This window comes from Methylocystis sp. MJC1, from assembly GCF_026427715.1.
In the GTDB taxonomy this organism is placed as follows: domain Bacteria; phylum Pseudomonadota; class Alphaproteobacteria; order Rhizobiales; family Beijerinckiaceae; genus Methylocystis.
This window is the reverse complement of the sequence record NZ_CP107560.1, coordinates 1-52258: the sequence shown is the minus strand read 5'-3', so window position 1 is coordinate 52258 and position 52258 is coordinate 1. Positions and strand designations below refer to the sequence as shown.

73 protein-coding genes and 1 pseudogene (1 of these 74 cut by a window edge) are annotated in these 52258 nt (G+C 59.9%); 23 read left to right on the top strand and 51 right to left on the bottom strand.

Going from position 1 to position 52258, the window contains the following annotated elements; translation table 11 throughout:
* The 12 genes from OGR47_RS20905 to OGR47_RS20850 form a co-directional block, all read right to left on the bottom strand.
* On the bottom strand, positions 1-289 hold the start of the coding sequence (locus tag OGR47_RS20905; RefSeq protein WP_165055552.1) for a type IV secretory system conjugative DNA transfer family protein. 2192 nt of this gene lie to the left of the window's left edge; 289 of the gene's 2481 nt are visible here — the first part of the coding sequence; its start codon is at positions 287-289; its stop codon lies beyond the left edge, outside the window.
* 15 nt (positions 290-304) lie between these two features.
* The gene (virB11, locus tag OGR47_RS20900) at positions 305-1366 is read right to left on the bottom strand and encodes a P-type DNA transfer ATPase VirB11 (RefSeq protein ID WP_165055550.1); all 1062 of its coding nucleotides are present in this window, start codon (positions 1364-1366) and stop codon (positions 305-307) included.
* On the bottom strand, positions 1248-2609 hold the full coding sequence (virB10, locus tag OGR47_RS20895) for a type IV secretion system protein VirB10 (protein WP_165055549.1): 1362 nt from the start codon (positions 2607-2609) through the stop codon (positions 1248-1250). Before virB10 ends, virB11 begins: the two co-directional genes overlap by 119 nt.
* Before the next feature lie 9 nt (positions 2610-2618).
* Positions 2619-3470, bottom strand: a complete 852-nt coding sequence (locus OGR47_RS20890; RefSeq protein ID WP_246729847.1) for a TrbG/VirB9 family P-type conjugative transfer protein — start codon at positions 3468-3470, stop codon at positions 2619-2621.
* The gene (locus OGR47_RS20885) at positions 3467-4222 is read right to left on the bottom strand and encodes a virB8 family protein (RefSeq protein WP_165055548.1); all 756 of its coding nucleotides are present in this window, start codon (positions 4220-4222) and stop codon (positions 3467-3469) included. Before OGR47_RS20885 ends, OGR47_RS20890 begins: the two co-directional genes overlap by 4 nt.
* Positions 4223-4238: 16 nt before the next feature.
* Positions 4239-5303 (bottom strand): type IV secretion system protein, encoded by a 1065-nt coding sequence (locus tag OGR47_RS20880; protein ID WP_216697988.1) that lies wholly within the window; start codon positions 5301-5303, stop codon positions 4239-4241.
* Positions 5304-5457: 154 nt separating this feature from the next.
* Complete coding sequence (locus tag OGR47_RS20875; protein ID WP_165055545.1) at positions 5458-6177, bottom strand: type IV secretion system protein; 720 nt, start codon at positions 6175-6177, stop codon at positions 5458-5460.
* Positions 6174-6920: a hypothetical protein gene (locus OGR47_RS20870; RefSeq protein WP_165055544.1), complete on the bottom strand. Its 747-nt coding sequence runs from the start codon at positions 6918-6920 to the stop codon at positions 6174-6176. Before OGR47_RS20870 ends, OGR47_RS20875 begins: the two co-directional genes overlap by 4 nt.
* On the bottom strand, positions 6910-9327 hold the full coding sequence (locus tag OGR47_RS20865) for a VirB4 family type IV secretion/conjugal transfer ATPase (RefSeq protein ID WP_165055543.1): 2418 nt from the start codon (positions 9325-9327) through the stop codon (positions 6910-6912). The genes OGR47_RS20870 and OGR47_RS20865 overlap by 11 nt, the downstream gene beginning before the upstream one ends.
* A 14-nt stretch (positions 9328-9341) precedes the next feature.
* The gene (locus OGR47_RS20860; protein WP_165055542.1) at positions 9342-9641 is read right to left on the bottom strand and encodes a type IV secretion system protein VirB3; all 300 of its coding nucleotides are present in this window, start codon (positions 9639-9641) and stop codon (positions 9342-9344) included.
* On the bottom strand, positions 9641-9940 hold the full coding sequence (locus tag OGR47_RS20855; protein WP_165055541.1) for a TrbC/VirB2 family protein: 300 nt from the start codon (positions 9938-9940) through the stop codon (positions 9641-9643). The genes OGR47_RS20860 and OGR47_RS20855 overlap by 1 nt, the downstream gene beginning before the upstream one ends.
* On the bottom strand, positions 9930-10589 hold the full coding sequence (locus OGR47_RS20850) for a lytic transglycosylase domain-containing protein (protein ID WP_246729846.1): 660 nt from the start codon (positions 10587-10589) through the stop codon (positions 9930-9932). Before OGR47_RS20850 ends, OGR47_RS20855 begins: the two co-directional genes overlap by 11 nt.
* Positions 10590-10777: 188 nt before the next feature.
* Between OGR47_RS20850 and OGR47_RS20845 the strand changes: the two genes are divergently transcribed.
* From OGR47_RS20845 to OGR47_RS20815, 7 genes are all read left to right on the top strand, one after another.
* The gene (locus OGR47_RS20845; RefSeq protein ID WP_165055540.1) at positions 10778-11188 is read left to right on the top strand and encodes a hypothetical protein; all 411 of its coding nucleotides are present in this window, start codon (positions 10778-10780) and stop codon (positions 11186-11188) included.
* 11 nt (positions 11189-11199) lie between these two features.
* Entirely contained in the window at positions 11200-11754 is a 555-nt protein-coding gene (locus tag OGR47_RS20840) for a hypothetical protein (RefSeq protein ID WP_165055539.1), read from the top strand.
* A gap of 195 nt (positions 11755-11949) precedes the next feature.
* On the top strand, positions 11950-12504 hold the full coding sequence (locus OGR47_RS20835; protein WP_165055538.1) for a hypothetical protein: 555 nt from the start codon (positions 11950-11952) through the stop codon (positions 12502-12504).
* A 31-nt stretch (positions 12505-12535) separates the two neighbouring features.
* Positions 12536-13213, top strand: coding sequence for a hypothetical protein (locus OGR47_RS20830; protein WP_246729845.1), 678 nt, complete (start codon positions 12536-12538; stop codon positions 13211-13213).
* 29 nt (positions 13214-13242) lie between these two features.
* Complete coding sequence (locus tag OGR47_RS20825) at positions 13243-13830, top strand: thermonuclease family protein (protein WP_165055537.1); 588 nt, start codon at positions 13243-13245, stop codon at positions 13828-13830.
* 43 nt (positions 13831-13873) lie between these two features.
* Positions 13874-14266 (top strand): hypothetical protein, encoded by a 393-nt coding sequence (locus tag OGR47_RS20820; RefSeq protein WP_165055536.1) that lies wholly within the window; start codon positions 13874-13876, stop codon positions 14264-14266.
* 566 nt (positions 14267-14832) lie between these two features.
* Positions 14833-15135 (top strand): toprim domain-containing protein, encoded by a 303-nt coding sequence (locus OGR47_RS20815; protein ID WP_165055535.1) that lies wholly within the window; start codon positions 14833-14835, stop codon positions 15133-15135.
* Positions 15136-15144: 9 nt separating this feature from the next.
* On the opposite strand, the gene OGR47_RS20810 is transcribed toward OGR47_RS20815, so the two are convergent.
* A complete protein-coding gene (locus OGR47_RS20810; RefSeq protein ID WP_165055534.1) occupies positions 15145-15768 on the bottom strand; it encodes a phospholipase D-like domain-containing protein in 624 nt (207 codons plus the stop codon).
* 577 nt (positions 15769-16345) lie between these two features.
* On the opposite strand from OGR47_RS20810, the gene OGR47_RS20805 reads away from it, so the two are divergent.
* From OGR47_RS20805 to OGR47_RS20785, 5 genes are all read left to right on the top strand, one after another.
* A complete protein-coding gene (locus OGR47_RS20805) occupies positions 16346-17161 on the top strand; it encodes a DUF932 domain-containing protein (protein ID WP_246729844.1) in 816 nt (271 codons plus the stop codon).
* Between the two features lie 96 nt (positions 17162-17257).
* Positions 17258-18139, top strand: a complete 882-nt coding sequence (locus tag OGR47_RS20800; RefSeq protein WP_253948150.1) for a DUF3560 domain-containing protein — start codon at positions 17258-17260, stop codon at positions 18137-18139.
* A 36-nt stretch (positions 18140-18175) separates the two neighbouring features.
* Positions 18176-18547 (top strand): hypothetical protein, encoded by a 372-nt coding sequence (locus tag OGR47_RS20795; RefSeq protein ID WP_165055533.1) that lies wholly within the window; start codon positions 18176-18178, stop codon positions 18545-18547.
* Positions 18548-18669: 122 nt separating this feature from the next.
* The gene (locus tag OGR47_RS20790) at positions 18670-18999 is read left to right on the top strand and encodes a hypothetical protein (RefSeq protein ID WP_165055531.1); all 330 of its coding nucleotides are present in this window, start codon (positions 18670-18672) and stop codon (positions 18997-18999) included.
* Between the two features lie 61 nt (positions 19000-19060).
* Entirely contained in the window at positions 19061-19330 is a 270-nt protein-coding gene (locus OGR47_RS20785) for a hypothetical protein (protein ID WP_165055530.1), read from the top strand.
* A gap of 60 nt (positions 19331-19390) precedes the next feature.
* Here the strand turns inward: OGR47_RS20785 and OGR47_RS20780 are convergent, their stop codons facing one another.
* Positions 19391-20035 (bottom strand): helix-turn-helix domain-containing protein, encoded by a 645-nt coding sequence (locus OGR47_RS20780; RefSeq protein ID WP_165055529.1) that lies wholly within the window; start codon positions 20033-20035, stop codon positions 19391-19393.
* Between the two features lie 477 nt (positions 20036-20512).
* On the opposite strand from OGR47_RS20780, the pseudogene OGR47_RS20775 reads away from it, so the two are divergent.
* Positions 20513-21806, top strand: a pseudogene (locus tag OGR47_RS20775) (IS701 family transposase).
* A gap of 102 nt (positions 21807-21908) precedes the next feature.
* Here OGR47_RS20775 and OGR47_RS20770 read toward each other — a convergent pair.
* The 11 genes from OGR47_RS20770 to OGR47_RS20720 all read right to left on the bottom strand — a co-directional run bounded on the left by OGR47_RS20770 (position 21909) and on the right by OGR47_RS20720 (position 28684).
* Positions 21909-22718 carry a class I SAM-dependent methyltransferase gene (locus tag OGR47_RS20770; RefSeq protein WP_165055527.1) on the bottom strand — a complete coding sequence of 270 codons (810 nt, stop codon included), beginning with the start codon at positions 22716-22718 and terminating at the stop codon, positions 21909-21911.
* A 2-nt stretch (positions 22719-22720) separates the two neighbouring features.
* Positions 22721-22912, bottom strand: coding sequence for a hypothetical protein (locus tag OGR47_RS20765; RefSeq protein ID WP_165055526.1), 192 nt, complete (start codon positions 22910-22912; stop codon positions 22721-22723).
* Between the two features lie 24 nt (positions 22913-22936).
* The gene (gene arsB / locus OGR47_RS20760) at positions 22937-23965 is read right to left on the bottom strand and encodes an ACR3 family arsenite efflux transporter (protein ID WP_165055570.1); all 1029 of its coding nucleotides are present in this window, start codon (positions 23963-23965) and stop codon (positions 22937-22939) included.
* Between the two features lie 81 nt (positions 23966-24046).
* Complete coding sequence (gene arsA / locus OGR47_RS20755; protein ID WP_165055525.1) at positions 24047-25816, bottom strand: arsenical pump-driving ATPase; 1770 nt, start codon at positions 25814-25816, stop codon at positions 24047-24049.
* A gap of 9 nt (positions 25817-25825) precedes the next feature.
* Positions 25826-26185 carry an arsenite efflux transporter metallochaperone ArsD gene (gene arsD / locus OGR47_RS20750; RefSeq protein WP_165055524.1) on the bottom strand — a complete coding sequence of 120 codons (360 nt, stop codon included), beginning with the start codon at positions 26183-26185 and terminating at the stop codon, positions 25826-25828.
* 10 nt (positions 26186-26195) lie between these two features.
* Entirely contained in the window at positions 26196-26618 is a 423-nt protein-coding gene (arsC, locus tag OGR47_RS20745) for an arsenate reductase (glutaredoxin) (protein WP_165055523.1), read from the bottom strand.
* 2 nt (positions 26619-26620) lie between these two features.
* The gene (locus tag OGR47_RS20740) at positions 26621-27148 is read right to left on the bottom strand and encodes an arsenate reductase ArsC (protein WP_165055522.1); all 528 of its coding nucleotides are present in this window, start codon (positions 27146-27148) and stop codon (positions 26621-26623) included.
* Positions 27145-27639, bottom strand: a complete 495-nt coding sequence (locus OGR47_RS20735) for an ArsI/CadI family heavy metal resistance metalloenzyme (RefSeq protein ID WP_165055520.1) — start codon at positions 27637-27639, stop codon at positions 27145-27147. Before OGR47_RS20735 ends, OGR47_RS20740 begins: the two co-directional genes overlap by 4 nt.
* Positions 27608-27976, bottom strand: a complete 369-nt coding sequence (locus OGR47_RS20730; RefSeq protein ID WP_165055518.1) for an ArsR/SmtB family transcription factor — start codon at positions 27974-27976, stop codon at positions 27608-27610. Before OGR47_RS20730 ends, OGR47_RS20735 begins: the two co-directional genes overlap by 32 nt.
* A 52-nt stretch (positions 27977-28028) precedes the next feature.
* The gene (locus OGR47_RS20725; protein ID WP_246729843.1) at positions 28029-28256 is read right to left on the bottom strand and encodes a GDCCVxC domain-containing (seleno)protein; all 228 of its coding nucleotides are present in this window, start codon (positions 28254-28256) and stop codon (positions 28029-28031) included.
* Positions 28256-28684, bottom strand: coding sequence for a mercuric transporter MerT family protein (locus OGR47_RS20720; RefSeq protein WP_165055517.1), 429 nt, complete (start codon positions 28682-28684; stop codon positions 28256-28258). The genes OGR47_RS20725 and OGR47_RS20720 overlap by 1 nt, the downstream gene beginning before the upstream one ends.
* A 69-nt stretch (positions 28685-28753) precedes the next feature.
* Here OGR47_RS20720 and OGR47_RS20715 point away from each other — a divergent pair, with 69 nt between their 5' ends.
* Positions 28754-29161 (top strand): MerR family transcriptional regulator, encoded by a 408-nt coding sequence (locus OGR47_RS20715; protein ID WP_165055515.1) that lies wholly within the window; start codon positions 28754-28756, stop codon positions 29159-29161.
* The gene (locus OGR47_RS20710; protein WP_165055514.1) at positions 29154-30191 is read left to right on the top strand and encodes a transposase; all 1038 of its coding nucleotides are present in this window, start codon (positions 29154-29156) and stop codon (positions 30189-30191) included. The genes OGR47_RS20715 and OGR47_RS20710 overlap by 8 nt, the downstream gene beginning before the upstream one ends.
* A gap of 208 nt (positions 30192-30399) precedes the next feature.
* Here the strand turns inward: OGR47_RS20710 and OGR47_RS20705 are convergent, their stop codons facing one another.
* The 17 genes from OGR47_RS20705 to OGR47_RS20630 form a co-directional block, all read right to left on the bottom strand.
* Entirely contained in the window at positions 30400-30693 is a 294-nt protein-coding gene (locus OGR47_RS20705) for a hypothetical protein (RefSeq protein ID WP_165055512.1), read from the bottom strand.
* Between the two features lie 73 nt (positions 30694-30766).
* Positions 30767-31489, bottom strand: coding sequence for a peroxiredoxin-like family protein (locus tag OGR47_RS20700; protein WP_165055511.1), 723 nt, complete (start codon positions 31487-31489; stop codon positions 30767-30769).
* A gap of 4 nt (positions 31490-31493) precedes the next feature.
* Positions 31494-32039 carry an SRPBCC family protein gene (locus OGR47_RS20695; protein WP_165055510.1) on the bottom strand — a complete coding sequence of 182 codons (546 nt, stop codon included), beginning with the start codon at positions 32037-32039 and terminating at the stop codon, positions 31494-31496.
* A gap of 152 nt (positions 32040-32191) precedes the next feature.
* A complete protein-coding gene (locus OGR47_RS20690) occupies positions 32192-32773 on the bottom strand; it encodes a TetR/AcrR family transcriptional regulator (protein WP_165055508.1) in 582 nt (193 codons plus the stop codon).
* 94 nt (positions 32774-32867) lie between these two features.
* The gene (locus OGR47_RS20685) at positions 32868-33419 is read right to left on the bottom strand and encodes a helix-turn-helix domain-containing protein (protein ID WP_165055507.1); all 552 of its coding nucleotides are present in this window, start codon (positions 33417-33419) and stop codon (positions 32868-32870) included.
* A gap of 84 nt (positions 33420-33503) precedes the next feature.
* Positions 33504-33707: a hypothetical protein gene (locus tag OGR47_RS20680; RefSeq protein ID WP_165055506.1), complete on the bottom strand. Its 204-nt coding sequence runs from the start codon at positions 33705-33707 to the stop codon at positions 33504-33506.
* 972 nt (positions 33708-34679) lie between these two features.
* Positions 34680-35009, bottom strand: coding sequence for a DDE-type integrase/transposase/recombinase (locus OGR47_RS22000; protein WP_416374450.1), 330 nt, complete (start codon positions 35007-35009; stop codon positions 34680-34682).
* Between the two features lie 507 nt (positions 35010-35516).
* Positions 35517-36227, bottom strand: a complete 711-nt coding sequence (locus OGR47_RS20670; RefSeq protein ID WP_165055504.1) for a DJ-1/PfpI family protein — start codon at positions 36225-36227, stop codon at positions 35517-35519.
* 93 nt (positions 36228-36320) lie between these two features.
* Positions 36321-37301, bottom strand: coding sequence for a GlxA family transcriptional regulator (locus OGR47_RS20665; protein ID WP_165055503.1), 981 nt, complete (start codon positions 37299-37301; stop codon positions 36321-36323).
* Positions 37298-37777, bottom strand: a complete 480-nt coding sequence (locus OGR47_RS20660) for a DMT family transporter (RefSeq protein WP_165055502.1) — start codon at positions 37775-37777, stop codon at positions 37298-37300. The genes OGR47_RS20665 and OGR47_RS20660 overlap by 4 nt, the downstream gene beginning before the upstream one ends.
* An 8-nt stretch (positions 37778-37785) precedes the next feature.
* Entirely contained in the window at positions 37786-38193 is a 408-nt protein-coding gene (gene gloA / locus OGR47_RS20655; protein ID WP_165055501.1) for a lactoylglutathione lyase, read from the bottom strand.
* A 9-nt stretch (positions 38194-38202) separates the two neighbouring features.
* Positions 38203-38745 carry a DUF1993 domain-containing protein gene (locus tag OGR47_RS20650; RefSeq protein ID WP_165055500.1) on the bottom strand — a complete coding sequence of 181 codons (543 nt, stop codon included), beginning with the start codon at positions 38743-38745 and terminating at the stop codon, positions 38203-38205.
* A 29-nt stretch (positions 38746-38774) separates the two neighbouring features.
* Positions 38775-39059, bottom strand: coding sequence for a carboxymuconolactone decarboxylase family protein (locus OGR47_RS20645; protein ID WP_165055499.1), 285 nt, complete (start codon positions 39057-39059; stop codon positions 38775-38777).
* On the bottom strand, positions 38996-39217 hold the full coding sequence (locus OGR47_RS21995; protein ID WP_368856443.1) for a carboxymuconolactone decarboxylase family protein: 222 nt from the start codon (positions 39215-39217) through the stop codon (positions 38996-38998). The genes OGR47_RS20645 and OGR47_RS21995 overlap by 64 nt, the downstream gene beginning before the upstream one ends.
* Positions 39218-39384: 167 nt before the next feature.
* A complete protein-coding gene (locus tag OGR47_RS20640) occupies positions 39385-39831 on the bottom strand; it encodes a hypothetical protein (protein ID WP_165055497.1) in 447 nt (148 codons plus the stop codon).
* 215 nt (positions 39832-40046) lie between these two features.
* Positions 40047-40532 carry a hypothetical protein gene (locus OGR47_RS20635; RefSeq protein ID WP_165055496.1) on the bottom strand — a complete coding sequence of 162 codons (486 nt, stop codon included), beginning with the start codon at positions 40530-40532 and terminating at the stop codon, positions 40047-40049.
* A gap of 27 nt (positions 40533-40559) precedes the next feature.
* Entirely contained in the window at positions 40560-40976 is a 417-nt protein-coding gene (locus OGR47_RS20630) for a 4-oxalocrotonate tautomerase (RefSeq protein ID WP_165055494.1), read from the bottom strand.
* A gap of 141 nt (positions 40977-41117) precedes the next feature.
* Between OGR47_RS20630 and OGR47_RS20625 the strand changes: the two genes are divergently transcribed.
* On the top strand, positions 41118-41696 hold the full coding sequence (locus OGR47_RS20625) for a TetR/AcrR family transcriptional regulator (RefSeq protein ID WP_165055493.1): 579 nt from the start codon (positions 41118-41120) through the stop codon (positions 41694-41696).
* A 306-nt stretch (positions 41697-42002) separates the two neighbouring features.
* Here the strand turns inward: OGR47_RS20625 and OGR47_RS20620 are convergent, their stop codons facing one another.
* The 3 genes from OGR47_RS20620 to OGR47_RS20610 all read right to left on the bottom strand — a co-directional run bounded on the left by OGR47_RS20620 (position 42003) and on the right by OGR47_RS20610 (position 44311).
* Positions 42003-42914: a PDR/VanB family oxidoreductase gene (locus OGR47_RS20620; RefSeq protein WP_165055492.1), complete on the bottom strand. Its 912-nt coding sequence runs from the start codon at positions 42912-42914 to the stop codon at positions 42003-42005.
* A 17-nt stretch (positions 42915-42931) separates the two neighbouring features.
* Positions 42932-43852, bottom strand: coding sequence for a pyridoxamine 5'-phosphate oxidase family protein (locus tag OGR47_RS20615; RefSeq protein WP_165055491.1), 921 nt, complete (start codon positions 43850-43852; stop codon positions 42932-42934).
* Between the two features lie 81 nt (positions 43853-43933).
* Positions 43934-44311: a DsrE family protein gene (locus tag OGR47_RS20610; protein WP_165055489.1), complete on the bottom strand. Its 378-nt coding sequence runs from the start codon at positions 44309-44311 to the stop codon at positions 43934-43936.
* A gap of 140 nt (positions 44312-44451) precedes the next feature.
* Here OGR47_RS20610 and OGR47_RS20605 point away from each other — a divergent pair, with 140 nt between their 5' ends.
* Positions 44452-45021, top strand: a complete 570-nt coding sequence (locus OGR47_RS20605) for a TetR/AcrR family transcriptional regulator (protein WP_165055488.1) — start codon at positions 44452-44454, stop codon at positions 45019-45021.
* Between the two features lie 33 nt (positions 45022-45054).
* Positions 45055-45273 (top strand): DMT family transporter, encoded by a 219-nt coding sequence (locus OGR47_RS21990; RefSeq protein ID WP_165055487.1) that lies wholly within the window; start codon positions 45055-45057, stop codon positions 45271-45273.
* Here the strand turns inward: OGR47_RS21990 and OGR47_RS20600 are convergent.
* Both OGR47_RS20600 and OGR47_RS20595 read right to left on the bottom strand, forming a co-directional pair.
* On the bottom strand, positions 45214-45735 hold the full coding sequence (locus OGR47_RS20600; protein ID WP_165055486.1) for a hypothetical protein: 522 nt from the start codon (positions 45733-45735) through the stop codon (positions 45214-45216). The two genes, OGR47_RS21990 and OGR47_RS20600, sit on opposite strands and share 60 nt — an antisense overlap.
* Positions 45736-45801: 66 nt before the next feature.
* Positions 45802-46848 carry a DsbA family protein gene (locus tag OGR47_RS20595; protein ID WP_267270106.1) on the bottom strand — a complete coding sequence of 349 codons (1047 nt, stop codon included), beginning with the start codon at positions 46846-46848 and terminating at the stop codon, positions 45802-45804.
* A 100-nt stretch (positions 46849-46948) separates the two neighbouring features.
* On the opposite strand from OGR47_RS20595, the gene OGR47_RS20590 reads away from it, so the two are divergent.
* Both OGR47_RS20590 and OGR47_RS20585 read left to right on the top strand, forming a co-directional pair.
* Complete coding sequence (locus OGR47_RS20590) at positions 46949-47590, top strand: pyridoxamine 5'-phosphate oxidase family protein (RefSeq protein WP_206527497.1); 642 nt, start codon at positions 46949-46951, stop codon at positions 47588-47590.
* A 24-nt stretch (positions 47591-47614) separates the two neighbouring features.
* The gene (locus tag OGR47_RS20585; protein ID WP_165055484.1) at positions 47615-48256 is read left to right on the top strand and encodes a glutathione S-transferase family protein; all 642 of its coding nucleotides are present in this window, start codon (positions 47615-47617) and stop codon (positions 48254-48256) included.
* 53 nt (positions 48257-48309) lie between these two features.
* Here OGR47_RS20585 and OGR47_RS20580 read toward each other — a convergent pair whose 3' ends face one another.
* Positions 48310-48990: a TetR/AcrR family transcriptional regulator gene (locus tag OGR47_RS20580; RefSeq protein ID WP_165055483.1), complete on the bottom strand. Its 681-nt coding sequence runs from the start codon at positions 48988-48990 to the stop codon at positions 48310-48312.
* An 83-nt stretch (positions 48991-49073) separates the two neighbouring features.
* Here OGR47_RS20580 and OGR47_RS20575 point away from each other — a divergent pair, with 83 nt between their 5' ends.
* Positions 49074-49541: a DUF1348 family protein gene (locus OGR47_RS20575; RefSeq protein ID WP_216697984.1), complete on the top strand. Its 468-nt coding sequence runs from the start codon at positions 49074-49076 to the stop codon at positions 49539-49541.
* 278 nt (positions 49542-49819) lie between these two features.
* Here OGR47_RS20575 and OGR47_RS20570 read toward each other — a convergent pair whose 3' ends face one another.
* From OGR47_RS20570 to OGR47_RS20560, 3 genes are all read right to left on the bottom strand, one after another.
* Positions 49820-50224 (bottom strand): class I SAM-dependent methyltransferase, encoded by a 405-nt coding sequence (locus OGR47_RS20570; protein WP_165055481.1) that lies wholly within the window; start codon positions 50222-50224, stop codon positions 49820-49822.
* On the bottom strand, positions 50221-50433 hold the full coding sequence (locus OGR47_RS21985; RefSeq protein WP_165055480.1) for a zinc-binding dehydrogenase: 213 nt from the start codon (positions 50431-50433) through the stop codon (positions 50221-50223). Before OGR47_RS21985 ends, OGR47_RS20570 begins: the two co-directional genes overlap by 4 nt.
* Positions 50434-50596: 163 nt before the next feature.
* Complete coding sequence (locus OGR47_RS20560; RefSeq protein ID WP_165055479.1) at positions 50597-51145, bottom strand: TetR/AcrR family transcriptional regulator; 549 nt, start codon at positions 51143-51145, stop codon at positions 50597-50599.
* Between the two features lie 81 nt (positions 51146-51226).
* On the opposite strand from OGR47_RS20560, the gene OGR47_RS20555 reads away from it, so the two are divergent.
* Entirely contained in the window at positions 51227-51601 is a 375-nt protein-coding gene (locus OGR47_RS20555) for a hypothetical protein (RefSeq protein WP_165055477.1), read from the top strand.
* A gap of 26 nt (positions 51602-51627) precedes the next feature.
* The gene (locus OGR47_RS20550; RefSeq protein ID WP_165055476.1) at positions 51628-52137 is read left to right on the top strand and encodes a DUF2867 domain-containing protein; all 510 of its coding nucleotides are present in this window, start codon (positions 51628-51630) and stop codon (positions 52135-52137) included.
* Positions 52138-52258 lie beyond the last annotated feature (121 nt).

Genomic DNA, 52258 nt, shown 5'->3' with positions numbered 1-52258 from the left:
ACACCGCTTGCGCAATCCCCGCCGCGAACAGCACCACGCCCAAAAACCAGAAGAAGCTTGCCTTCCAAATCAGGCTCCACACAACGGGCTCATGCCACCTTGCGAGCGCCACAGACAGCGGCATCAAAAATTCCGCGCGGTTGAAGAATAGTTTGAGCGCCGCCCATTTATGCGTATGCAGCCCGATCGCGACGACGAACGTCAGCTCCCAGAGCCACAGCGCGGCCGAAGCCGCAATGACGGCCGCGAACATCGCGCCGAGAATTTTCTCCGCCAGCGCGCCGCGCATTTCCCAATCCTTCTTTTAAGCGAAGCGATTAAAGTAGATTTCCGCCACGCCGCGTCGCGGCCTTCGGCGCAATTGCACGACGACCGGAACGACGAAGCGAGCGTATCGGTCGATTTCAGCCTTCGACAGCCCACGCCCCGCTTCTAATGTCGCAAGCGCCAACCGTTCGAATGCGCCTTCCGTGCTATTCGCATGAAGCGTCGTCAATGAGCCTGGATGACCCGTGTTGACCGCTTGCAGGAAGGTATAGGCTTCGGCGCCGCGAATCTCCCCGACGAACAGTCGATCCGGCCGCAGCCGGAGACTCGCTTCGAGCAGGCTTTGAACCGTCACATTCGCGAGGCCCTGCCCGCCCTTGGACGCGATCAGCGATAGCCAGTTCGGTTGCGGCGGTTTCAGCTCGGCCGTGTCCTCTATCGAAATGACGCGCTCCGTCTCAGGGATTTCCTTGAGCAGAGCGTTCAGGAACGTGGTCTTTCCAGACGACGTTCCCCCCGAGATAATCGCCGTGAAATGGTTTTTCACCGCGAATGCGAGCGCCTTCCTCATTCCCGCTGGCGTATTGACCTTCAATAACGCCGACAGCTCTTTCTCTTCCTCAGAGAGGAAGCCTTTCTCGCCGTTCTCCGCGCCCCGAACTCGCACATCATCGAAGCCCCCGAGCGTCTCATAATTCTCAAGCGTCAAATCAGAGATGACCTGCTTGCGAATTGAGAATCCGCCCCCATGGGGCGTCGCTGGAGTCAGTACGCCTTGAAACCGTTCGCCATGTGGCATCGCGGCCGACAACAAAGGCGTCGTCTCATTTACGCTTTGGTTTGTGTTGCCCGCCACATGCTCAGCTATCCGGCGAACAACATCTTGCGTTAGCGCTTCAACCTCAAAGCGTTGCATATGCGGCACGCCAAGCGCCTCAACCCAAACCTCGCCCGGTCTATTGACGCATATCTCGACGACATCAGGGTTTTGTAACCATTCGCGGATAGGCTCCGCCGCCTGGCGCAGGTAGCGCGGCAGCGTCACCCACAGCGACTCCCGGGCGTCGTCCTTTGTCCCGATTGGGATGTTGTAATTCATAGAGCGCCTCTTTCACAGGGTCCTGATACAGACCCGAAAAATCCAAGTCTCGCTTCACGAACACGATGACCTTAGCGCCCTGATCTATGTAGATCGTCGGCTTAATCCCGATCGAGTCTTTAAGCGCCTCTTGCGCCAGTTGCGTGAGGGTCCGCGCTATCGTTTGCCCGCCGATTTGCGCGCCATATTGAAGCATTTGAGCATTTTGATTGTAGAGCGCCGTTAGTTGCCCGGTGATGGGATCAAGCACATAACCCTGACCCTGATTGTTCAAGTTCATGTATTGGCCGATTGAGCCCGCCATTTGGGCGGCACCACCCACGACGGTCAGAAGCGTCGCTGACCCGAAGCGTTCGAAGTAATGATTGTCGACCTCGCCCGCCATCCCGGCACGTCCCAGATCATCCGCGCCGTTCGATCCGAGCATGAGCGAAACCCCATCCGCCCGGAGAACGCGTGTCCACACGATGAAGACGCGCGTTTGCCCTCGCGCGATTGCCGACCGATATTCGCCCGTCAGCATCGTCCCCTTCGGGAGCAGCACACGCCGGCCGTCAAAGGAATACACGTCCTCGCTCGTGATCGCGCGAACCATGCCGGGCAAATCGCTTTGGATGGCCGTTTCCAGAGACGCCCGAATAAACGTCCCTTGCGGCACCAGCGCATCAATACGATGGTTCTTACGCGCCCGCGCGACTTCGACCTCTTGACCGGCGACGTTTTGCTGAAACCGTCGATTTTCGTCTTTTTCTTCGTCCTGCGCCTGGACTCTCACAGTGCCGCCTTCGGCGGCCGCCGCCGAAGCGTCCTTTTGATCCACAATGAGCATCGGCGATCGCAAACGCGCCAGCCTTCTCGCTTCTTCCTCCTTACGACGCTTCTCGAGTTCTGCCGCTTCACGCGCCGCTGAGTCGTCAACCACCGCCTGGTCCGCTGGGACGATTACCGGCCCCTGGGAGACAGGGGCAGCCACGGGTGTTGCCGGTGGCAGCGTGAGCTTGTTTTCCTCTTTCGGCGCGGGCTTATCGAAGCTGATACCCGGTTCCATCTTCGCCGTGTTAAATACCTCCGCCGACTCGGGCGGCTTCTTCGGCTTTTTCGCATTCGAAGTGTAAGCAACTACCCCGAGGAAAAGCGCAGCGGCTCCCAAGGCCGCCGCCCCTACCATCAAATTCGGATTTGCCCCGCGCCGCGTGACTGTTTCCGCAAGCCGGCCTTCGAGCTCGAAATCATCGTTCGGCATGTTCAACCCTTATTGTTGCGCGGCGGCGAACGTCGAAAGCACCCGCTCGAAGACATTTTCGGTTGGCGCGTGTTGCGCTTGCAGCGTCGGTTGAACGTCCGTCACATCGACGCGCGGCATTTCCTCTTTGCGACCTCGCAAATTGAACACGCAGGTGGATTCATCGCCATGTCGCAAGGTCCATTGCCCCGCGACCTTATCCACCACGATCCACCTTCCTTCGCGACGGTAATTTACGAGCGTTTCGGTCATGTCTGAGTTGACTTGAAAGATCGCCGGTACGTCACCCTCGAAATAGAAGAAGGTTTTCACGCTGTCGTCGAAGACGTTTGCGGGCTTGGTAATCTCTCTGCCTTTGTAGACGTAGTCGAGATTCATATTCTCCCACGTCAGTCCCTTCAAATTCGGCCACGCCGCCATCTCCCTTGCTTGATTGAGAAGGCGAGCGCTGGTCTCTTCATCGGGATAGGTGAAACGCAGTTTGTAAACCGCCTTCTCGCCCCCGATCGTTCCGGGCTTAAGGACGAAGTTATAAATCCTTTTGTTCGTGACGACGTTCATGTTCGTCGCCGCATCCCGATCTAGCGGCTTGAGGAACAAAAAGCGTTTGGACTGGTCGGGCACCGCCTGCCATGCCAGCGTATCGCCCATCGCCACCGTTGCAATTCGTTCATCCTCACCGAAAACGATCATCGTCGAGACGCCCATGGTGCCGTAAAGCATGACGACGTTATCTTTCTCGAACGGCACGGTCCGAATCCTGTAGTCCGCCGGCACTGGGCGCGGCGCCCGTTCCGCCATCGCCGAAGACGCTACGGCCATTGCGCAAACTGCCACCGCAAATCTCGCACTTTTTTTCACCGGACGCCTCCCGCGACGGTCGGCGCTACGCTTTCTTGGTCCTTGCGGTATTCAATGACCTGAAAGCCAAGCGGGTTGTCATATCGCCACTCGTTCTTGAGCGGCTCGGCGGTGTAACGAAATCTGACGTTGGCGAACCAATGCTCAGTGACGCGCTCGCCATGCTCACCGCGCCGCGTCGTTTCAAACCGCACCGCGGCGGTCCCCGGCGTCCGTGGATCGGTCTTCCATTGGTCCGTGAGGAAATTCACAGACTTGACGTACACGCTCACGCGAGTCTGAATACCCCAAAGCTTCATAGGGTTTTTCGGGTTTGAACCCGAATATAGCTCCTGCAACTCTTTTGCCGCCGCACAGCACGACAGCAAAGAGGCAAGCTCGAAATTGTCTCGCAGCGCGGGCGGATCATAGGTCTCGCGCGCCCGGATATAACGCACGATGAAAGCTTGCGTCACGGCATCGCGTTCAGAAATCGGTCCCCCTTCTTCGAGCGGCCGGGCGATCTGTGTGAAGCCCGTCGTCTTATCGACTTGGAGGACGACAACCTCAGTCGATTTCAACGGGACCAGCTCCCAGAGCACGCCGAGAGCGACGGCGACTCCCGCGCCGAGGCATACCGCCACAATTCGCCACACGTCGCGGGACAGCGCTACCTTCCGGTAGACTTCCTGCTCCCACCGCTCGCCGTCGCGATAGTAAGACCTCTCAACCGGATCTTCGTCAGACCCGTTCTGTCGCTCATTGGTTTGCATCTATGAAAAGCTCCGCCTAGCGCCTCACGTTGCGCAACGCCGCCTGAATTTGACGACCTACCGCGTTCGCGCCACCGCTCCCGCCGTCGAACATCGTATTCGTGCCTTGAGACATGCCTGCGGCTCTCGCATTCGCCAAGCGCAGCGCCAAGACGTTCCTTGCAGCCGCCAACCCGCCCGTAAAGCCATTCCAACCACGCTCGCCCGCGCTCACCATCCGGCCTTGCACCATCGGCGTCAGGGGATCGCGCAACGCGTGTCCACCCACGATCGAGGCGGCAATTGCGATTGATTGGGGCAGGACGAACCAGCCGATGAACATGAGGAGCACGAAGGGCGCTACCACCGTCATCGCGCTCGTAAAATCGGTAATCGTCGAGAGATTGTTGATGGCGTTCTGGCCGAGCTTAATGAAAAAGCCGACCATTCCGTAAACGATAACTGGCACGAGGGCGTGCTTTATCGCCTCCCTCATCCACCCATTAAACAAGAAGGACGAAGCATCAAAAAGCGCCATCGCCACGAAGAACGGCGCAAGTCCAAGTACCACAAACAGCGCCAATTTGCCGAGCAACACCAGCGAGCATGCTATCGCCAGAAAAACGAGCGTCACCACCAAAAGAAGACCCGCCACAATGGCCAACCCGACCGACGAGAACGTTCCGCCTCCCGCCATGATCTTCTTCGCGGCGTCGAGAGCTGCCATCCAGAGCGTTGTAAGCCCGTTTGAGACCGACGCTTCCGGCGAACCGCAATTCGTTCCACCCATGGCGTTGCACACAACCGTCGCGAACGAGTCGGGCGCCTTCGTCAAGACGTCGGATACGATTGCCGAATATTCCGCCCATTTGAACGCGAGCGTATAGATCAGCATCGCTCTCGCAACATTCCATAGGATCGTCCAGGCGTGCAGCGGCGCACGCCCGAACATCATCTGATAGCCCCACATCGCTATGTAGACAGTCAGCCCCAGAAAGAATATCGGTTCGAGGGCTGTCGCCAACGCTTCATAGAGCGACTGCACTACGGTCAACGCCTGCGTATCAATCGCGGCGAAGAATTTCCCAATGATGTCGTTCATCGGTTCACTGGCCTCGCCTCGCCGCAATCGCTCGCAAATGCCGACCCGAAACTGATCCCGGAAAAGCGACAAGGAGCCGTAAGCTCTTGGTGCGCGCAAGCAGACAAAGCGACTAGCGCCACGGACCCGAGAAGGATCAGCACAATCCGAGTCATTAGTTCCCCACCAACGTCATTTTTGCCGGATCGAAGGTCATCACGTTTGCGAGCTTCGACGCTCCCGCCAGTTCCTGCATTTGCTGCGCGTTGAGCGCGGCGTTTGTTCCGTTCACAACGCCGATCAACTCATTAATTGTCAGGCCGGTCTGGACCTGCAATTGCGAGTTCTGGTCGATCGAGCCCTTAATATCTGCCGCAGAACCGATCTGCCCGCCCGCACTCTGGAATGACGAGCTTCGCGTCTTCGACGCAGTTTGCGCACCCGACACCATCCCCATAAGCGCGCCTGTCGTGTTCACCGCACCTTGATAGGCCATGTCCGTTCCGTCCAATGGACCGGACAGGTTCCCCGACAGGCTTTTCACGAGGTTGAGACCGTTGATAATTTGCGAGGCGAAGTTTCCGAACTGCCCCAAATTGCCCCACGCCATCGCCGAACCCCCAAGGATCGGCGAGAAGTCCGGCGCGCCCGACATCGAGAACCCACCCCCGAGAGCGGCCTGAGCAATCGAGTCCGTCGAGCGATTGCCTGTCACCGCCTGGAGCGTCTGATTTACAGTGTCCAAAATCTGTTGGTTTGTTTGCATGATACTTGCGGTGTTCGACGCCGTTTGTGTCGCCTGCGTCAGAGTCGCATTGTCGATAACTGGTACTTGGGCAAATGCGCCGCCAGAGAAAAGCGCGAAGTAGCTCGCGATCAGGACAACCTTTTTCATTTCACGACGCCTCCATTCACGACTTGACGTTGAACTTGTCCCAAATTGGCCGACACCGTGTTGTAGGACGGTGTGAACAATACGGTTTGTTGTGAATTGTCCGCGCTTACAGCCACGGCGGCGCCCACCAATGTCATCAGCATCGGGTCGAAGCTCATCACCGCGGCGTCGGCGTTCTGCGCATACACTCCGCGCAACGTGCGCTGCGTCATCAAATCCGCCACTACAGCGGCGACCTGAATCCCTTGGTTCCAAAGCGAGCCGTTGCCGACTCTCGCAACCGAGTTTTGATTCCATGCCCCTTGTATTGGGTCGACCCCGCCGACCGACGCCCCGGCGCTCTGAAACCCGCCTACGCTGTCGCTAAGCGCCCCGGAGACGGCCTGAGAAGACGCGACCGACTGCGCGGCCGACTTCACACTCAGTCCCCCAACCGACTGTGGCCCATAGGCCATCATCGGGCTCACATCGAGGTTTGCGACCTTGTTCCCGGCGTCTGCGGTCGTACCCGTGACATCCTTCGTTCCACCCGGCGTCTGCCCGGCGCCGGTCCCCGGCGACTTGACGCTCCCCGTAATTCCCTTCGACGGTTTCAGGGTGTCGTCCTTGGATTGACGTGCCTTTTTCATGCAGTCGGAAATGGACTTTTCAGTCCCCTCACGCGGCGCGTCCGCGACCGGAACGGCGGCCAAGGCCGTCGTCGAAAGCAGGCATCCCAAAGCGAAAGCCACGTTACCGCGCATGGCGACTCTCCTTCTCCCAACCGCAGAACACAGGAAGCCATTTCTCGGGCGCATCCCCGAGCCGTTCTCTCAATTCCTCGCATTCCGCGACGGTCTCGACGTTCCCGGACAGCACTTTCACGAAATCCTGCATCGAAGACAGATCGAGCTTTGCAATCACAGAATCGTGGTCGTGCTTAATGAGGAACTGGCGGGACTCGGGAGATGTGTCCTTCACCCACTTAAATTCCTGGTGGGAGAGGCCAAACCGAACCCGATGACTTTCTTCATCGGCTCTCGGGTTGGGAAAAAATAGGTTCGTCGGCGTTTGTTCGAGCAGAGTGTGTCCCTTCTCCGCCGTTACAATGTCTCGCGCCGACTGCGTTCCAAAGCCGATAATGCCGTTCAGCTTTCGGATTGTTTTGAGTTTATCGTTCAAAAACGTCGCGAATTTCGGATCGTCCAGAATTTTCCACCCTTCGTCGATGACCATGATGAGAGGCGTTCCGTCCATCAGCGACTCTATCCGGTGAAAGATGTAAGCGAGAGCCGCCGTCCTTATGTCCGCGTCCTCGAGTACGAGCGTCATATCGAATCCGAATATGCCGTTCGAGGCGTCCCAGACATCAGTGGCGTTGTTGAAAAGCCACCCTCGGCTCTTGAGCCACACCTGAAATCGCGAGGCCAGATCATCGTGGCTCGCCCGCTCGCGACCCCGGAGCAGGTCAGGCACTTCATCGAACCGCCGCTCACGAACCGGGATCTCAAAAACCTGTTCGACCGCGCTTTCTACGATCTTTTGCTGTTCGGCGCTCAAATCGCCCCCGTCGCGCGGCCTCACAAGAAATTGTAGGAGCGCGTTTAGGAAGGCCCGATCCACGGGTGTATCTGGCACGTGCAGCGGATTGAACCCCGTTGGACGCCCTGGGATCAGCGCTTCATATCGGCCGCCCAATGCACGAATGAGCGGGTCTGCGCCCCGATCCTTATCGAAGAACGCCACGCGCGGGCGAGGCGAGATACGCATCGCCTCGCACAGCAAAAACCCGAGTGCGACGGTTTTACCCGAGCCCGTAGGACCTACGACGGTGAACGACCCGACCTGTCGCCTATGAAAATTGAAGTAGTACGGCGTTTGACTCGTCGTCTCCAAAATCGCGATCGCCGGACCCCAACGATTTCCGTCCGCCTTCCCGACCGCGAAATTGTGCAGGCTCGCGAACCCGCAGAAATTCCGGGACGAGATCAGCGCCCTCCGCGCGATATAGCCGAAATTGCCTGGGAGCTGCGCCCAGAAGCAGGGTTCTGCATTCATGTCCTCGCGAACGACGATCGTACCCATGCTCTGCAATTCTTCGTTCGCCGCCTCCAAACAGCGATCGAGCTCCCTAAGCGAGCGACCCAGACATTGGACGGTTAAATGATGCTCACCAAGCACTGTCCGGTTCGTCAGAAGCTCGTTTCGAGCAGTCGCTATCGCTTCCTCGACTTCCGTTCCCGCCTCATCGGAGGCGCCGATTTGACGCTCGACCTTCTTGACCAGCGACAACACCGGCGCCCGATCCGCGAGCGAGAACGATTGCGTGACAATCAGCTCAGCCGGTATCCGAAGAAGTCCGTCGATCATTCCTGCTCCCGAATAGGGCGGATATTCCTTGATCGACAACATCGCGCCGAAGCGGGTTTCATCCTCAGAGGCCCCGCGTATCTCGAATGCTTTCTTCCCGAATGTCACCCGCTTTGGGGCCAAGTACTGATCCAACCCCATCCGCGGTAACGCCACCGGCTGCGGTATGCCCCCGTTGACGAGTTGAATGAAGAACTCGCAGGGCTCGGAGAACACCGCATCGCCCCGGCGAACTGCTTTCAAAATGCGAGGTTGATAGCGCCGAAATTCCTTTTCGAGGTTAGAGACGACATCACGCAATTCCTGCATCGCCTCACGCCTGAACTCGGCCTCATCCACGCCCAAGCTCTTGCGGAAATATTTTCCAATGCTCTCAGCCAATCCTACGCGGCCCTGAAACCCGCGCCGGATGACCGTGAAATAGAGATCATTCACAAACATCCGCTTATCGGCGAGGCTCGCCATGAACCGCCGATCCAGCTCGCCGGCAAACCAGTTGTCGACCCGCCCCCCGATCGTCGGGGACACCTCTCGCCGTACGATGTGCGAATACACCGCAAAACGAGAGTCGTTCATCGCCCGGATAACAGTGTTACGGGCTGTCAACCGCATGTCGATTTCGGCTTGGTCTGCGGTCTGAAAACAAAAGCCGCCCATTTTCACGACGCTGACGAAATGACCGTCCTTCGTCACGATCGTTCGAGCGTCAGCGTGTCTCAAAAACGGTAAATGACGCGCGACAGGAATTTCCAACGAAGCGCGAGAACCAAATTTAATTGAACGTTTGAGCCACTGTTGCACGAACGACCTCAAATTTATGGGCTATAGGAATCGCCGCCCCAAAACGTGTGATTTCGCGTGACGGGACATTTGCTGAATTTGACGATCGCCACGTCCAGAAAACGCGGGTCTCGGACCGTCAACGCGTAAGCCGCGCCGTGAATTGGGATCAACAACAAGAATACCAACAAATTCCTGGCGTTAATCATTATCATCACGATCACGCAAACTTCGATGACGAACAGGTTGAACGGCACGCCGAGCATCATGGGCGGCCTCGTCAGGCCGCCCACCAATGGATCGAGATGCGGAGGGGTGTCTTCCTCCAGTTGCATCAGCCGCCGAGGCCGCCCTGGAGCGTCGACACGATCTGAGACGATCCGAAAATGAGCGCCACGCCGACAACCACGGCGAACGCCCAAAACCACGGAATACGCGACGTCAACGCGAGGAAGCCAACAGCCGCCACAGCCAGCGTCGCCGACGTGGTAGCGAATGTCCCAGTCAGAAATTGCAGAACGGAGTTGACGGCGTTGTTAATTGGCTGAAATTGCTGAGACGCTGCAACATCGACGGTAGCGCAAGCGAGGACGACCGCCAAAAGAGCGACAGCCGTCGCTTTTCTATTTTTCATCGTTCTTAACTCCTTCTTCGACGTAAAGGACTGACCCCCCAATCCACGTGAGGCCGCCCGCATCCTTTCCGGCGCCATCGGTTGGCGCGACCGCTGCGGACGCGGTTTTGACGCGCCCGCCTTTTCGAGACACATGCGTCCCGAAACCCCAATACGCATTGGTCACTGATGCGACGAAGCGAACCGTTTCAGAGATCGCCGGCACGCCTCGGGCCTCGTAAACGCGCTCCGGCCCCGCGTTGTAAGCCGCCGCCACCAGCAGAACGTTCGCGTTAAACTCGTCGGACAGGTCCTTTAAATAGGAGACGCCTGCGCGGATGTTTTCGTTGGGGTTGCAAAGGTTCGTTACCCCGTAACGAACCGCCGTCTCCGGTATAACCTGCATCGGCCCGCGAGCGCCGCGTTCAGAGTTGAGATTGACCCCGCTCGACGACTCTGCCTCAACGATTGCAAGCGCGAGTTTCACATCCACGCCCTGTTGGCTCGCCTCGTTCTTCACGAGCCCCCGGATCGTCTCGGAGTCAGGGCCGGGCATGCACTGGCCAGGATCAATCGCACGAACCGCCTTCCGAGGCGCTTTGTCAGCGATCGCAGCGGACGGGGACAGAATCAAGCAGGCACAAACGCACGAAAAATAAGTGATTTTCATAGTGGCCTCTTAATAGAGCCCTGTTCTACCCAGTGGCTATTCAGGCGTCAATGCCTTGTCTGTTGACCGCGTTCGCGGTAAACTCTCTGTTGCGACAAGGCCATATTGAGCGTCGTCGATGCGGGTTCGGCCGACCCAAATACGGGCCTAAATGCTGATTGCGATTCAACTTTTTGGAGGAGGAGGCTATGTCGCGAGCCAACGATTTCCGCGCGGCCATTCGTCAAGCCGAACTCGACCGCTCTCTGGACGGTTCATGGCTTATATTCCTAGAGATCATTATCGCGGGGACCGCAGCAGGGTTCTACTTCCGCTCCGCCACGATCGGCGTCGGCGCCATGATTGCGCTTTCCGTCGCAGTAGCAGCTATATCCGCTTCTTCTAAAGCGACGGCCATCGCGCTCCGCCTTGTGCATGGGCTCTATTCCATCGGCAACTTCTGTTTTCTGGTATCCGCGTTCTCTCCCTTGCCGGGTGGGCCAGCCGAGAGAGTCGGCCAACTGATCGGGTTTGCGGCTCTCTCATTCCTATTGGCGTTCGTTCCATCCTTTCTTCACGACGGCGCATTCCGCAGTCAGAGAGATTTTTCACGCGAATAGGTGGTACGCCAATGCCAACGCTTCGCAGCCAGCATATTTTTATCGCTGCTTTTTTCGCCGTCGCGCCCCCCGCCGCCGCCGAGCAAGTTGGCCCCGTCCCGTTCGCATATACGAGCTTTGAACGCCTCCCCCAGAACGACGCAGACCTACATTGGGCTAAGTTTTTCCATTCCGAGCCCGAGCTGTCCCCCGAGGGCGACGGCAAGGCGTTCGCGGCTCACGTCAGCATTGCTCGTCCCGACTCTCGCCAAGAAATTGGCGTTTTCTATTCCGTCCGCGCCTGCGCGCCCATCGGTTCCGAGAACGGCGCGACCATTTCGACCTGTCCGGCCCGCACCATGCGCTTCTTCTCTGATGGCCGCGTCTCAGGACCCCACCAAATCAACGACATTTGCATCGTCCATCGCGAGAACGCCTCACCGACCGTTTCAGATTTCGGCTGGAACGCGGCGCAAGCGACCTTCCGCGTCATTGACGGCACGCCTCAAATGACGACATCCGCCGTGTTGAACGGCCACCTATTCGCCAGATGCTCGTTCACAACCGCACTCGACGTAACCAAATAGCCGTCGCTTGAGACGCCGCGATTCCGGAGGACGATCATGTTTCCACGCGATACAGCTCAGCTCGCCCGACGAGAGAATGCAGCTTGCCCTCGCCCGGCGCGAAATCAAGGCAACCCTTCGGGCGCGCTACGCGCGGCCTTGACACCGCTTCGGGACGAAGGCTGGCGCTCGCGAAACTCTCGCAGGAGCTTCGCTATGTGCATCGCCTCAACTTGTGTCGCCTTCCTATTTGCCGCTCCGGTTTCTGCGCTTGCCCAAACGTCGCAACCGATGTCTTACAGCAACGCGCGCTCGCTTCCGGCCACGAACCCGCTCGCCGTCATCTGGCGCAGCGAAATCCAAAGCCAAAACGCGTTCGTCCGCGCCGATAAAGACCTTCAAAAAACCCTCGCTCCAAACGAGAACGCCGCGCTCAGCATCATCTCGAAAGACTTTCCGCTCGACGGCGAAACGCTGATTGTCTCGATCGCGTCGACCCGCTCTTGCGAAGGCGCCGCCAATAATTTCGCCTCGAATATCGAGCCCGAGATTTGCGAGGTAAAAATCGCTCGCCTCAAAAACGGCAAGCTCATCAACGTTCAGAAAGCGACCGGCTGCTATATCGACCATAGCGACTCGGACTTGCCTGCGCAAAACCGCGACGACGATACGTTCGTTGCGTTCGATCGCGAGCGTGGCGTCCTTCGACTGCAAACAAGAGTCGGCGGCAAAATGCTCCCTGCCTGCCAGCGATCCATTACCCTGAAATGAAGCGACGCGTACCGATTAGAGGATAACGCAAATGCACAAGCGCCATTTTCGTCGCCTGGCAATCATGCTCATCAGCGCGTTTATCACTACGGCCTATGCCGCGCAGTATTGCGAGAAGACGAATTATTCCGCGCAGGAAATCACAAACGCGGTCAACAATTCATCGTTACGAAACGAGCTCAAAAGCACCTCTTGCTCCCTCGGCGGCCTCGGTCGCTTCGAGTCCGGCGGAAACAAGGGAATCTATAACGGGTCCTGTTGCACAGGCATTTTTCAGCTCAACAATTCAAATATCAAGAAATATGCAAATGGTATGACCCGCGAGGAATTTGGTTGCCAATCATTACAGTTTCAGGCTGATACATGGGCAAAACTGACGAACGACGGATACAGTTCCGGCACCGTCAGCCAACTGATGTCCATGGGTACATTCGACGGCCAAAAAGTCGACGCGGGCTTTATCGCCTCTTGCATCCAGCTCGGGACCGGCAACTGCCAAAAGATGCTAAACTCAGGCCATTGCTCGGGCTTTCAAGACATTAACGGCACGACAATTTGCGACATGGCGAAAAACGCGCGCTCTCTGGCAGACCCGAGTTGCAAAAATGACTCCGGTTCCTCTGGTTCCAACGGCGGCTGTCCCTCCGGCCCCGGCGACTTCCCAACCACTCCAGCGCCGACCACTCCCGCCGTCAGCCTTTCCGCCTAATTCGCTCCCTCATAACGCGCGAAGCCCACATGATGCGAAACGCCCTTGTCGTGGCCACATCCTTAATCGCCACCGCCGCCGTCGCCCAAACAGTTCCCACGCCGACGCCCCTCCCCAACCCGCATCCGAAAACGACATCTGTCTTTGACATCCCCCAAAGAGGCGTCACCTTCATTACAGGGGACACGTGGGTTCAAAACGGCCAAACCATTCGCCTGTACGGGGTCCAATCCTGTATCCGTCGCACCGCTTTCACAAATCAGGCAGGGCGAAAAACGGACTGCGGCGAAGCCTCTCTTGCTTATCTTGCCGCTCTCGCCCGCGACACCAAACCGACGTGTACGGCGCTCGCACAAACCGGAACTCCGCCCGTGATCCTCGCAATCTGCGCGGCGCACGTCGGCGCAAATACCCTTGATCTAGGCACCATCCTAACCACCGAGGGTTTCGGCTTCGCCGCGCTCGCCGCGACCGGGAAGGCGGTCTATCAACCCTATCTCATTGCCGAACTGACCGCGAAAAAGGAGAAGCGCGGCCTATGGGCTGCGCCTGATTTCCCCCACCCTCACGCCATCATGTCGAACGCCCTCACCACAAGGCAGAACCCTCTCAAATAGCCAACTGTCGCCGCCCCTCACGCGTCGCCAAGGAAGACCGAAAATGAAGCCTCACTTTCGCCTCGCTTATCTTGCTGCGTTGGTACTCTCGGCTTCCGGCTGCAAACCCTCCGTCGACATCCCAATCGATCAGCAAGCAGCGGACGCTCTCTACAGTGAAGGCGCGATAAACGAGTGCATGTCTCTCGTTGACCCCATCAAACAGCAACAATCGCCGGAGTGTCTCGCCGCCAAAAAACGGAAGCGCGCAGCCTTCATCATAAAGATCGAGAGATGCAACCAAGGCGCGCAAGTTCCCATGATTCAGGGCGCCACCATCCCAACCGGAGTAACGTGCACTCTCTCCATAACCTTCGACGAGATGCAGCGCGAACCATCCGGCCGTGTCGCCATCTTCTTCAAAGCCGCTAACAAGTGGAACGGCTCGCTGTTGTGAACCTCACAGCAGCCACCGTCGCCAAATATTTGCGCGGACGACCTACCGGAGGCGGGTACATTTGCCATTGCCCCGTCCCCTCCCACGGTAAAGGCCGCCGAGACCTCAGACCGTCTCTCGGCGTCTCTGATGGCGACAAGGGCCTGGTGGTTTATTGCTTCGCGGGCTGCCGCCCTTCCGACGTCCTAGCTGAAATCGCGCGGCTTACCGCCAGTGGGCTCCCTCTTCCTTACGAAAAGTCACCACGGACGCCTGTGGTCGCGCCGAAGCGAACCACCAGCGATTGGGCTCTCAAGCTCTGGCGCGCCGCCATTCCCACGCCGGGAACCCCCGCCGAAACCTATCTTCGCTCGCGCGGGTTTGACTTCGCGCCGCCCTCAACCATCCGATTCCTTCGGTCCTATAAATACGATCGCGATCGAGCGTTCCCCTGTCTGATCGCCGCTGTCCAGAACGTCGCTCGCGAACTCACCGCGGTTCAAATCACTTTTCTCGACCCTACAGGGCGCTCGAAAGCCGACGTCTTAGAACCGCGGAGATCCGTCGGCCCGCTTGGCTCAGGCGCCTTGCGCCTCGCCCCCGCTGCCGAACACATTGGGCTCGCCGAAGGCTTCGAGACCGCATGGGCCGCTATGCTCATTCACAACTTACGGACCTGGGCCACGTTGGGCGAAGGACGGTATCAGCTCGTCAAACTCCCACCCACGACCCGGCGCGTCACCATCTTTGCCGACCCCGATCCTGTCGGCCTAACCGGCGCGAAACAATTCGCCATAGCCAATCCACACATTGAAACCGACATTCAATGCCCATGGACGAGCGACGACTACGCCGAAATATGGCGCGCGATGGCGAAAGAAAAGCCGTAAGACGCCGGCCTAGCGGCCGGCGTCTTTCGCTTCTTTCCCCGTCTCGCCGCTGGCCGTCATGGACTCGTAAAACGTCTCAAACCTTTGATTTGACGGTCGCGCCCACATCAGCTCGAATTTCTGATTGAAACTCTGCGCTGCTTCCCGCTCAGTTACCAGCACCAAATCATTGTCCTGTCGCGCCAGACCAGACACCGAGTCATTCGCCGAACCCGTTCGCAAAATTACGTCGCCGATCGTGTACCCTTTCAGGTGCATCAGTCCCCCGTCAGCGGATTTCACGCGGATCGAAACATTTTGGGTACGTGACAGGCGAGTCAACGGGTGCTTATCGAACAAATGGAGCTGTTGCAGCTCCCGAGGGTCCAAATAGACGCGAACCTTTACCCCCTTGTCCGCCGCTTCTCGCAAGGCGTCGATCACGCGATAATCACTCAACACGAATGCAGCAAAATTTATCGTCGAACCGGGTGACGCCTGGTTCAAAATGTTCACGTCAATCTCTTCCAAATTCGTTTCGGGCGCGTAGTAAATCGCGACGTGACGCCCCGCCTCCGCCCGAAGCTCAGTCGGCAGAAACGCCGTCAGCCCAATAAACAAAAGCATCCATTCGCGTCGTTGCCGTCGTAACATTCGCCGCCTCCTTCTCCGTCGTTTAAGGGCGCGCCCTCCGGGCCGGGCTCTACTCGCGCCAGCGGAGCTCCCGGAGCCCCTACGGGTCTCCGCCCTTCGGGTAACGATCCCATCGCGCAAGCATCCTATGTGGTCGCGCAAAGCGCGACGCCGATTCTAAGCGGCGTGCGCCTTCGGCGCACATACTTTTTCGTTTTCGTCTCGGCCCATCAGCATAACTCCGTGCTCGCGCGGTCAAGCGCGTAAACGCGCTGGGTCGCAAGCGACGCCCCTTCCGGGTGACTCGCGCTGCGCGCGGCGTTTACGCCGAAGGCGTCGGGACGAGGAACGTCTGCTTTTCGCCACGCCTGCGGCGCGTCGAACAAGGAACATCCGGACGCGAAACACGAATAAAAACAAAACGTAAAATCACCTTGGCTGCATTTTAAAATTGACGAAGGAATAGAATGGCCCTATATTAAGGGACATAGGGTTGCTGAACAAATGGAGAGAAAAAATGTTTGCGATGAATCACACAATCTATGCCCCTCGCACCGCCGCTTTCGACGGTTCCGCTCGCGCTCTCACCGACGACGAAATGCGCCGCGCCGCGCCTTCCATCTTCGCCGTTGAGGCACACGCCAGCCGTTCGGAACGCTTCGCCCCTATTCCCACAATCGAAGTTTCGCGCGGGCTGCAAAAAGAAGGCTTCGCCCCCGTCGCCGTTCGTCAGTCGCGCTCGCGCGACGATAGCAAGTACGACTTCACGAAACATATGATCCGCTTGCGTCGCCTCGACGACGCCCGCGCGTATCAGGTTGGCGACACCGTTTGCGAGATCATCCTCAAGAACGCGAACGACGGGACGAGCGCTTACGACCTCATGGCCGGTTTGTTCCGCATCCGCTGCAAAAACTCGCTAGTCGCGCAGACCGCCACCATAGACAGCGTGAAGGTCAGGCATAGCGGCGACGCTATCGGCAAGGTTATCGAAGGCACCTATCGCGTTCTCGGCGAGGCTGAAAACATCCTTGCCGCGCCGCAGGACTGGGGCAATGTGAAACTGCCCTACGAGGCGAAGGCCGCTCTTGCAGAAAGCGCGCACATCCTTCGCTTTGCCGACGCTGATGGAAAGGTCGCGACCCCCATTCAGCCCGCGCAGTTGCTTGCGCCCCGTCGCGCAGACGACACCGCAGGCGACTTGTGGACCACCTTTAACGTCATACAAGAAAACGTCATTCGTGGCGGCCTCTCCGCTCGCGCCCCCGCGACCACGGACGAACGAGGACGCCGCCGCCGTGGCCGCATGGTCACGACGCGCGAAATCAACGGCATCGACCAAGACGTTAAGCTCAACAAGGCCCTTTGGGTTTTGGGCGAACGGATGGCGCAACTTCTCAAATCCGCCGCCTAACCGACAAGGGCGCGCCCTTCGCGGGGCGCGCCAAAAAACTCCGGCGCCGCAAAGCGGCGCCGGGCCGCTCCCCGCACTTTTTCTCAGGGCCGACCCATGCGCGCTTATCTGGTCACAGGCAAAACCTACCCCGTTCGCCGCGAATTGCGAGCTGCTGGCGGCCTTTGGTCACGCGACCGAATGGGCTACCTTTTCCGCGTGGAGGACATGGCGCGCGCGGCGCCGCTCATCGAGCGCGCGCGCCTCGGCGCCGGCGAACTCGAGATCGCAGACGACGCATTCGAGCCCCTAACGGGCGAAGCGTTGCGCGCTTATCGGCAGGACCGCCAAGAGCGGCGCCGACTACGCCTTTTGAAGCGCGCCGACGCGGCCGACAAACGCGCGCAGACGGCGCACAACCGCATCGCGCCGCATGAGCGGGAATTTCTCGCGCTTGGAGAGCCCGTAAAACTCGGCCACCACTCCGCGCGCCGTCACCGCAAGCTCATCGAGCGCGCCGACAAGGCTTTCATGAACGCGGGACAGGCCCTCGCGGAGGCCGAGAGCTTGCGCCGAAGCGCCGAGACGCTCGCACCCGTCCGCGTCAAAGGCGACGCGGAGACCCGCCGCCAGATCGAGCGCTACGCGAACGCCGCCGCTATTGGCGTTGGCGACACGATCAAGGACCCGATCTTTGGCGAAGGCGTCGTTGTTAGCGCCAACCCGAAGACTTTCACCGTCAATTATACCGGCCGGGGCTTCTCGCAGACCATAGACAAATCATGGGCCACGCTTGTCGCCAAAGGCTCCCCGGAGAATATCCCCGAGCCCAAATTTAAGGCCGGTCAGAAGGTCATCGCCAAGCGCCTCGCCGCGACATTCGAAGGCGTCATTAAGCGAGTGACCCGGCGCGGCTACCGCGTCCAATACGAAATCAACGGCCGCCCCTACAGCGACACCTTTTCAGAAGGCGCCCTGGAGCCCCTCCCCCTCGCCTAACGCAGATCATCACCGCTCCCAGAGAAAGGCCCGCCGATGAAACAGCCGAAATTTGACCGCAGCGCCGTCATGCGGCGCGCCAACAAACTTGTTGGCGAGGGAGTGTCCCGCAAAATCGCCATGGCCCGCGCGTGGAAGGAGCAGGAGGCCGCCCGATCGCAGAACAACGCGCCGCTCGCCGCCCTCGCCTCGCGCCAGCAGCCGGGCGCCGCCGCCGCCGCCCTGCGCCGCTACGGCGTGGAGCCCGACGTCTTCGCGATCGCCGCCAAACGCCTTGCCGAAATGGCCTCCGCCGCCGTCAAAGCCGCCGCCGCTGCAACCCGCCGCGGCGGTCCTGTCGCAGCCCTGCCGTACGACCCCCGCCGCGCCATCGAGGCGCGGCGCGGGTCCGATGGCGTCTACCGCTAACCGGCGAACACGCCCGCGCCGAGCTTGATCGGAACATCGACGCCCGACCTGCAATTTGACAAAAGCGCCGCTGTCCCTCTACATAGGGACGGTGGCGCGCGTCACGCCCACAGAGGTTTGAAATGGCCGACGAACCCGAAAACTTGATCCTGCACCTTTTGCGCGACGTGCGCGAACGGATGGCGACGAAGGACGACATCGCGGACTTGCGCTCGGAAATCGCCGATGTGCGCTCGGAAGTTCACTCCCTTCGCGCCGATGTAGCGTCCGACCTAATGACGATCGAAAAACGCATGGGGGATCAGGAAAAGCGCCTATCCGACCAAATTGTAGGTCTACGTCGCGCCGTGGTCGAATATCACTCTTCGGCTATCGGTCACGGCGTACTCATCAGCGAAATCGACGAACGACTGAGAGCCGTCGAGCGAAAGCTGAACATTGAAACTCATTGACCAAGCCAAATCCAGGGACGCCGGCTAAGGGCGTCCGCCGCCTTTCCGGAGAACGTGCGCCATGACCCCCGACACCCTCGCCGCCGCCGGCGAACTACTCGCCGGAGCCGAATGGCAAACCGCCCTTGCTCGAATGCTTGGCCCGTTGCATCCGCAGGGCGCCCGCGAAAGCCTCGATGTTAGCCTCGTTCGTAAATGGGTGCGGCAAGAGCGAGCAATTCCGGCCTGGGTACAGCCCGCCCTTGCGAAACTGCTGGCAGAGCAGCCCGCGAAGCTCGCGAAACAGGCCCGTAAGTGCGAGGCGCTCGCCAAGCGCCTGGCGCCCTGTTGAGCGGCCCTATGGCAGCTCGCCTAGCGGCGCAGGCCCCAACCCGTGCCTGCCCGCTCCCCATCACGCTTTGCGCTTCGGCCGCTCTTCCCCGAGCAGTTCCGCAACGCTGATCCCCAACTGTTCGGCCACCCGCACCAGCGTCAAAAGAAGCACCGGCGCAGTTCCGTTCTGAATCTTATAAAATTGAGGCTGCGACAGCTTAATTTGCCGTGCGAAATCCAGCTTCGTCATTCCAGAGCGCTCCCAGTGCTCAAAGATCACTTCTCCGAGCGCGTCCAGATGGTCTTCATAGCGATTTGCGGGCGCCTGCCGCCGCTTCACCGCAGGCGGGGGCTCAAACAACTCCGGCAGAGTGATTTTTAGCGCAGACGCGATCTTTTCCAGCGTTTGCAGCGTTGGGTTTCCCACACGCCTCTTGATCTCACGAAATTGCGTGTACGAAATCCCCAGAACCATCGTCGAAAAATCGCCCTTCCTCATCCCCGACGCTTCCGTCGCCAGAATGATATGATCCGCGATATTTTTCACGACCGAGCTTTGTAGCAGTTCCTGCCGCTCTTTCTGGTAATCGCGTCCTTTCGGCCGGTAGCCCCTATCCTTGCGCTCTTCTTTCGCTGGCGGACTTCCCGCTCCTCGCGACTTCTTCGCCATATCCAAGCCTTCAACTATTGTGCCGCTCTCCATCAATCGCAGATTCTCGCTCATTTGCCATGCGCTATGTCACTTATAGCACGCGAATAAGCATAAATTAACGCCGGCTCCCGGCCGACCGCTCACGAACGGCGACGCGCAACGCACTCATCGCCGTGGCGACCGGAGCCGTTGCGAGTTGACTTTGCTTACGTTATTTTTTTCAATTGCGCCGAAGCGGCAAACGCTGCCCTTTTCACAAACCTCTAGCGGCGCTCTGTTTCGGACTTCAAATAGTTGATAATCCCTGGAAATTGGCCGGTCCCTGCTTTTCCGCGATCTCGCTACTTGTTTGCCACAAGCCCCCATCCGCAGCTGCTCGGCGCCGGCGGCCGCTACGCTGCCTTCTGGCGGGCCCGCCCGCGCCGCCTCCGAAGGCTAGGCGCCCGGGAATACGAAAAAGCCCGCCAGAGGCGGGCTTCGCGGGTTAGCACTACTTTGGCAGATTTTTGAGAGGTCGCGCTTTTTTGGGATTCCCTCGGATCATTTTGCGTGATTCATGGGTGGTCGGCATCTTGGAGGGCCGGCCATGGACGAGAGCTGGAAGTCTGATCTCGAGCGGTGGCTGGCGCCTTTTATCGGTGCGCTTCGACACAAGGCGCGGGCGCGGATGTGCCCGGCCTATGTCGCGGGGCTGATCGGCGTGGGGGATCGCAAGAGCGTCCAGCCTATGGCGGCGCGCGATGGCGACGTTGGATACGACCAGCTTCATCACTTCATCGCCAGCGGCGTATGGGACGCCGCGCCGCTCGAAAAGGCGCTGCTTGTCGAAGCTGATAAGATGGTCGGCGGCGCCGACGCTTGGTTGATCGTAGACGATACGGCTTTGCCGAAAAAGGGCGCGCACTCGGTCGGCGTTGCGCCGCAATACGCCTCGTCTCTTGGAAAGACCGCCAACTGCCAATCGCTGGTCTCGCTTACTCTGGCGTCGCGCGAGGTTCCGGTGATGGTGGGGTTGCGGCTATTCCTGCCTGAGAGCTGGACAGGCGATCCCCGGCGCATGGCGCAAGCGCGCGTGCCGGAGGACAGGCGGGCCGCGCTGAGCAAGCCGGAGATCGCGATCGAGGAGATCGACCGCGTCATCGCCTCCGGCGCGCGTTTTGGCGGCGTCCTAGCCGATTCAGGTTACGGCTCGAGTGGGCCTTTCCGTCAGGCCTTGAGCGCACGGGGTCTGCTGTGGGCGGTGGGCCCGTCACGAGGCCAGAATGTCTATCCGGCGGACGTCACTCTTGCATTCCCTGTTGCAAAAGCAGGAAAGCCCCGCAAATACCATATCCCGGAACAGTCCGCTGTTTCCGCGGAAGCGGCGTTATCCGACGCGAAATGGCAAAGGGTCAGTTGGCGGCGGGGCACGAAAGGCCGGTTGACGTGCCTCTTCGCGGCGCGCCGCATTCGTGTCGCCGATGGCCACAAGCACCGCATGCGCGATCATCGCATGCAACGTATGCCGGGCGAGGAAGTCTGGCTCGTCGGCGAACGCCGATCGACAGGCGAGCAAAAATACTATGTGTCCAACTTGCCAGCCGATGCGAGCCTCAAAACGCTCGCCGCCACGATCAAAGCCAGATGGATTTGCGAACAAGCTCATCAGCAGCTCAAGGAGGAACTCGGCCTCGATCACTTCGAAGGTCGATCCTGGACGGGCTTACATCGACACGCCTTGATGACAATGATCGCTTACGCCTTTCTCCAGTCCCGCCGCCTCAAAGCAGCGGGACGGAAAAAAAAGAGTCGGGGGACCGCCGCCACAACCGAGCATGCCCGCCATCCGGCAGGCCATCCTTGACCTCTTCACGCGGCCGCCGCCCAAGCGATGCCCGCATTGCGACAAGCCGCTCCTCAAACCGGTTAAGCCAAATCTGCCAAAGTAGTGTTAGTTAGGCGACTCCTACTTCGTCGCGACCCCGTAAACGACATTGGTCGCAATGGCCTTGCATCCAAGAATAGCCGCGAGGTTCTTCTCGCGGACCCGCGCGAGCGTCGCGGCATTCAGCTGGGCGAGAGTGCCGCGATAGCCGCTGCCCATGGCGATGAGCCACCAATCCTCGGGGGCATTGAGCGGGTGGCTTCCGGCTTCCGCGACAATTTCCGCCTTCTCGATTCCAGCCTCGCCGAGCATCTGGCGGAGCCCCGCAGGCGTTGAAATCCGCTCCCACGGGTTGAAGCCCTTTGTGAGGTCGGGGCGTTCCGCGCGAATAGCTTCCCAAAAGGCGCTATTGGCGGGCTCGAAGAGGTCCGGCCCCCATGTGGTGATGGCTAGCCGCCCGCCGGGGCGCAGCATGCGCCACAGTTCCTTGGTGGCCGCCACCATGTCGGGGACGAAGAAAATCCCGAAGACGCAGACCGCGACATCGAAGCTGGCGTCGGGATAGCCGAGCGCCAGCATGTCCTCTGCCCCGAATTCGATATTGCCGAGGCCCTTGGCGCGCGCCTTCGCCGCCCCCAAGGCGACGAGCCGCTCAGCGAGATCGACCGCGACAACCTTTCCCTGCGGCCCGACAGCTTCGGCGGCGGGCAAGGCCGATCCGCCGCTTCCGCAGCAAACATCGAGAACCGTCTCACCCTCACGCAGACCGAGGCGCTCGACGGTCTGTTGACCGAAGCGATGCCAGAAGGAGCTGACGGGATGGTCAAAATGATCCGCCGCCGCGTTGTAAGCAGCGGCAGCTTTGGCTTTCGCCTCTTCCAGTTCACTCATTGCTAGCCAATTCCCTCGACGATTCGCCCGGTTCCGTCACAGCGTTCGCAGGGCTCTTCTGTCGGCAGGCCGGTCTTCTTGTCGACCTGTTTGCCGGTCCCGTGGCAGTCGGGGCAAACATCCTCCCCGGTGCCGGGCGTGCCGGCTTCCGGGTCGTCGTCAGGCGTGTGGTGGCGAAGCGGATTTTTTGACATGCGATGCCCCGTCCGAGTTGTGAGCTAGGCCGCTCTGTGTTCATACCATCCGCGCGAGCGGCGGACGATATGGACGACCGAGAGCATGACCGGCACCTCGACGAGGACGCCGACGACCGTCGCCAGCGCCGCCCCCGATTGGAAGCCAAACAGCGCAATTGCCGTCGCGACTGCCAGCTCGAAGAAGTTGCTTGCGCCGATCAATGCCGACGGACCGGCGATGCACCACTCGACGCCGAGGGCGCGGTTGAGAAGGTAGGCGAGGCTCGAATTGAAATAGACCTGAATCAGGATCGGCACGGCCAGCAGGCCGATGACGAGCGGCTGGCGGATGATCTGTTCGCCTTGCAGGCCGAAGAGAATGACGAGCGTTAGCAGCAGGGCCGAGAGCGACAGGGGGCCGAGCCGCGCCAGCGTCATCTGCAAGGCCTCCTGTCCGCCCCGCGCCAGCAACGCCCGTCGCCAGAGTTGCGCGACGATGACCGGCACGACGATGTAGAGCAGGACTGAGAGCAGCAGCGTGTTCCACGGCACGGTGATGGAAGAGAGGCCGAGCAGCAAGGCCACAATCGGCGCGAAGGCGATCACCATGATGCTGTCATTGAGGGCGACCTGCGACAGCGTGAAATGCGGCTCGCCCTCCACGAGGTTTGACCAGACGAAGACCATGGCCGTGCAGGGCGCGGCGGCCAGCAGGATCAACCCGGCGATGTAGCTGTCGATTTGGTCGGCAGGCAGGAACGGCCTGAACAGGTGCGAGATAAAAATCCAGCCGAGCAGCGCCATGGAGAAGGGCTTTACCAGCCAGTTAATCCCGACCGTGACGGCAATCCCGCGCCAATGCTCCTTGACCTGCCCGAGAGCCGCAAGGTCGATCTTCAGCAGCATGGGGATAATCATCAGCCAGATCAGCACGGCGACTGGCAGATTGACCTCGGCGACGGTCGCGCCGCCTATGGCGCGGAAGACGGCAGGCATCGCCTGACCGAGGACCACCCCGGCGACAATGCAAAGCGCGACCCAGAGCGTCAGGTAGCGCTCGAAGACGCCCATGACGGGCGCTTGGCGGGCCTGCGGCGGGCGCGTGAGGGTTGAGGCTTCACTCATGGCCGTTACTCTTCCTCTAAAGCAGGCTTAGGCCGGTTCCCTGATGGGCGCGGCCAGTTTGAGAAGGCGTTCGACGCCGACGGGTTCTTCCTCACGCAGCGGCACGGCGGCGTAGCGGCGGGCATGGGATGTTTTGACTTTCTCCACTTCCGCCAGCTCGTTGTGGGCGCGCTTGCGTAGCAGGGGCGACCGCGGGCGCGCCGCCGCGACGCTGTTATTGATGACCCATGCCCATGGCTCGATCCCGGCGCGCCGCAGATCGGCTTGCAGGCTGGCGGCTTCGAGGACTGGTGTCGTTTCGGCCAAGGTGACGATCAGCACTTTGGTCCGGTTGGGGTCCTGAAGCTGCATCATCGGGGTCGTGTAATGCGCGCCTTTGGCGTCCAGCATGCGCGCGACCTCACGGTGATAGGCTCCCGTCGCGTCCAACAGCAGCAGCGTGTGGCCGGTCGGCGCGGTGTCCATGACCACGAATTTTTCGCCCGCCTCGCGGATGATGCGCGAGAAGGCCTGAAAGACCGCGATTTCTTCGGTGCAGGGCGAGCGCAAATCCTCTTCGAGCAAAGCGCGCCCTTGAGCATCGAGGCTCGCGCCTTTCGTGCGCAGCACTTCTTGCCGGTAACGCTCGGTCTCGGCGTGGGGGTCGATACGGCTAACCGTCAGATGAGCCATGGAGCCGTGCAGTGTCTCAGTGAGATGCGCGGCAGGGTCGGAGGTGGTGAGGTGAACCGGCAGCCCGCGCCGCGCCAGCTCGACGGCAACCGCCGCCGCCAGCGTCGTCTTGCCGACGCCGCCCTTGCCCATCAGCATGACCAGCCCATGGCCGTCGGCGGCGATGTCATCCACGAGATCGGCGAGGCTCGGCGCGCGCAGCGCGACCGGCTCCCCGCCCGCCGCGCCCAGCTGGGGCGCGGTTTCAACTAGAAGCTGGCGCAGGGCGGCGAGGCCAACGAGGTTGAACGGCTTCAGCGGCACATCATCGCGCGGCAGCCTGCGGAGCGCATCAGGCATCGCGGCCAAGGCCGCTTGCTCGCGTCCGTAGATGGCCTTGGCGAGTGGATCGAGCGCCGCCTCTTCCTTGGGCAACAGCCCGTTGACGATAAGAAATTGCTGGGTGAGGCCGATTGCGGCCAGCTCGCCATGGGTGCGCGCCGCTTCGCGCAGCGCCGAATTCTGGGCGCGGGCGACGAGCACCAGGCGGGTGCGCTGTCCATCCGCGAGCGCCTCCACGGCGGCCTTATATTGGGCGCGCTGCTTTTCGAGGCCCGCCAGCGGCCCAAGGCATGAGGCGTCACCCTGCCCTGCTTCGAGGAAGCCCGACCAAGCGACGGGCAGCTGCAACAGCCTGATGGTGTGGCCGGTCGGCGCGGTGTCGAAGACAATATGGTCGTAAGCCGAGGTGATTTCCGTATCGGTGAGCAGCGCGGTGAATTCGTCGAAGGCGGCGATTTCCGTCGTGCAGGCTCCCGAAAGCTGTTCCTCAATGCCTTTGACCACGGCCTCCGGCAGTTTGCCGCGCACCGGACCGACAATGCGGTCGCGGTAGGCTTGCGCCGCTGCTTCCGGGTCGATTTCAAGGGCAAACAGCCGGGGAACATCGCTAATCGGGGTGATCTTGTTCCCGATCGAACCCCCGAAAACTTGGCCGACATTCGAGGCCGGGTCGGTGCTGACCAGCAGCACCCGGCGGCCCGCTTGCGCGAGCTGGATCGCCGTGGCGCAGGCCAGCGAGGTCTTGCCGACCCCGCCCTTGCCGGTGAAGAAGAGGAAACGCGGCGCGCCTTCGAGGAATCTCATGGGGTTACCTCAGCAGCAGGAGGTCTTGCCGCCGCAGCATGAGCCTTGATGCGCTTCGGCGGCTTCCTTGACGCCCGCCCAGCGCGCCAGCTCGGTGCGGTTGGGATAACGTCCGGCAAGCGCAATGTCGCCATTGACGAGGATCAACGGCAGCGCCTCCTGACCGGAGCGCTCAAGAAAGCCTTTCACCGTGGCGTTGTCGGCAAAGGCCATGGGTTGCTGCGCAAGGTTGAAGCGCTCGATTTGCGCGCCGCTCTTTTTCGCCCAATCGACATCCGCCGCGAAGGCGATAAGCGCCTGATCCGCATCGACGCCGCAGACGCCGCTGCTGCAACAAAGGGCGGGATCGAAAACGTGAATGGTGGTCATGTCAGTCCTTTCAGGATTGGGGTTGAGCGCCTTTGCCGGTGACGACTTCGCCATCTTCCTTGGTGAAATCGCCAATCACCGGATTGGGCAGAATATCGAGCACGGCCTCGGAAGGGCGGCACAGCCGCGCGCCCTTCGACGTTACAACGATAGGCCGGTTGATGAGGATCGGGTGTTCGAGCATGAAGCCGATCAGCTCATCTTCCGTCCATTTGGGATCGGCAAGGCCGAGCGTGTCATAAGGAGTTCCCTTCTGCCGCAGCAGCTCGCGCGCAGAAATGCCCATGGCCTTGATCAGCTCGACGAGCCGCGCGCGCGTCGGCGGGTCTTTCAGATATTCGATGACGACCGGCTCTTCGCCGCTTTGGCGGATCATCGCCAGCGTGTTGCGCGAGGTGCCGCAGGCGGGGTTGTGGTAAATCGTGACGGACACCCTTACGCCTCCGTTTTGTGGCCGTGGGTCGCGCCTTCCGCCTCGCCGATTTCGCGCAGGCGGTTGGTCAGCGCCAGCTTATCGAGGCGGGGAATGGGCGTCGCCAGCAGGAGGGAAATGCGCGTCTTCATGTAGCGGAAGGCGAGATTGAAGGCCTTCTGCTTCTCCAAATCCGAGCCCTCGACAGCGGCAGGGTCTTCGATGCCCCAATGCGCGGTCATCGGTTGGCCCGGCCAGACCGGGCAGGCTTCGCCCGCCGCGCTGTCGCAGACCGTGAAAACGAAATCCATCTTCGGCGCGTCGGGTCCGGCAAACTCTTCCCAGCTCTTCGAGCGGAAGCCGTCGGTTGGATAATCATAGGCCTCAAGCGTCTTCAGCGCGTAAGGGTTCACCACGCCCTTGGGATGGCTCCCCGCCGAAAAGGCCTTGAAGCGGCCCGCGCCGTCCTTGCGCAGAATGCCTTCGGCGAGAACCGAACGCGCCGTGTTGCCGGTGCAGAGAAAGAGGACATTGTAAACGCGCTCGGTCATTTGTTGGCTCCCGTTCCAGAACAACAAGCGGCTTCAACGACTGGCGCAGGCTTTGAGCCGCAGCAGGGAGAGGACTCCCCCTTCCCGCCGGTGCGGAATCCCGCTAGCCTCGTGTCATCGCCAAAGACTGTGCTTTTGCCGGTCGTCAAAAACGACTCCCACAGCAGCCCTTGCGGGTCCGAGGTCCACGCCTTTTCGGACTCGGCGTAGCAGCAGGTTGTCGCGCCTTCTTCCAGCATAGGCCGTTCAGCCTGTTGCAGGCGGCCATAGACTTCTTTCAGCTCCTCGGGCGTCTCGACCTGAATCCCGAGATGATCGACGCCCGCCTTTCCGCCGCGCGCCGAAATCGCGAAATTCACGCGCGGATCATCGAGCATCCATTTGGCATAGTCGGGTTTGGCGACGGTGGGTACAGCCCCGAAAAGCGCGCTGTAAAAGCGGACAGACCCCGCAAGGTCATCAACGGACACGTGCACGTGCAGGCGTTTCATGGCGTTCCTTTGGCTGGCAACTTGAAGGAGTGGCGGCTTCGCAAGAGGCGTCTGCGCCTTGGCAGCAATTCTCGGTCATGTAAGCGAGCAGCGCGTTCATGACCGGATAGGCCGCCGAGTAGATCAGCGACCGGCTTTCGCGCCGGAAGGTTATGAGGTCCGCGTGTTTGAGCTGGGTGAGGTGAAAAGACAGCGTCGCGGGCGCAAGCCCCAGCCGCTCGCCGATTTGTCCCGCAGGAAGCCCCTCGGGTCCGGCCTGCATGAGGAGGCGGAAAATATCGAGACGGGTCTCGTGACCGAGCGCGACAAGGGCGGCTATGGCTTCTTGTTTTTCCATGTTTCTAATATGATGGAAATATGAGGCGTGTCAAGCCCGCCGAGCCGTGCTCCTATGCGCCGGAGCAGCATGCGGCGGGGCGTCGATGTTCTCTTGCGTCTTGAATTGGCGGGCATGGCACGTCGCCATAGGAGCAGAAGACGCAACAGTCCCCAGCCTTTGGCTTTAGCAGCGCACCGCAGCCCTTGCATTCATAGACGAACTGGCAGGCATCGGTCGGCATCATCTCAGCCGACTGGTGACCGCAGGACGGGCAAGTGATTTTCGAGACGAGCTGCATCAGCGGCCCCGCACCAATTTGAGCAGCGCGGGGTCGATGTAACCCCAGCTTGCCGCCGCCAGCACGGTTATCGAGGCGCAGAGCAGAAGCGCGAGCGTTGCACGTGAGTGTTGCGGCGACGCACAGCTCGCCCCCGAAACGCAAGCAATTGGCCGCTTCAACCACCACGCGCCCCACCCGCCGACAATCGCCAAGGCGCTGATCGAGAGAAGCGGGACGCGCCATTCGACGATCATTTCCAGCCCGCCGAGAATTCCCGCGCCCGCGCCAAGCGCAGCGAGCCCAAGCGGGATCACGCAACACGAAGACGCGACGACCGCGCCGAGTCCGGCGACCAGTCCCAAGGCTGCGAACCATTTTGGCGAGGCTGGCAGACCGGGGGGAGACGAAGCGGCTGGCGTTGCTTCTTGCGCTGTATTGATGGTCATGGCTCGCCCTTGCGTGATGGTTGGGCTATCCTGCACCCCGTAGCGACTACAGGTGCAAGCGAAAAATCCATGAAGGCCTTGACCATTGGGCAGCTCGCAGCGGCGGCGGGCGTCAATCTTGAGACTGTGCGCTATTATGAGCGCATCAAGCTTATGCCGCCGCCCGCAAGAACCGCGAGCGGCTACCGTGCCTACGAAGAAGGGCATATTCGAAGATTGGCCTTCATCCGGCGCGCCCGCGAGCTTGGATTCAGCATTGAGCAAATCCGGGCCTTGCTGGCTCTTGCCGAGCCTTCCCGCATTTCTTGCGCCGAGGTGAGAGAGATCGCCCGCGCACATCTCGACGACGTGCGGCTGAAATTGGCCGACCTTGCCAGACTGGAAGGCATTCTCGCCGACACAATCTCGGGCTGTTCCGGCGACCCCGCCCCTTCCTGTCCTGTGCTCGACATGCTGGCAACATCGGGGCGTGCATAACAACTACAACTGCGCCGCTTCCAAATTCGTGTTTCGCCAGTTCACCCTTCTTTGCAAGCGTCTCGTTCTATTTGGGCGCGAGCTTCTGGCCGTGGACGGCACGCGCATCAAGGCGGTCAACAACAAGGACCGCAATTTTACCCGCAATTCGTTGGAGAAATTCATCGAGGCGGCGGACGAACGTCTGGAAGAATATCTGCAGCGGCTTGACGAGGGCGATGCCGCGGAAAGCGGAACGGGTGGCGCTCGGACGAAAAATCTTGCGGAAAAAATCGAAGCGCTTCGCAACAAGCGCGGTCGTTACGCCGTGCGGCTCGCGGAGATGCAGCGAACCGGCGAGGCCCAAGTTTCGCTGACCGATCCCGACAACCGGGCGATGGCCGCGCATACGAAAGTTGGAGTCGGCTACAACATCCAGGTCGCCATCGACGCCAAGAACAAAATGATCGTCGAACAGGCCGTGACCTATCAGGTCGTGGACATGGGCCTGCTGACCCAAACCGCCGAGCCTACCCGGGCCATCCTCGATATAGCGACCATCGATGTAGTCGCCGATCGCGGCTACTTCAAAATCGAGGACATCGAGGCTTGCGAGAAAGCTGGCTGCGTTCCTTTTGTTCCCAAGCCGCAGCGTGGATCGTCGGTGCGCGAGGGCTTTTTCCGCAAGGACGAGTTTCGCTACGATCCGGAGCGGGACGTATTCATTTGTCCCGCCGGGCAGATTCTGGTTTGCCCGATGCGGTCGCGTTGCACCAACGGCTATCGTAAGGTCTCGCGTCTGGAGAACGAGGCGGTGCTCGACCGCATGGCGGCGCGTCTGAAGGCGCGGCCGGAAGTTCTCGACCGCCGCCGAGAGACCGTCGAGCATCCCTTCGGCAGCATCAAACAATGGATGAACCAGGGTGCGTTCCTTATGCGCGGCCTCGACAAGGTGCGCGCCGAGTTCAGTGTGACCGCGTTCGTCTACAATTTAAGGCGGGCCCTCAATATCCTCGGTGTCGAGGCCATGATGGAGGCCGTCCGTTCGTAAAAGCCGCGCCGTCAGGCCAAATCCGGGCTGTCACGACCAGTTGGACGCCGTAGGCGTGCTTGGTGAATTTTCCGACCATAGCGACCAAAACCCGCCATTGCGCGGCGCGCAGTCGGCCGTTCACGCAAGAAAAAGCTTTTCACACAGTCTGCACGAATTATGCATAAGCGTGGTCCAGAAAATCAGGCGATCGTTGCGTCTTGCCGCTTCAGCCACTGACAAACGAACGCGCTTCTTCGGATACAGCAATGGCGAGCCGCTCATCATCTGTGACCACGACGGCCCACTCCTTCATCGCGCCGCGTGCTCCTTCGTAGGGCTCGAGTTGCCCCGCCGTCATCAGCGCCGCGACGCGAGCAGCGGGAAGCTTTACAATGAGCCGTCCCTTGCTGACTTTCGCGAACACCTTGCCAGCGATCCTCAAGCAATCGAATCCGAACAGCTTTACCCGCTCGGCGCGTGGCTCATTATTACGGAACGCTTCCGCGATGACCTCGAACATTTGGGCGCCCATCGGCTGCACGTGCGTCTCGTTCGACTTTGGCCCGCCCTTGGACACTAATTTTCCGGCCTTTTTACACATACGACGGCATCCCACCTTGTCCTACATCAGCGTCGGCACGCAGCCATGCGATGAGATCGACCGGGTCCTGCCGCTCCAGGTAATTGGGATCAATAACCCGGTATCTCACGCGACCGTCCCTCACCACGAACGTCGCCGGCACAGGAAGTTCCCAAACCCCATTGACCTCCTGAAGATCAAGGTCGAGCTTTCCGTAGATATCCTTGACCACTGCATCAACGGGAAATGAAATGCCAAGCTGGCGCGCAAGCTCATTGTTGCGATCCCACAAGAATGTAAAGCCTGCGGCGGCTTTCTGTTTTGTCTCTGCTTGCGCCGTCGATTTTTCCGGCGCCACGGCAAAGATTTCGGCATTCAGCGCTGCAAGATCCTGGTGGTGCTGCTGTAGGGCTTTGAGTTCCAGGTTGCAGTAAGGGCACCAACCGCCGCGATAAAACTTGATGATCATCGTGCGATGGCTCCAATGATCGCTGGCGCGCACATTGTTTCCGGCGTCGTCCCGCAATTCGAAATCCGGAAATGCCGCACCAACCTTTGGCGCAGACCGCCCTATTCCCTCTTCCACAAGCCGTGCCACGAGTGCGCGGAACGCGTCGATGTAACCCGGCGGCAGGCGCTTCTCCGCCGCCGCGGTGAATGCGGCGATCTGCTGGGTGAGCGACTGATTTGAGTCGAGGATTTCCGGATCGATGCTGTTTGCTGCTTGCTTACTCATGATCTTAGGCCACCCGCCGCGCTTTGCCGCCCTTGCCGCCGAGCTGCTTTTGCAAATTGACGAAAGACATGTTCAGCATCATCGGCATCATGCGCGCCGCCATGAAACGCATGAGGCCCGGCTGCCAATCGAAATAGGTGCGGAACACGAACTCGCTGCCTCCGTTACCATGCGGGCGGACAAGGAAGACAACGGAGTGATCACGCGTCGGCATCATCATCTTGCTCTTCGGCTGAAAGCTGAAAGCATAACCATGCGGCGGATTCCACCAAATCACGCGCTCGAAAACGTCGCCCATCATGCTGAATGAGCAGCTGCGCTCCGAACCGACACCACACGCCGACGGCCCGTTCTCGGAAGCCGCGTGACTCATTTGCAGCGATTTGAGCATGGGCAGCCATTTGCTCATTGAAGCAGGCTCAGAAACCACGGCGAACATCTTCTCCGGCGGTACATCGTAGTAACCCACTCCTTCGAAGCGCAGCGGCGCCCGAATTTTCTTCACGACATCTGCGAAGCCGCGGTCGTTTCCGACAGCTGAAAAAGTCATGATCTGCTCTCCACGTCTTATATCCTGGCGTCACCGACACCGCCTTCTTCCTGTGGCATCGCTGCGCGCTCTAGGTTGTGTTACCAGAACACGCGTTCTGGTAAGAGTCAATAGAAATCAAGAACGGCCGTTCTGGAATTATTTTTAGGCGCTTAAACCAAGGTGCCGAGGCTGACGCTGACGAAATTGGTGATGACACGCGGCTCTGCATGCGACCGTGCGAGCGCCGCCAAAGTCTGTACGACACCCGCAAGGAAGTCAGCTTCCCGCTTCGAATCGAAGCCGCCGCTCAATTCACCCCGGGCGACTGCAGTGCATAGCGCGGCTTCAAAGCCCGTGGAGAGGTAGGTCCGAAATTCAGCAACTTTGCGGGCTGCGACCTTGTCGTGCGGGGCGACCTCACTGGCCGTATTCCATAGCAGACACCCGATCCGCCCTGATGGCTTGGCCGCGAATTCCCCGAGCCTCGACACGAAGTTTTTGATTGCGTCGAGCGAGGCGTCTTGCTGATGCAGGACACTCGCCAGCTCTCCCACCACGGTCGTCATGTAGTGATCGAGCGCCGCAAGAAACAAGCCGTGTTTGTTTTCATACACCCCGTAGAGCCCGTAGCGACTTACGCCCGTGGCCTCCACCAGGTCCTCGATTGAGGTCGCGTAGTAGCCGTTGCGCCAGAACACCTTCATGGCGGCATCGAGAGCAGTCGCAGGATCGAATTCGCGGGTTCTTGCCATTCGCCATCAGCCGTCTTAAAATAACAGAATATGTATTCTGTAGCATAGCCTACCGCGTGTCCAGTTTCATGCCGCTGATATCGGGGCTGGCGTTTTAGCCGGAGTGTGTCTGCAGTTCCTTGGTGGCGTGCTGAATCCGGCTCGTGGCGTCGTCGATATAAGCGATCAGCGTGCATTCCGGGCCGCGGTTCTCGAACCAATAATCCCGCGAGCCGTCGATCTGGCCGAGTTCGCCGACGCGCTCGCGCTGATGCCGGGGCTGATGAACCGAAGGGAGGCGCTGCTTTCGGTCTCTCCAAAGACTCTCGGCTATCATCCAACGCCGCACAGTCTCGACGCGTGCATACAGCCCATGCCGCTCGACCAACTTCTCAGCCGCGAGCGTCGGGCCAAAATCCGCGTAGTTGGCCTTGATGAGCGCCAACGCTTCGGCCCTGACGATTTGCGGATATGATCGGTTGCTCGGCTTGCCGCCGCGCTTCGCCGATGGCCCGTCCGTCCGATGGACCTTCAGAAACCGAAAGACCTGCCGCGGCGTCACGCGCAACAACTGCGCTGCATCCCAAGCTGAAATCCGCTCCGCAACGACATCCCGCAAAACGTGCAACCGGTCGATCTCCGCACAGCTCATCAACAACACCGTCATCACTCACTCCTCCAAAGCCGGCCAGCTGAGTATGAGTGACATCTCTAACGGGGAGAGCGGTGACCGTTCCAATGACTGGTTACATCACGCGCCCCAATAGCTTTGCAGCGAGAGAGCCAAGGCAAACGCATAGGCCATGCGAGCGTCGAGCGCTTCGTCCGCAGCCTTCACGAAGTCATGCGGGCGATGCGCCCGTAACGCGTCGCCCATGCGACGATGGGCGCGCATTACGGCGACAAACGCGATGACGGGCGGGCTCTCCGCGTCGGCCCAGTGGTCATTAAGCATGGCGCGCTCTCGAAGTGATCGACGCGGGCTAGCAGACAAGCGACTTACCGGCACCGATCACGGCGGCGACGTCCTGTAACTCCGCGATGATGCGGGGCGCGCAAGGCTCTTTGCTCATACGCCACTCTGCTACGTGCGACGCGACAAAATCAGCGGCCATCGAAGCCAGGAGAAGGCGGCAATTGCGCTCTATGGCGAGCATCTAAACTTCCATTCTGAAAAGGCTCATTAAGGCGTTCTCTTCGCAGCGAAAACAGCGGCGAGAGGGTTACAGAAATTTCCCTTGCCGGCGGGAGTGCCATAAGTCATGGGCTGCGGTAAAAGCTCAGGCGGGAAGCGATCTTGCTGGTGATGGCACGACGCTATCGACGCAATCGAGGGCAGCAACCGCAGTAACGGCCCGACGAAGATCAGCCGATCAGCCATCACAGCGTTCCGCTCGTTCGTGGACGAGGCCGCTGGCGAGCGCGTCCGCAAGGGAACATCCGAGACGAGCGCGCAGCGACCGGGTGAGGGCGTCGCGGGCAGGCTGGCGTCCTCGCGGGCGGCGCGAATTTCGCGGGCAAGGCGCACGATCTCGGTCGGAAGCCCGATCAGGACAACGGCGAGTGCCCGAGGCGACAAGCAAACATTCAAGCATGTTAGGTCCATGTGCTAATCGGAACCAGCGCGAAAGAAGTTTGGTCGACCGATTCCGCGCAGGTCCTTGTGGATCGGGGCTCGGCGGGAAACCGTCGGGCCTTTTCTTCTGGCCGTAAGCGGCCCCGCACGGCGCTCAGGCCGCTACGTAGCGAAGCGGGTCTTTGACGGCCCGCATGTAGGTTGAGACGCGGGAGCCTTACCGGCACAACGCGGTCTTCGGCAAAGGCCTTCCGGGCGGCAGCATCGTTCTCGCGCTTGCTGACGGCGGAAAAATTTCGACGAATCTCTGGAGTCACCTCCATGAACGAAAACCTTGCATCGCCGCTCGCGCTATCGGATGGGAACAGGCGAGTTTTCCGCGCGGTTGTTGAGGCCCTTGTGTTGGCGATGCTCTCCTTTCGGCATGATCTTGCGCCGGGCGGCTCTGTAGGAGCCGAGTTTGTCGGGGATCATGCACTTGGCAGGACAACCTTGCTTGCGCAAAAGCCGCTCCAACAACCGCTTGGCGGCTCGAGTATGACTCGGTATCCGGACGATTTCGTCAAGCATATATCCTTCTTGATCGACCGCGCGCGAGAGATAACGCGTTTCACCATTGATCGTGACCACCACTTCGTCGAAATGCCAAATGTCTTGTCGTCTCGGCTTCTTTCGCTTCAAGCACCTGACATAGCCCGGTCCAAAGTTTTGAGCCCAGGCGCGAACTGTCTCGTAGGGATCCCACCATCCCACTTTCGAGCAGCAGTTCCTCGATCAGTCGCAGGCTCAGCGGAAGTCCAAAATATAGCGACACTGCGTGGGCGAAGATCTGCGGCGGAAAGCGATGGCGCTTGTAGCTGACGGGCGAGGGGTTCATGCAGCCTGAATGGCCCACCGAAGCCTACCCGCCGGTTAATGTGACATCACCCCCAGAAGTGCGAAGAACGCGGTCCTATTCGCGCACCCGCGACATTCAGCGGAATGTGGAAAATGCCACTGATGTTGAAAGCGCGTTCGATGATATCGTTCGACCGATCCGGTCAGAGTCAAGTGGCGATAATCAAAGTTCACGATGATAGACCTCCCCGGCTTGTCGTGTTCCGATCGCTGCGTTCCTCGCGGCCGAAGAAACGGAATTGCCGCGGCGGGTCGAGTCGTAATATCCGCCCCGCCGCTCCCTTTTTTCTGCTACCGCGCGGCCGCCTTGCGGCGCTGAGCAGCAGCCATCACCGCAGGCATCGCATTCTGTTCGAAATCGTCCTTAACCAGGCTTGCCGCGAACGCGGTCAACTCTGGTCCGGCAGCTTCGGGTGAGCCAGCATTGAACGGCGGTTTAGGATTGTACTCGATCAACAACTGTGTGGCCTTGGCGACGGTCTCGCCGCGTAGTTCAGATAGCACCGTTAGTCCGAAATCGACGCCAGCTGTCACTCCGCCGCCGGTGATGCGGTTGCGGTCAATAACCACGCGCTCGCGCACGCCTTCGACCCCAAGCGATTCCAGCATCGGATAAGTCGCCCAATGGGTGGCCGCCCTGTATCCGTCGAGGAGGCCTGCGGCGGCCATGATGATCGTCCCGAAGCAGATTCCGGTAACATATCTGGCTTCCGCTCCGGCGCGCGCGAGATAGTCCATCGCCCGGGCATTATTGATCACGTCCCATGCGCCGAACCCGCCTGGAACGCAAAGGATATCGACGTCAGTCGGGCAGGTTTCGAAAGTGTGGGTTGGTTGCAAGGTCAGGTCAGTGTCGGTGACAACCGGATCGAGACTTTCCCAGACCAGATAGGTTTCGGCCTGCATGCACCAGAGCGACTGCGGACCGGCAAGGTCCAGCAGAGTCAGCCGTGGATAGACGAGCATGGCCACTTTGAGTTTAGGGGGATTTTGATCGGACATGAAGGGGCTCCTCAAATTGAGGCCTCAACCCTGCGCCTGTTGCGCGGAAAGCGTGAGTGGCGGCAGTGACATTTAGCGCTCAATTAGCGCCATTCAGGAGCGGCCGCGCCCGGTTCTGGCGGCGCCCGCAGCATTGAAGCGCTGCCGATAGGCCATCGGGGTAACGCCTACCTGTCGGCGAAAGCGTGCGCGAAAGGTGACCGGTGACTCAAATCCCGTCGCGAGCGCGATTTCCTCTATGGGACGGGCGCTGGATTCGAGAAGTTCTTGCGCATACCGTACCCGGGCGTGAATAAGCCATCGCATCGGGGTCGCGCCGGTCTGCTCGCGAAAGCGGCGCAAAAAAGTGCGTGTGCTCATGCGTGCTTGCGCTGCAAGGGCAGCCACATCCAATGGCTCGGAAAGATGATTAATAATCCAGTCCATTACCGGTGCGAGGCTCTCGCGCGAAGTCGATAGTTCGTGACGGATATACTGTGCCTGCCCGCCATCGCGGTCGAGAGGCGCGACCGTAAAGCGCGCAGCCTCCGCGGCGACAGCCTGACCGAAGTCTTGCCGGACCATATGCAGGCAGAGGTCGATACCGGCAGAGAGCCCTGCGGACGTGAGTACCGCGCCTTCGTCGACGAATAGCACATTGGGATCGACCGTCACGACAGGATAAGAGTCGGCCAATGCCCGCGCCATGCGCCAATGCGTGGTTGCGCGTCGCTCGTCCAGCAGGCCAGCAGCGGCAAGAACGAAAGCACCCGAGCAGATCGACGCAATGCGGATGCCTCGGCGCGCTCCAGCTTGTAGGGCTGCGATCACCTCAACCGCGACAGGCTCGGTCGGATCGTCGATTCCCGGAACGATAATCGTTTGGGCGCTATCCACGGCCTCAAGCCCATGCCGTAGTCCAATATCGAAATATGGAGTTTCGATAGATGGCCCGGAACCGCAGACCGTGACGGCATAGGCGTGCTCTCCACCGATCCTGGCGCAACCGAAAATTGCACAGGGGATAGCGAGATCAAAGGGCACGACGCCTGGTAGCGCCAATATGGCCAGGCGGTGGCGGTCCTTCGTCGTCATGGCAGGCTTTCAGCGACGCCGGTCCCGCCACCAATCTGCGTCATCGCGAGACCCGCAAGGATGAGGGCGATCCCGATGACGCGGGCCAGCGATGCCGGCCAAAAACTTGCGCCAAACAAACCGAAACGATCGATTGCGGCCGAGGTCAGAATCTGCACCGAAACGGCAGAGAGGAAAACCGCGCTGATACCGAAGCGCGGGGCAAGGAAGGTGACCATGAAGACATAGCTCGCCATGATGAGCCCGCTCGCAAGATCGAGCGCGCGCGCTTGGCGCAGCAGGCGCAAGTCGTGGATCCCGCCCGTGATCAGCAAACTGACCGTGCAAGCAGCCATGAGCCCAACGACGAACAGCAGCACCGGGGCCTGTGCTGCCGCGCCCAGCGCCTTGCCAAGCCGGACATCGGGTAACGCCATAATCGGAATCAGCACCCCTGCGGCGGTGGCCCGGGCGGCGAAGAGCGGAAAACGAAGCATGATCGATCTCAAGCCAGCGGGGTTTCGATGAGCTCGATGCGGTAGCCATCGGGGTCTTCGAGAAAGGCGATGATCTCGATATCGTCGCGATCGGGCGACGCATTCGACATCGGACCAGCTGGGCGGACGATTCTCGCACCCTTGGCCGCGAACGCGTCGCATGCCGCACGGGCGTTGCTCACCCCTAATGCGATATGGCCATAGCCGCTGCCGTGCTCATAGTTTTCCGTGTCCCAATTGTGCGTCAGCTCGATCACTGCAGAGCTTGCCTCCGAACCATAGCCTACAAAGGCGAGCGTGAAGCGGCCCGAAGGGTATTCCTCGCGCCGGAACAATGTCATGCCGAGCATATCGACATAAAATGCAAGCGAGCGGTCGAGATTGCCGACGCGGATCATGGTGTGAACGATGCGCATGACCTCTACTCAACCTTCTGGGTCTGCATCGAACCCGGCCATGCCGGGCACCTTGCCAAGGAAATCAAGCTTGCGGATTTCGATCCCATTGTGGCGAAGCAGAGCGTAGGCGATGCTCACATGAAAGATGAAGCTCGGCACCGCGAAGCCAACCAGATAGTCTCGCCCGCTGGCCGACAGACTGAGCCCGCCGAACTTGAGCGCAATCGCGCGACCTTCCCCACCTTCGATGAGCTTACCGTCGACCGAAGCTATGAAGTCCAGTGTCTTGGTAATCCGGGCGCGAAGATCCTCGAAACCGATTTCGTTGTCGGGATAGGAAGGGTTCTCAATGCCAGCGAGGCGCGCAACCGCGCCTTTCGCGAAGTCGCAGGAAAATTGCACCTGTCCGCGAAAGCTGTGCATGTCAGGATAGAGCCGTGCGCCGAGCAACGCCTCGGGATCGATCTTACGTGCGGTGGCATGGATTTCGGCCTTGTCGAGCAAGCCTGACAGAATACTGAGATAATGGACGAAGACCGGCAACGATGCCGACGCCATAGTGAAGCTCATGGCTTTTATCCTTGTTGAAACGGTCAGGACTAGGGCTTGGACCAGGCAAAAGGCGCGAAGACGTCATCAAGCTTGGTTCCAGCGATGTGGTTGATGTAGTCGGCGATGGTTTTTAGCCCTACCCCGAAGACGACTTCGAGGATTTGTGCCTCGCCATAGCCCGCCTCGATGAAGGCTGTCAGTGCCTCGCGCGAGGGACGACCACGCGCTGTCACGATCTGGACCGTCAGACGGCGTAGCGCCTCAAGCTTCAGATCGGGAATGCGACGCCGCGCGCGGATGGCGTCGACCGCCTGCGCATCGACCTTTTGCATGGCAGAGCGCGCGCTGTGGGCGCCATGCAATATTCGCATCCATTTTCAGCGCTTGTCGTCAGCATGACGATCTGGCGCTCGGTCGCGTTGAGCGACGTCTTGTCGAACAACGCACCGCCGGTCTGATAGGCTTCGAGAACGGCAGGCGCCCCTGCCATGGCTCCAAGCATGTTGGGGATGAAGCCAAAACCTTTTTCGATTGTGGTAAGCGCGGCTCGGGCGGCTTCTGGTGCTGTATTTGCATTATAGACTTGGTGAGTCATGAGAATATTCTCCATTGAAACGCGTGGGCGCGGGAGGACGATACCCTCCCGCAATGCTGCGATCAGGCGCGATCGACGGGAAAGGCGTGGTTTTCGGCGACACGGCGTTTGGCGGCGAGATGGCGCTCATAATATTCTGCGCGCTCGGGTGCTCCCCCAAGGGCATCGTTGGCGGCGGCGATACCGACCGTGGCTCCGCTCGCACCCCACGCCCCTTCAGGGACCTCATTGATAATCACCCAGTCGCCAAGCCGGTTCGGGAAGCTTCCATCGAGACCGAAGGCGCCAGCGATAATGTCATTCATCTTGGCATGGACATTGGACTTTTCAGTCTGTGTCGCAGCACCCTCAAGATACCAGATCTCGAACAGAAAACGCCCGCCGACGGGCGCTTGGTTGTCGGGCTCGCCGCCGACGAACCATTCAGTCGCGGGGTCTTTTTCCTCGAAGATGACGTAGGTTGCGGCGCGGCCTTGCGGCGTATCCGAGCCGACTTCGCCGACGAGCAAGACAGGCGTGACTTCGGCCGCGAGCCGGGCCTTCTGGGCCTGGTCAAGCGCGCCGCGTTGATAGGTTATGCGAAGCAGGGGCATGGTAGATTCCTCAGATGTGAAGAAGAAGGGAGCGGCGGGTCAAAAAATTCCGCCCGTCGCTCCAGCTTTGGTCCAAGGAGACGGTCCAGGATTGAGAAATCAGACTTGATGGGGGCAGTTATAATGTTAGATTATTTGCAGATTTCGCCGCCGTAACGGACTAGCCCGACCATGTTGTTCGGGTCGCGCAAATCGACCAGGCCATAGCTGTTGAACACGCCACCATAGCCCTTGAGCGTGCCGCGCGAATCCGCTTGCTGGATATCGTAGGTAATTTCCAGCATGTAGCGGCCTGGCTTGCCGGGCACGCTTGTCAGGATACCGAGATCCTTGGTGTGGATGGCTCCGCCGTCTTCACGACCGAAGTAGTGCTCCATATCCATCTCGAGACCAGTGGGAGTCTCGCGCTGCGCCAGGATCTTGCCTGCCGCATTCTGCACGCTGCCCGCGACAGATGCCGAAATAACGATCGGCTTTCGGTCTCCTTCAGGGAAGAAGTTTGGAATGGCGACGCCGCCGATCGGCATGCAGTCCCGGCCAACCTCGGCGGCTCGTGCCGGGCCCATAGCTGTCAAGGCCACGCTACTTGCAAAAAGCACAGCGATCAGTCGTTTCATCACGCGTTCCTTTGTAATTCGGGGATGTCAGGCCGCAGCCACCGCCGCGCCAATCTCGGCGTTGGTCAACGCCTTGCCATCGATATTCCAGGTGCCATCCACGGCATGGACCCCGTTGGACCAGATCCGGTCCTTGGCGAGCGTCCCGCCCGAAAGTTCGTGCAAAATCTGGGTCGCCTCGCCGAAGAAGGTTGTCTGGATCGCATGGTCGGCGAGCGCGAATGAGGGGGTCTTCGTCTCGATCCACGCGCCGTCGATCGGTTTGCCCCCGGCAAAAGTGAATCCTTTGGGAAGCACGTTGAGGTGCGCCGTGACGTTGGGCGTCATCACCCTGTTTCCGACCAATCCATGGTGCCTAAGGAAGCTTTCGGTGATCTTCTCGACCGCCAGCATGACCTTGTCTGTGGGGATGACTCCTTCGGTGAGGGTAATGCTGATAGGCATGATTTTTCTCCATTTTCCGTTAAAGAGGATGGGGTTGTTTCCCGCTGCGATACGCCATATAACGACCGCTATTCATCCATTAGATAACGATCGTTATTGAGTCAAGAGAAAAAATAACGATCGCGATGTCATGGAGTGCGTATGCGATATCAGGCGGACCATAAGGAGCAGGCGCGGGCCCGGCTCGTCGAAGCGGCGGGACGTGGATTCCGCAAGCGTGGATATGGGGGAATCGGGGTCGACGGACTGGCCAAGGAGGCGGGGGTGACCTCGGGCGCCTTTTACGGTCACTTCAAGTCTAAGGACGAAGCGTTCAAGGTTGCGGTCGAAGCCGGGCTCGATGAATTGTACGAGTGCATAGGCGCCTTGCAGGAAGAGCAAGGCGACGCTTGGCTGGCTGCCTTCATTGATCTCTACCTCGGTCCCAAGCGTACCTGTGAACTCGGCATGAGTTGCGCCCTGCAGAGCCTAACGCCCGAAGTGCAGCGCGCCGACAGTGCGATCCGCTCGGTATTCGAGGAGCGAGCACGACGTGTAGCTCGGGCTATCGCCCGGGGTCTCGTCGGGGCCGAGGCCGACCGTCTGGCGCGAGCGTGGGCGCTACTAGCGCTGTTGTCAGGCGGGGTGACGCTGGCGCGGGCGTGCGAGAGCGAAGAAGCCGGGGCGCAGGTGGCCGAAGGCGTGCGCTTGGCGGCCCTGGCAATCGCTGTAGGATCGTAATCCCCGTTTCCGTGGCGGCACCCGGTCAGGGCTTTCTGCCTTGTTTCGCGGCAAGCGCTACGCTGGAGGTCGAGATCGAGAACGGCGCGAGGAAATTGAGGCCGGACCATCTCGATGCAACCGAATGTATCCGGCTGTCACGTGAACATACCAGCGCACGCCCCAGAGGATCACGTGACGGCCGAAATGGCTCCCTTTGAATTCGATCAGCGCGCTGTTCCGCCTGCCTCGCCAACTAGCGTAACGTAGGCCGGCCTCAGAGAGAAATTTGTGACAGAACCGGCGTGTTGGTGTGTCACGGGCAAGTCATAGATCGAGCGTGAGTTCGTCGCTCGTTGGCCAAGAAACGCAGGTGCACATCCCCGCTCGGCGTTGATCTGGAGAGAGGCAGACGTCGCGATGATCAACGGCGCCACTGAGGACCGGCGTATAGCATGACCCGCACTCGCCCCGGCGACACTCCGATGGCGCCCAGACTCCGGCCTCGGTCATTGCATCGAGGATGGACACCCCGGGCTTCACCGGGATTGTCAGCTGTGACTGCAGCAAGCGCAGCGTGAAGGGTTGATCGGCAGAGCGGCTCAATGCACCGAAGCTCTCGATATGAAGGGCTTCAGCCGGTAGATTTAGCGCCGCCACCGTTGATCGAACGGCTTCGATCAGCGGCTGTGGTCCGCACACGTAAAAATGCGCGTCACGACGACATTGGGAAATCATACGAGCCACATCGAGGGTCGGGGATCCACCGTCATCGACATATTGCGTGACGTATTGCTCGAACGGGGCAAGAGGCAGAAGGCGCGCTGAATTGCGGCTGGCATAGTGCACTTCGAAGGATCGACCAGCCTCCGCGAGCGCCTCCATCATCGTCAGAAACGGCGTGATGCCGATACCGCCTGCAATCAGCACCGTGTGGAGTGCGGTCATTTTTAGATCGAATGCGCTAAACGGACCTTTGACCTCGAGAGTTTCGCCAACGCACAAATCTTCGTGGATATATTTCGATCCGCCGCGGCTCGGAACAGTCTTGAGAACGCAGATCTCAAAAAACTCACGCGCCGTCGGCGAGGATGTTAGCGAATAACGCCGCTTGATCGCGCCAATGGCGATCTCGATATGCGCTCCCGGCGCAAACGGGGGCAAGGCCTTCTCATTTTGCGGCGCAAGGCGAACACGTAACGTGTCTTCAACGAGAAGCGTCTTGTCGATGACCGTCATTTTCATAGCGCTGGAACTCACGGATTGAAAGGAGATCTGTCGACGAGGCGCCAGGACCGGTGAGGTGACAACGGCGAAAGGCGCCATTGTTTGCAGTGAAACGACCACCAGCGGTCGGTTCCGCCGGTTTTCTCAGGACTTTTTGTGTCCGTGAAGTTGAGGGTGACATCTCCGGTCATTTGGAGCTGGCGCTGGTTGTCGAAGTCGATAAAGGCAAGACCTGCACGCGGCTTCACCGCCAAATTGCCGAGTGTACCGAACATTGAGTTGCCCGGATAATCTGGCACATACAGCGTATTGCCGCTGACCTCGACAAAGCCCGGCGTTCCGCCACGATGCGAGCAATCGGCAGGTCCGTCGGGATGAACGCTGGCGACGAAGAAGGTGTCTGCGCCCGCAATGAGTTCCGCAAGTTCCGTGTTGAGTTCACGACCGCTTCTAGGCGCACACATGGTCCCGCCGCGGGAAGTTGCCTCCTGCACGAGATCCCGACGCTGGATGTATTTAGGACAATTCGGGTAGGCTTCCGCTACTCGAACATGGATTTCGCGTCGTTCGGCGGATGCAACCACGCCGTTGACGCGCAAACGGCGGCGCGTTGCGAACTCGACGAACAGAATCCCGACCTGATCACTGCGGCTTATGCTGTCGAAGATCGTGCCGCCGGCCGGCGCATCGTCGGTCGTGGGCAGGCGAAGATCGAGACCAAGACCATCAGCGCTCGCTTGAGCAAAGCCTGGTTCGGCGAGCAATAGTTCAGCCCAGACGTCGCCGTAAGAATCCGCCCAACCAAGGGCGCAGTAACTTTGCTGACCGACAAAAGAGCGTGCAGCTGGGGGAATAGAGCCAGCGATAAGATGCCCGTTCAACACGGCTTTGTCGCGCTCGCCCGTTAACTCTTGAATTTGGATCTCGCCGGAGTGGAAGGGCTCTGACATCGCGCGCCCCGCTGAGGCTATGAGTTAGCGAAACGTGTCTGAGCGCCGCTCGAGGCTGCGACGCTCAGACGCGGCTTCAGATCAGTAATTGAGCACTCGGAAACCTGCATCGAGATACTTGGTAATGTCGATGATGCCGGATGTGCCCGGAATTGCCTTCTCGTAGATGAGGTTGCCCCCTGCCGCCTTGACATCGTTGGTCGCGCCGAACACATCGGCACAAGCTCCGCAGACGCCGACAACAGTGTCCTTGACCGCGTTGTATAGGGCGTGAGCTGGGTGATCCGGTTTCACGACAACGCTCGCCCAACGCACGCCGGTGCCCTGAAAAATCAACGCGACCTCCTGCTTCTTCTCCTTGAGCTCGTAGGCGACGAACAACGCATTAAAGAGCCGTCCGAGGGCTTCCTCTGTACCCCCCTTGGGGTCCGAATAGATAACGATGGCGGTCTTGGACATGGTGTCTCCTCTTCTACGTTCCCCGTGTCGGCGGGGTTTGACAATTACCGAGCGATCGGTCTGATATGTCTGAGGCGCCCAGAGAGCGAAGTCAAGCGTAATTTACCGATCGGTCGGTAATACACCGGAGGAGGCGACACATGGGACGGAAGCCGTCGGTCGAAGACGAGGAGTTGATGTTGCGGCTCAGCGCCGTCTTTCGGGACGTGGGATATGAAGCGGCAACGCTCGCAATGCTGGCGGAAGCTACCGGGCTCAAAAAGGCTAGCCTCTACCACCGCTTTCCCCAGGGAAAGGAGCAAATGGCGCGCGAGGTTCTCGAAACTGCCGGCGCCTGGCTCGACGAAAATGTGCTGGCCCCGCTCAGAGGGCCTGGGTCGCCGGTCGAGAGGATCGACGATATGGTTCGCCGGCTCGACGAGTTCTATTCCGGCGGTCGCCAAGCGTGCCTTCTCAATATGCTGTCCTCGGGACGGATAGCCGAAGGGCCGTTCACCGAATTGATCAAACAAGTTTTCGAAGCGTGGATTGCGGCCCTGTCAAGCGTGCTGGCCGATGCAGGCGTCGACAGGCGGACAGCGCGTGCGCGCGCAGAGCGAGCCATGATCATGTTGCAGGGCAGTCTCGTTCTCTCGCGCGGCATCGGGACCCCGCGCCCCTTCCGTGAGTTCTTGAAGGGATTGCCCGAGGAATTGCTCAAGGGGGCTTGAGCGCGAACCAAAACCTGCAGGAACTACACCCTCATGGTTATACTACTCGCGCCCCGCATAGGAATCAGCGCTGTCATTCTTTTTGTCGTCTCAGCGCAGGTGCTCGCACCGGGGTCAATCGACCACTTGGATCTCTTCGGCGCAGGAGCGTCGCGGTTAGGCGCTGGGCGCCTGATCGGCATCGCGCTTGTCTTAGCTGGTGTCGCATTCGTGCAATTGGCGCCGCATGTAGTGCAGGAGATTCAGCAGTGACCAAGCGCATTCATCGCTTGGCGATTCTGACGCTTTCTGACGTAATTCCTTCGATATCGGCATTCCTGCGCGATTTTCGGGGCGGTCAGGATCGGCGCGAGCGACGCCTGCGAAGCTGTTGTTTGTGGCGATAGCAAGAGCGTGGTCACGCATCATTTTCGTGTCGAACTGGACGCCGGGCTCGAGGCTCTTGAGTTCACCGTTACGATCATCGTTCCTGGAACCGCCGATCCCCATTCGCCCCCTAACCCGCGCGTCCTCGATGCGCTCAGCGCGGCTACCAAACGCGGCGTCAGGATTGCTTCGAACTTGTTCGGACGCCTTCGGCTCGGCACCGCCGGCCTCCTGGACATCCGTCGAATCAGAGTGTCCAGATTGTTGTGTTCGACTATCCAAGTGCGCAAAAGTTCGCGGCGAACCGAAAGCGTCTTTTAGCAGAGAGGCCTCAATAATGCCTTCCAAGCAGCATCGCCTCTCATCGGGCGAGGATTGGTGACGCTTCACGTGGGTCGACGCGAGGCTCTGCTCCTATCGGCCCGTCCTCTTCGCATCGGCCACCTGGGTTTTCAGCATTTCGAGAAGCTTGGCTGGTGCGCCCTCGATGATGGTCTCTCCGACAACGAAAAAAGGCGTACCGTGGATCGCAAGAATCTCGGCGAGCGTCCGAGCAGCCGTGATTTCAGCGGTAACGGACTCGCTTGCCGCATCGCGCTTCACGGCATTCATATCGAGGCCAAGCGACGCCACTGCGTGCATGGCATTCTCGGCATTGACGACGCCCTGAAGCCCCGAAAGAATTTTGTGGGCTTCTGCAAACTTCCCTTGTCGTTTCGCGGCAAGGGCGATGCGAGCCGCCTCCTCCGAACCCTTCGAGAGAATCGGCAAAGGCTTGACGACCACCCGCACCGTCGGATCGCTCGTTACAAGTACATCCAGATTGCTCGCTGCGCGACGACAGTAAGGACAATTATAGTCCGTAAACTCAACGATGGTGACCGAGCCATGCCGATTGCCGATGACGGCTGCGTCAATGTCGTGGAATAGCTCGGTGGCGTTGGCTTTCACAGAGTCGCGCAAGGCGCTGGCCCGCAACACGCGCTCGCGTGCTTCGAGCACATTCTGCGCCTCGGCAAGGATTTCCGGGTTGACGAGCAGATATTCACGGATGAACGCGCCCATTTCGGCCTTTTCCCGTGACGACCAGCGAGCGACGCGCGGTGGTTCGGTCGTCTTGTCGCCGAGCGGCTCGCCGGCGGCAGCTTGAAACGCGCCGACACAATAGAATGTCGAGAATAGCGCGCCCAGGAGCGCAAGAGCTGTTCGATTGCGCCCGCAGCTCCAGAAGCCTCGGGACGCTTGTCCCACAATGACCGCGTCGCCGCGACCAACTGCTTCAACATCCATCGGCGCGACACCTCGGTCGTTCGCCGATCGCATGCCCTGCTTCGCATTGTCTCTCACTCGCACTCCCTCCGACCGTGTTCGATCTAGGCGTCTCGATTCGCGCTTTTCCGAGCGGTTATCCCAAACAGTCGCCCCGTCGATTTGCATTACCGAACGATCGGTATATAACAAGAATCAACTTCATTCGGTCAAGTGGTTTGTCACGTCAGGCCAGACCCACTTGTCGGAAGGTTGTTAGCACGGTTCGAAAATTGAACTTGGAGCGCCACACGTGACACGACGATTTTTGAACCTTGTTTTCACCGACCTCGTAAGAGATCAGCAGCTTTTGCACGGCAGCCGCCAAACCTATGCACGTCACGACGATGTGCCCGATGTGCGCGACCAGCTGACGGTGGCCGAAACCGAATTTCTTACAATGCGCGACAGTTTTTATCTGGCGAGCATCGGCGCAACGGGTTGGCCTTATGTGCAACATCGCGGCGGCCCGCCCGGCTTCATCAAGATCCTCGGCCCTGACATGTTCGGCATTGCCGACTACCGAGGCAATCGCCAATACGTCAGTCTCGGCAACTTCTCAGGCGACAATCGCGCGGCGTTGTTCTTCATGGATTATCCCCAGCGTGCGCGCCTCAAAATTCTGGCCCGCGCGCACGTGGTCGATCTCACTGAAAACGCCGAAATCATGGCGAAGCTGACCGATCCATCGTATGGCGCAAAAGTCGAACGAGGCTTGCTGTTCGAGGTCGAGGCTTACGATTGGAACTGCTCACAACATATCACGCCGCGATACACCAAGGCGGAGATCACGCCGACAATTAATGCGCTCGAGCGGGAGATCGCAGAGCTGAGGGAGGAACTCGCTCGCTTCGCAGGTGTGTCACCATCGCCGGCAGATGATACTGCACCGTGAAATCGCGCCCAAGGATCGAATACGATGACGCCCGCATCTCCCCTTCGCCTGTATCGCTTTCAACTCTCCGGCCATTCTCACCGCGCCGAGTTGCTCATCTCGTTGCTGCGGCTTCCCGTGACCCTCATCGATGTCAATTTGGGTGAAAAGGCCCAAAAAGACCCGGCTTTCCTAGCGCGTAACGCGTTCGGTCAGGTACCCGTCCTAGAGGATGGCTCCGTCACCATTGCGGACTCCAACGCCATTCTCGTGTATCTTGCTTCTCGCTACGACGAACGACGACGGTGGTTGCCAACGGACGTAGCGTCTGCGGCTCAAGTTCAAAGATGGCTCTCCGCCGCAGCAGGCCCACTGGTTTCGGGGCCGGCGGCTGCGCGCCTCGTCGGCCTTTTCAACGCCGGGCATGATTTGTCCCGCGCTCACAGGATTGCCGACGAACTCTTCCGAGTGATGGATGCGCATCTGATAGAAAGAGACTTCTTCACCGGTTCGTCGCCGACTATCGCTGACGTGGCGTTGTACACCTACACCGCCCATGCTCCCGAAGGGCACATCTCTCTCGCGCCCTATCGACAGATCCGAGGATGGCTCGATCGTATGACTCGCCTCGATGGCTTCGTCGCCATGGCGCGGAGTGAACCGAAACATGGCTCGATTTCACGTTGAACCATACGAAGCGCGAAAAGCTCTGTTGACGGCAAACCTCAGCAGTTCTCTAATCACGTCGTTCGTGACGATTTTGTACGAACATTTTCGGTTGACAGTTTTTGGCGGCGACGCGGCGACGCCGCCCTCTTGATGGCAGGGGGAGTATCGTGCAGACGGGTCAACGCTCCTAGCACATGGCGTAGCGACGCGATCGCGTCGCGACTCGCCGCTTTGCTTGTCTGCGCGCGCACGATCGCGCCGTCGGCGGCGAGCGCCGCCGCTTGCGCGACAATGGCGCGGTCTGGACGGTCTTGCGGCAGCAATGTTTCGATTTCCGCGATCATCTCCGCCTTGTGGCGCGCGGCGATAGCGGTCGCATCCGGCAGCGCGCCGCCGATCTCCGCGACAGAATTGATGAATGCGCAGCCACGAAAAGACGGCTGCGCGAACCATTCCGCGAGCGCGGCGGCCAATGGCGCAAGTGGTTCGTCACGACGCGCCCTCTCATTCTGGCGCAAGCGGTTGCAGGTGAGCGCCTCGCGAAACCAGCGCATCCATTTCTCATGGCGATACTCGAGAAACGCGCGGATGAGATCATCCTTCGAGGGAAAATGTCGATAGAACGTCACCTTGGTGACGCGGGCCTCGGCGATCAGACGATCGACGCCGGTCGCTCGCACACCGTCGCGATAGAAAAGGTCATGCGCCGTCTCGAGAATTCGATGACGGGCGGATTTGGGTTCGGCGATCATGAGGGAACACTATAGACAGATCCGTCTACTTAGGCTATCCCAGACATGTAGACAGGTCTGTCTATGCGCAAAGGAACGCCGCCATGGAATCGAAGCCGCCGCTGCCGCCATTTTCCGAAGAGACTGCCCGCCAGAAAGTGCGCATGGCGGAGGACGCCTGGAACTCGCGCGACCCCGCCCGCGTCGTCCAAGTCTACACGCCCGACACGCTTTGGCGGAACCGCGCCGAGTTTCCGCAAGGGCGCGATGCCGTCAAAGCCTTCCTCGAACGCAAATGGGCGCGCGAACTCGATTACCGCTTGATCAAAGAGCTTTGGGCTTTTGCCGGAAACCGTCTCGCCGTGCGCTTTGCATATGAATGGCATGACGATTCCGGGCATTGGTGTCGCTCATATGGCAACGAAAATTGGGAGTTCGACGATAATGGTCTGATGCGTCGGCGTTACGCCAGCATCAACGATCTGCCGATCGCGCAGGAACAGCGCCTGTTTCACTGGCCGCTGGGCCGACGTCCCGATGATCATCCCGGTCTAAGCGAACTTGGACTTTAAGCGCGCTCACGACTGTAACCGGAGCGCGCGCGACGCGTGCTTCGCGTGCAAATTAAGGGTTTGTCCTTAGCTGAAACGGCGACCGCTTCCGCTATCGGCGCAAACATTTGGTTGACGATGCGCACGGCGCAGCGGCGCTTGGAGAAAGGCTTTTCACTGGCGCGGACTGAGAGCCGAATGGCTCCTTGCTTGGCGAGGCAGTCTGTGCCTCGCCAGTCTCAGGGGGAAGGCTAACGTCGCAGCATGGTGCGACTTCGTGAGCGCTCATCATGAATGATCTAAAGAGCGCTCGAAAACTTCGGAACACGGCGCAACGAGAGCGCCTCCAGCGACGCAAGCGTCTTCAGCGGATCTGCCGTGACGATGACGATAGACGACGCGGAAACCATATCGAAGCGCTCACCCGCCGCCAAAGCCGTCTCGATGTCGGAGCATGCAAACGATGGCGCGCTGCGATGGAAACCAGCTAGTTCCCTCGCCGCCTCGATCATTCCGGCGCTGCGATCGATGCCACGCGCTTTGTACCCTCTGGCGGAAGCAATGCGTGGCATGAGCCCTAGACCGCACCCGACGTCGAGCCACGAGCGGCACTCCCCCGGCAGCAAGGCAGCGGTCTCATGCAGATCACGGTAGGAATCCGCCCCTTGCAGGAACGAAAACTGACGAACACTGAAGGCGTTCACGAACGCACCTCGAGCACAACGCGCCCGCGCCCGCGCCCTGACCCTATTGCCTCGTGGGCGCGTCGCACCTCCTCCAGAGCAAACCGCCGAAGATGGGGAATTCGAAGAGCCCCCGCGCTCCACAAATCGAGGATGCGCTGGAGCTGCGAACCGTCCAGCGTCAGCGATTTGATGTCCGTCCGAGGGAAGTGGGGCCCGCATAACCGCATGCAGGATCTCTCTGATCGCAGCTGGCGCTGGAGATACTCGCAGATGGCCGCCAACGTGGTGGAAAACCCCACGCCCTAGACCTTGCCGCTCTTGAGCAGCGACAGGTTCGCCTCGGCAATGCCGATTGCATGGGCCAGTCGCCAACAAAGAAGGAGACGTGCCCTAATCTCCACGCACCAGCATGGGCAAAAGGATATTGAGGCAATCTGCAAGCTCGTCATCGGAAGTCGAGGTCGCGCCCATCATGAATTTCCCGACCAAGGCGCGGTAAACCAGTCGGGCGCGAGCGCGGCTCGCTTCGGGACTAAAGCCCATTTCGAGAAACAGCGCTTCAAGATAATCCTGCCTGCGCCGGTCGATTTTTTCCAGCGCATCCGCCGCCATCGAATCCCGCGCCGCCCAGCCTCTTATCGCGCGGTCCAGCCTGCCGTCGACCTGTGCGACAATGGCGAACAGGGCGGCCAATTTTGCGCGCGCGTCGCCTCCCTTCGCCTCAACGTTTTCGATGATCGCATGCGTCGCGTCCGACTGCCAGACTTCCAACAACGCATCCAGGAGCGCGCCGCGGTCCTTGCAATGCCAATAGAAGCTGCCCTTGGTCACGCCGAGCGCGGCGGCCAAACGCTCGACGCGCACAGCTTCCACGCCACCCTCGATCAATATCTTGAAAGCCGCGTCAATCCAGTCCCGCTTGTTCAGTTTTTCGCTCATGCCGAACCATACGGCAGCGTATTGACACCCGCAAGATTGCCTCGTAGCGTGTCCATACGCTTACGTATGGAAGGCCTCCCCATGACGACGCTGCTGGCAGCCGCCCTGTTGATCTTTTTGCTCGGCGCCACTCATTCCTGGCTTGGCGAACGCAAGCTGATCGGACCGCTGCTGTCGCCGGAGCGCCGCGCGGGCCTGCTTGAGAGAAGCGTCTTTGCGCGGAGAGTTCTGCGCTTCGCTTGGCATCTCACAACCCTTGCGTGGTGGGGATTCGCCGCGCTCCTTTGGGCGCAGGCGAGATTTCCTCTCGAACAGCAAGGTCGGGCCACCCTCACCATTATCGCGACGACGTTTTTCATCAGCGGATTTGCGACGTTGATCGTCAGTCGCGGCCGTCACCTAGCATGGCCGGTGTTTCTTATAATTGCGTTTTTCTCAGCGTTGCCGCTTTTGTGACAGATCAGTTGCGTCGGAGCTGGAGTATGAACGAGGTGCTCGCTGCTACGACGCCGGGAGAAAGCGCTCTCCGTTCATGGCTCGCCCACGCGGATTTTCACGACGCCTGGTCCACCCCCTTGCGCAATGGCGCGCTGACGCCGACGGAAATTTTCCTGCGGGCCTCGCGCACAGCCCCTGCTTGGATTGGATGGCTGATGGCTTTGCGCAACTGGATCGTGCGTCAAATCGGCTTAAAAGACGTCGGCTCCATGTCCGACGCGACTGGCAAAGCGGCGGACGCTTACCGGATCGGCGACAGGCTCGGCATTTTCACCATTATGGGCCTCACCGCAAATGAGCTGCTGCTCGGCATCGACGACAGTCATCTCGACGTGCGCGTTTCGGTTATGAAAACCGGGCAAGGCGGCGCTCCGAAGTGCGTGGTCTCGACCATAGTACTCGTTCATAAGTGGATCGGCCACGTCTATATGGTCCCGGTCGGCCGAATTCACCCTCTGGTCGTCAAGGCGATGCTGCGGCGGGCGGAGATTTGACGCTATGTCTCTCCCGTGGTTTCGAGACGCCATGAAATTTACTTAAGCTTATAGGGTTTTCTACTCCTTCAGAAGAACAGGTCTCAAGATTCTGGAATGTTATAACGCCGGCGGACATTAT

Bases quoted from the DNA above. Each gene is read 5' to 3' on its own strand.
- virB11 (WP_165055550.1), bottom strand. From the start codon at position 1,366: ATGAATTACAACATCCCAATCGGGACAAAGGACGACGCCCGGGAGTCG.
- virB10 (WP_165055549.1), bottom strand. From the start codon at position 2,609: ATGCCGAACGATGATTTCGAGCTCGAAGGCCGGCTTGCGGAAACAGTC.
- OGR47_RS20885 (WP_165055548.1), bottom strand. From the start codon at position 4,222: ATGCAAACCAATGAGCGACAGAACGGGTCTGACGAAGATCCGGTTGAG.
- OGR47_RS20880 (WP_216697988.1), bottom strand. From the start codon at position 5,303: ATGAACGACATCATTGGGAAATTCTTCGCCGCGATTGATACGCAGGCG.
- OGR47_RS20875 (WP_165055545.1), bottom strand. From the start codon at position 6,177: ATGAAAAAGGTTGTCCTGATCGCGAGCTACTTCGCGCTTTTCTCTGGC.
- OGR47_RS20870 (WP_165055544.1), bottom strand. From the start codon at position 6,920: ATGCGCGGTAACGTGGCTTTCGCTTTGGGATGCCTGCTTTCGACGACG.
- OGR47_RS20860 (WP_165055542.1), bottom strand. From the start codon at position 9,641: ATGCAACTGGAGGAAGACACCCCTCCGCATCTCGATCCATTGGTGGGC.
- OGR47_RS20855 (WP_165055541.1), bottom strand. From the start codon at position 9,940: ATGAAAAATAGAAAAGCGACGGCTGTCGCTCTTTTGGCGGTCGTCCTC.
- OGR47_RS20850 (WP_246729846.1), bottom strand. From the start codon at position 10,589: ATGAAAATCACTTATTTTTCGTGCGTTTGTGCCTGCTTGATTCTGTCC.
- OGR47_RS20845 (WP_165055540.1), top strand. From the start codon at position 10,778: ATGTCGCGAGCCAACGATTTCCGCGCGGCCATTCGTCAAGCCGAACTC.
- OGR47_RS20840 (WP_165055539.1), top strand. From the start codon at position 11,200: ATGCCAACGCTTCGCAGCCAGCATATTTTTATCGCTGCTTTTTTCGCC.
- OGR47_RS20835 (WP_165055538.1), top strand. From the start codon at position 11,950: ATGTGCATCGCCTCAACTTGTGTCGCCTTCCTATTTGCCGCTCCGGTT.
- OGR47_RS20830 (WP_246729845.1), top strand. From the start codon at position 12,536: ATGCACAAGCGCCATTTTCGTCGCCTGGCAATCATGCTCATCAGCGCG.
- OGR47_RS20825 (WP_165055537.1), top strand. From the start codon at position 13,243: ATGATGCGAAACGCCCTTGTCGTGGCCACATCCTTAATCGCCACCGCC.
- OGR47_RS20820 (WP_165055536.1), top strand. From the start codon at position 13,874: ATGAAGCCTCACTTTCGCCTCGCTTATCTTGCTGCGTTGGTACTCTCG.
- OGR47_RS20810 (WP_165055534.1), bottom strand. From the start codon at position 15,768: ATGTTACGACGGCAACGACGCGAATGGATGCTTTTGTTTATTGGGCTG.
- OGR47_RS20805 (WP_246729844.1), top strand. From the start codon at position 16,346: ATGCGCCGCGCCGCGCCTTCCATCTTCGCCGTTGAGGCACACGCCAGC.
- OGR47_RS20800 (WP_253948150.1), top strand. From the start codon at position 17,258: ATGCGCGCTTATCTGGTCACAGGCAAAACCTACCCCGTTCGCCGCGAA.
- OGR47_RS20795 (WP_165055533.1), top strand. From the start codon at position 18,176: ATGAAACAGCCGAAATTTGACCGCAGCGCCGTCATGCGGCGCGCCAAC.
- OGR47_RS20790 (WP_165055531.1), top strand. From the start codon at position 18,670: ATGGCCGACGAACCCGAAAACTTGATCCTGCACCTTTTGCGCGACGTG.
- OGR47_RS20785 (WP_165055530.1), top strand. From the start codon at position 19,061: ATGACCCCCGACACCCTCGCCGCCGCCGGCGAACTACTCGCCGGAGCC.
- OGR47_RS20780 (WP_165055529.1), bottom strand. From the start codon at position 20,035: ATGAGCGAGAATCTGCGATTGATGGAGAGCGGCACAATAGTTGAAGGC.
- OGR47_RS20770 (WP_165055527.1), bottom strand. From the start codon at position 22,718: ATGAGTGAACTGGAAGAGGCGAAAGCCAAAGCTGCCGCTGCTTACAAC.
- OGR47_RS20765 (WP_165055526.1), bottom strand. From the start codon at position 22,912: ATGTCAAAAAATCCGCTTCGCCACCACACGCCTGACGACGACCCGGAA.
- arsB (WP_165055570.1), bottom strand. From the start codon at position 23,965: ATGGGCGTCTTCGAGCGCTACCTGACGCTCTGGGTCGCGCTTTGCATT.
- arsA (WP_165055525.1), bottom strand. From the start codon at position 25,816: ATGAGATTCCTCGAAGGCGCGCCGCGTTTCCTCTTCTTCACCGGCAAG.
- arsD (WP_165055524.1), bottom strand. From the start codon at position 26,185: ATGACCACCATTCACGTTTTCGATCCCGCCCTTTGTTGCAGCAGCGGC.
- OGR47_RS20740 (WP_165055522.1), bottom strand. From the start codon at position 27,148: ATGACCGAGCGCGTTTACAATGTCCTCTTTCTCTGCACCGGCAACACG.
- OGR47_RS20735 (WP_165055520.1), bottom strand. From the start codon at position 27,639: ATGAAACGCCTGCACGTGCACGTGTCCGTTGATGACCTTGCGGGGTCT.
- OGR47_RS20730 (WP_165055518.1), bottom strand. From the start codon at position 27,976: ATGGAAAAACAAGAAGCCATAGCCGCCCTTGTCGCGCTCGGTCACGAG.
- OGR47_RS20725 (WP_246729843.1), bottom strand. From the start codon at position 28,256: ATGCAGCTCGTCTCGAAAATCACTTGCCCGTCCTGCGGTCACCAGTCG.
- OGR47_RS20720 (WP_165055517.1), bottom strand. From the start codon at position 28,684: ATGACCATCAATACAGCGCAAGAAGCAACGCCAGCCGCTTCGTCTCCC.
- OGR47_RS20715 (WP_165055515.1), top strand. From the start codon at position 28,754: ATGAAGGCCTTGACCATTGGGCAGCTCGCAGCGGCGGCGGGCGTCAAT.
- OGR47_RS20705 (WP_165055512.1), bottom strand. From the start codon at position 30,693: ATGTTCGAGGTCATCGCGGAAGCGTTCCGTAATAATGAGCCACGCGCC.
- OGR47_RS20700 (WP_165055511.1), bottom strand. From the start codon at position 31,489: ATGAGTAAGCAAGCAGCAAACAGCATCGATCCGGAAATCCTCGACTCA.
- OGR47_RS20695 (WP_165055510.1), bottom strand. From the start codon at position 32,039: ATGACTTTTTCAGCTGTCGGAAACGACCGCGGCTTCGCAGATGTCGTG.
- OGR47_RS20690 (WP_165055508.1), bottom strand. From the start codon at position 32,773: ATGGCAAGAACCCGCGAATTCGATCCTGCGACTGCTCTCGATGCCGCC.
- OGR47_RS20685 (WP_165055507.1), bottom strand. From the start codon at position 33,419: ATGACGGTGTTGTTGATGAGCTGTGCGGAGATCGACCGGTTGCACGTT.
- OGR47_RS20680 (WP_165055506.1), bottom strand. From the start codon at position 33,707: ATGCTTAATGACCACTGGGCCGACGCGGAGAGCCCGCCCGTCATCGCG.
- OGR47_RS20670 (WP_165055504.1), bottom strand. From the start codon at position 36,227: ATGTCCGATCAAAATCCCCCTAAACTCAAAGTGGCCATGCTCGTCTAT.
- OGR47_RS20665 (WP_165055503.1), bottom strand. From the start codon at position 37,301: ATGACGACGAAGGACCGCCACCGCCTGGCCATATTGGCGCTACCAGGC.
- OGR47_RS20660 (WP_165055502.1), bottom strand. From the start codon at position 37,777: ATGCTTCGTTTTCCGCTCTTCGCCGCCCGGGCCACCGCCGCAGGGGTG.
- gloA (WP_165055501.1), bottom strand. From the start codon at position 38,193: ATGCGCATCGTTCACACCATGATCCGCGTCGGCAATCTCGACCGCTCG.
- OGR47_RS20650 (WP_165055500.1), bottom strand. From the start codon at position 38,745: ATGAGCTTCACTATGGCGTCGGCATCGTTGCCGGTCTTCGTCCATTAT.
- OGR47_RS20645 (WP_165055499.1), bottom strand. From the start codon at position 39,059: ATGCAAAAGGTCGATGCGCAGGCGGTCGACGCCATCCGCGCGCGGCGT.
- OGR47_RS21995 (WP_368856443.1), bottom strand. From the start codon at position 39,217: ATGGCAGGGGCGCCTGCCGTTCTCGAAGCCTATCAGACCGGCGGTGCG.
- OGR47_RS20635 (WP_165055496.1), bottom strand. From the start codon at position 40,532: ATGAAACGACTGATCGCTGTGCTTTTTGCAAGTAGCGTGGCCTTGACA.
- OGR47_RS20630 (WP_165055494.1), bottom strand. From the start codon at position 40,976: ATGCCTATCAGCATTACCCTCACCGAAGGAGTCATCCCCACAGACAAG.
- OGR47_RS20625 (WP_165055493.1), top strand. From the start codon at position 41,118: ATGCGATATCAGGCGGACCATAAGGAGCAGGCGCGGGCCCGGCTCGTC.
- OGR47_RS20620 (WP_165055492.1), bottom strand. From the start codon at position 42,914: ATGACGGTCATCGACAAGACGCTTCTCGTTGAAGACACGTTACGTGTT.
- OGR47_RS20615 (WP_165055491.1), bottom strand. From the start codon at position 43,852: ATGTCAGAGCCCTTCCACTCCGGCGAGATCCAAATTCAAGAGTTAACG.
- OGR47_RS20610 (WP_165055489.1), bottom strand. From the start codon at position 44,311: ATGTCCAAGACCGCCATCGTTATCTATTCGGACCCCAAGGGGGGTACA.
- OGR47_RS20605 (WP_165055488.1), top strand. From the start codon at position 44,452: ATGGGACGGAAGCCGTCGGTCGAAGACGAGGAGTTGATGTTGCGGCTC.
- OGR47_RS21990 (WP_165055487.1), top strand. From the start codon at position 45,055: ATGGTTATACTACTCGCGCCCCGCATAGGAATCAGCGCTGTCATTCTT.
- OGR47_RS20585 (WP_165055484.1), top strand. From the start codon at position 47,615: ATGACGCCCGCATCTCCCCTTCGCCTGTATCGCTTTCAACTCTCCGGC.
- OGR47_RS20580 (WP_165055483.1), bottom strand. From the start codon at position 48,990: ATGATCGCCGAACCCAAATCCGCCCGTCATCGAATTCTCGAGACGGCG.
- OGR47_RS20575 (WP_216697984.1), top strand. From the start codon at position 49,074: ATGGAATCGAAGCCGCCGCTGCCGCCATTTTCCGAAGAGACTGCCCGC.
- OGR47_RS21985 (WP_165055480.1), bottom strand. From the start codon at position 50,433: ATGCGGTTATGCGGGCCCCACTTCCCTCGGACGGACATCAAATCGCTG.
- OGR47_RS20560 (WP_165055479.1), bottom strand. From the start codon at position 51,145: ATGAGCGAAAAACTGAACAAGCGGGACTGGATTGACGCGGCTTTCAAG.
- OGR47_RS20555 (WP_165055477.1), top strand. From the start codon at position 51,227: ATGACGACGCTGCTGGCAGCCGCCCTGTTGATCTTTTTGCTCGGCGCC.
- OGR47_RS20550 (WP_165055476.1), top strand. From the start codon at position 51,628: ATGAACGAGGTGCTCGCTGCTACGACGCCGGGAGAAAGCGCTCTCCGT.